Source organism: Pseudomonas halotolerans, from assembly GCF_039581215.1.
Taxonomy (GTDB): domain Bacteria; phylum Pseudomonadota; class Gammaproteobacteria; order Pseudomonadales; family Pseudomonadaceae; genus Aquipseudomonas; species Aquipseudomonas tehranensis.
Genome location: NZ_JBCNTJ010000025.1, coordinates 1 through 57,671 on the forward strand (window position 1 = coordinate 1; position 57,671 = coordinate 57,671).

Genomic DNA, 57,671 nt, shown 5'->3' on the forward strand with positions numbered 1-57,671 from the left:
CACAGATGTCAGCCCGGCGCTTGAACCTCAAGCCGATCCATCGCCCGCTCCACCAACAAATGCACCCCGTCGGCCATTTGGCTGATCGCCAGGATCACGCTGCGGCGTGAGCCGTCGACGTCATCAGCCAGGTCGGCGGCGATGGCGCTGATGGACAGCAGGTCTTCGGAGGCATTGGCCAATAGGGTTTCGGTGTCGATGTTCGGGGATACGATGAAGAGCTGGCCTGCTTGGGCCTCGTCGACGGGTTTGGGTTTGAGATAGTAGTCGAGAGCGCGCTCGGCGGCTTCGTCGAGTTTTTTGCTTGCAGGGTTTCGACTCGGGATTTGGATGAGGGCTGTGGAGGGTTAGGCGTAGCTTTGAACATGGTTTGGGCTTCCTATTCAATTCAGAGCCGCCCTGGCTCGCTTGCACGCGATGAAGGGTGGCAGCTATGTGCGAGTGTGCAAGACCGAGTAAGACAACGCCCAAAAACCTCGGCAGACCCGAAGGTCTCCCGCACACAGCTGCCATAAAACATGAGCACGAATGCACGATAAGTGGCTGGTGATATTGTTGGGCGTCTTTCTAACCGGCTTGCACGCCGGTGTCACCGTTTTTTCAGTGACAAACCCAGACTAGCCACGGGGCAGACGCCGGACAAGTTCACCAAGTTCGCCACAACTCGAAGGAAATCTCCTAGGACCTTACTTTTAGAGGGGGTGTATATCCGTTTCTGCGGTAACGGCTACTGGCGGTTCCGCTCTTACAGCGGCTCACTTTTGGCTGGGCCGGCATTCCGGGCGTTTGCCAAAAGTGACCCGCCGTAAGGGCGGAACCCTAAGTGGCCGTTACCGCAGCAATGGATATGTACTCGGTCAAAAGGCTATAGGCCGCTTCGCCAGCAACCCTCACCCCCAACGCCGAGGCTCCCCAACCAACTGCCCCTGCACCCCAAACAACCCCATCTCACGAATCACCGCCAGCTCCCCCTCAGTCTCCACCCGCTCAGCAATCAACGGCAGGTCAATACTGTGAGCAGCACGCTGGATCGCCTCGATGAACAAGCGCTTATCGCTCTCCTGGTCGATAGCGCGAATGTAGCTGCCATCAATCTTCAGGTAAGCCAACCCCAGCCGCGACAAGTTGCCGATCATGCTGAAACGCCCACCAAAACGCTGCAGGCTCAGGGAGAAACCCAGCTCACGCAGCTGCCGGGTCAACTGCTCCAGCACGACTTGCTCCGGCAGTTGCTCTTCACCAATCTCCAGGGTCAAGCGCGGCCCAAGGTTGGAATGGGCCCGTAGGATTTCAAAGACTTTGTTCAGCGCCTGCGGATCGGCCAGGGTCGCGGAAGACAGGTTCAGGGCCAGGGCTTGTTCGTGCCCGGCCATTTGCTTGAGCACCTGTTCGAGCATCAAACGGTCCAGCCGCGCGGTCCAGCCGAAGCGCTCCAACCATGGCAGGAAGCGCCCGGCGGGAATGGTCTGGCCCTGCTCGTCCAGCAGCCGCGACAGCACTTTGTAATGCAGCACCACTTGGGTGTCCTGGGCGGCCACCACCGGCTGGAAGTAAAGCTCGAAGCGCTGAGTGCTCAAGGCCTGGTCAAGCAGATTGTGCCAGGCATGATGATCGTCACCGACGCTGGCCGAGGCGCTGTGATCCAGGCAGGCCCAACCCGGTTCGCCCTGGCTTTCGGCCTGGGCCAGGGCCTGGTCGCCGAGCTGTAGCACCGCTTGCGGCGAGTCGCCATGAACGAATGGGGCAAGTCCGATGGAGGCCACCGAAGCCACGTCGGTCGCACCGGTGGCATGCAGGCTCGCCAACGCGCTGTCGAGGTTCTGCGCCAGTTGCAGTGCTTCCTCGCGCACCAGCCCCGGCGCCAGCACGGCGAACTCCCCGCCGCGAATGCGCGTCACCAGGTTGTGGGTTTCAGGGTAGCGGGCGCATTCACGCTGTAATTGTTCGCCCACGGCCTTGAGCAACTGGTCGGTGCGCTGCCCGCCCAGCCGTTGGTTCAGTCCGGCCAGATCCTTGACCCGCAGCAACAGCAGATAACCGGAACTGGCCTGCTCGGGATTGCTCACCCGGGCGTGGAGCTGCATTTCGAAATATCGCCGGTTGGCCAAGCCCGTGAGAGTGTCCTGATAAGACTCGACCCGCAGTTTTTCGCTGCGCTCAGCCTGCTCCTGAAACAGCGCCTTGAGCTTCTCGACCATCTGGTTCATCGCCTGCACCACCCGGCGCAGTTCCGGGGTGCGCGGCAGCTCCGGCAGGCTCAGGAACTCGCGACGGGCGATGGCATGGGACTGATGCACCATGTAGTCCAGCGGCTTGAGCTGACGCCGCAGCAGCAAGGCCCCCAGCACCGCGCTCACCGCCCCGCACAGCAGCAGCCAGCCCAGGCTGCCCAATGCGCTCTGCCACAGCTTGGCGAGGGCGAACATCGGGTGGCTGACCACTTCGACCCGCGCCGCCTGCTCCCAACCGCGGCTGACAATCGCATCGCCACCGGCCGGCTCCAGGCCGATGAGTTTGATGAACCATTGCGGCACGTTGCCGGCGTCGGGCGTGCCGGTGCGCTCGACCAGGGTTTTGTCGGTGGCGACATCAACCACACGGATGGTCGCGTAATAGCCGCTGTCGAAAATCGAGCTGACCATCAACTCCACCATCGCCGGGTCGTCGATGTTCGGCGTCAGCGACAGCGCCAGCGCCGTGGCCGCGTCCTGGGCGTGGGAGCGCAATTGGTTGACGTACTGGGCCCGCGAACTTTCCAGGCTGACCATGAAGCTGCCGCTGAAGGCAACCACCAGGAACAGACAGATAGCGATCAAAAGCTGTTTGAACAAAGACATCTGAGCGCGCGCTCCTAGTTAGTCGTCTCGACCGGAAAACCTTCGGCCTGCATTTTTTTCAACACATCCTGCCACCGGGACAGGCGCTTGGTGTCACCCACTTTCTTGTTGCCCTTGGCGCCTGGCAGCCACAACCCCTCGGCATTGAAAGAGTAGACCGGCAACAGATCAGTCCGCTGGCTGGCCGGCAGGATGCCGTCGATCAAGCTGTCGAGTACCAGCGGCATGGCGTCGGGGGTCGCGTAGTAGGTGAGCACCATGTGCGCACGGTTCTGCCGCAACGCCTTGACGTAGGTGATGCGCAGCTTGTCACTGGACACCCCCAGCCGACGCAGGCTGAAGTACTTGGCAATGGCGTAGTCCTCGCAATCCCCGGCTCCTTTCCACAAGGCCTGGATCGGGGTCTCCCAGTAATCGACCTGACGCCACAGGTCGATGTCTTCGACGTAGCGCACCCGTTTGTTGAAAAACAGGTTCACCACCTTGAGCTGCTCGAGCTCCGGCGTCTGCTTCTGGGTCGCCAACAACTGCTGCCAGGCATCGATCCGCTGCTGCCCTTCGCCCAATGGCCCATATAACGCTTGCGCCCGCCGGCTGATCTGCGCAAAGTCCCAGTCAGCCTGCAAGCCGCCCAGCATGAGGCCGGCCAGCAACAATGCCGAACACAGCCAGCGCAAGGACCTGGGAACAGGGAAAGGTGCAGCCAAGGGAAATACGTCCAAAAAGGGCCGTTGGAAATGCGTTGGATGGTGAAGCCTGGCCCGACAAAAGACAATGGCAAGGTGCGATCACCCCAAGCAGACTAAACTTTAGTTCAGGAACCGGGGCCGCGAAGTTTTGACGGCTTGGCAATCTGTAACTAACGTTGGCTTGGATCCAACTTTCGTTACTCATCAGTCAGGGTGCGTTGTCGTGACACAGAAGCCCAAACCGTTAAGCACTATCCAGGTCAACGGGCCCATCCCCGCTGCCAAGGCACGTTCCATTATCGAAGAGTCCCTGCGCGAGGCCATACTCGACGGGCGCCTGCCCTGCGGCACCGCCCTGCGCCAGCAGGAACTGGCCGACCTGTTCGGCGTCAGCCGCATGCCCGTACGCGAGGCCTTGCGCCAGCTCGAGGCGCAATCACTGCTCAATGTGGTTCAGCACAAAGGCGCCGTGGTAGCCCCGTTGATCACCAACAATGCGATCGAAACGTACGCCCTGCGTGCGGTCCTTGAATCGTTCGCCTTGCGCCTGTCCATTCCCCTGCTCGATGCCGAAGACCTGGCCATGGCCGCCCATTACATCGAGCAGTTGGAAGCCCAAACCGATCACGCTGAAATTGGCAGGCTCAACCGCCTGTTTCACATGTCGCTTTATCACAAGGCGCCCAACAGCAAACTGCTGGACCTGATCGAGCGAGAGCTCAATGAGGAAGAACGCTTCTTGCGCTTTCATCTGTCGTCCATGGGTTTGGGCAAACTGACCCAGGACGATCATCGTGCGCTGCTGGAGGCCGCTGCGGCCCAGGACATCGACAGAGCGGTTGCCCTGCTGGAGCTGCACCTGGAAAAAGCCTGCGTCACCATCCGCCGCTACCTGGAAAAACAACCAAGCCGTTGACCTGATGCCCGCGCCTTGGCCGGCGCATCACTTTCTTACACATCCTTCCTACAGGGCTTCTCGCCCGCCTGACGAGGCCGCAGCGTAGCCGCGCCCTGTTGCGCCCATCAGTTCAATGGCACTGCCATCGATTTGGGCCCACTCTTGCGTTTGTCGATTAAAAACAGACCTGAAGAAGTCAGCGCCTGGCCGCAGCCAGGCGAATCGAAGCCAACACGCAAGGAGCACCGTCCAACCGGCGGGATGATCGGAAGTCCGACCGATGTCCCCCCCATAAAACAACAACTTCTTATTTCCCTGTCCCCTGAAGTGCTCCGAGTGAGGCATTCACTCAACTTCTTCGATTCTGATACTTCTCTATCGGAAGGAGCGGCTTCGCCTGAATAAAACTTATATTAAAAGTTTTAACACACTTCTTCGCGCCCAATAAATAACCCCCTTTAAATAATTAAAAAAACACTTGCTGCTTACTTGTTCGGTGTATTAGTTTTTTATCCGTCGAGTCGTTATCGACCGCTTACGTTTATGGCCAAGGCCTGAAAAACCTTACCAAAACGCCATAAATGCGCCGTTAAGCCGAGCACTTACATACTTTCGAAACTTATGGACTCCGGTTCAGGCACCTGCTCGCTTTTTTATTAAAGCCGGGTGACTTTTCCGAACAAACATCATTGATGAGGACGTTCCGATGTTACCCACCAAAGAACAACTATCTCTGAAAAAACATGCCCTTGGCGAACACCCGGTTTTTTCCGAAATAACATCAATCGATCTGCTGCGCCGTTTTATGCAAAGCCATGTCTTTGCCGTGTGGGACTTCATGTCACTGACCAAACGGCTGCAACGGGAGCTGACCTGTGTCCACCTGCCCTGGTTACCGCCAGCCGACCCACACGCTGCACGTTTGATCAACGAAATCGTCCTGGGCGAGGAGTCGGATGACCGCCCCGGAGCCGGCTATTGCAGCCATTTCGAACTGTACCTGGACGCCATGCGGGAGGTTGGCGCCGATACTCGCGCCATTGAGCAGTTCATCACCCTGCAACAGGAAGGCGTCAGTCCCGAAACGGCCCTGGAGAGCGTCGAGGTGGAGCCGGCGGCGGCCCGGTTCGTCCGCCAGACCCTGCACACCGCGCTGCACGCACCGGCCCACAGCGTGGCCGCCGCCTTCGTGCATGGTCGCGAGAGCGTCATCCCGCAGATGTTCCAGCGCATGCTGGACGCCTGGGGCATCGGCCTGGATCAGGCGCCGACGTTTCGTTATTACCTGCAGCGGCACATCGAGGTCGATTCCGAGGACCACGGCCCCGCGGCGGAAAAACTCTTGGCCCGGCTGATCGATGGCGACCCGCAACGCGAAACCGAGGTGCTGGCCGCCGCACTCGCTGCCGTCCAAAGCCGCACCGCGTTGTGGGACGGGTTACGGCAGAGCATGGCCCAACCGCTTGCGCAGGTGGCGCCATGAACGCCGTCGAATACCAATCCTTCGCCGACGCCTGGGAAAGCCGCGCCACGATCCGCACCCGGCCACGGCGCCGGGTCGAAGACGACGACAAGTTGATCTTCCCCATGAGCCGTCAGCCGCTGGTGCATAGCCAGACCTTCCTTAGCCACTGCCCGCAATTGCGCGACTTTGCGCTGGTGCAGAGCCTCTACAAGTTCATCAACGATGTGGTGATCTTCGAGACCGAGCTGGTGGACCACACCGCCCGGCGCATTGCCAAGAACAGCTTCGGCATCGAATTCCCGTTCGCCTGCCGCTACGACGCAATGACGGTGGTGGTGGACGAGGATTACCACGCACTGGTGGCGATGGACTTCATGCAACAGACCATCGAGATGACCGGCATCGCACCGATCCCATTGCCCGATCAGATCGAGCTCAGCCGCGCCATACCGGCGACGCTGGCCCAGGCCCCGGAGCATCTGCTCAGCGCCGTGGAACTGATCTGCATCGCCATTGCCGAGAACACCGTGACCAACGAAGTGGCAGCCTTCGCCCGGGATGATTCGGTCAAGGCGTCGATCAAGGGCCTGATGGCCGACCACTTGCTGGATGAGGGTCGACACTCCGGGTTCTGGACGCGGCTGGTGCAAATCTACTGGCGCAGCGCGCCCGAAGCCGACCGCGAGACGATTGCACGATTGATGCCCGGTTTCATCGGCCAGTATCTGGCGAGCGATCTGCAACAGGCGTTCGATTTCCAGCTGATCGCACAGCTGCCCGTCGACGAATCGGTGCGTCAGTCACTGCGCGAAGAAGCCGGTGCCCTGGCCTATCCCATCAATCGTTTTCATCCGTTGGTGGGCAATATCACGCGCTTTTTCCGCAGCAGCTCGATGCTGGCGTCCCCCTGCGTGCGTGACGCCCTGGCCGACTACCTGACCCCATGAGGATCCGCCCATGAGACGCCTCGAAATTGCACTGTCTGGCACAAGCCAGGCCATGACCGACCTGGCCCAGGAGCTCGAACTGCACGGCCACGGTGTTGTGCATCTTGCATCAGCGAACCACCACGCAGCGGTCGACTTGTTGATTGATGACGGGACGTTGCCCTGCACCTTGGACGCCCGTTCAAGCCTTCAGGTGCGCGTGGCGCTCCAGGCTTTTCCCGGCCAGGCGCTGCCACAGCCGATGGTGGTTTTTCGTGACAGCGCGCACCGGCCGTTGTCCCGGGCAGTGATCGCCGCGCAAGGCGGCGGCAACGGCCAGTCTTTGCGACTGCGCACCTTGGCGGCGGTGGTCGAGGACGGGGCGCGACTGGTCAGCCAGCTTTCCCGGGATCAAGGCTGTTTCGATCACTGGCCGGCGGTGCAGACCGACGCCTGCGATGAATCGTTGCACGGGCTGGATGTGTTGGAGCCGCTGGCCTTCGAGCACGAACTCAATCGGCCCCCAGTGCCTTGGTTGCTGGCTGCAGCCGAAGTGCCGGTGATGCATGACATCGAACAGCGCATCCTCGATGACGGCACGCAACCGGCGCTGTGGGTCGAAGGTCAGCTCGTCGACTACAAGTCCTTGCGCAGTCTGGCGTTGCGCTTGCAGGCGTCGATACTCAAGCAACGGGCAGGGGCAAAACCTGGGGTCATCGGCGTATGCCTGCCCAAGTCCACCCACCTGTATGCCGCGATCCTGGCAATACTGGGTTGCGGGGCGGTGTACCTGCCGCTGGACCCGCAACACCCCGCGCAACGACGGCGCTTTATCCTGGAGAACGCCAACGCGGACCTGCTGCTGCACGACGGTGACAATGACCTGGGCGAGCTATCGCTGCCGACGCTGGATGTGCGCACGCTGCCTGCCCCCCAGCCCGGCATTCCCGCCTCGCTGATCCGCCGCGTGGTGGACATCGACGAACCGGCCGTGGCGATCTACACCTCCGGCACCACCGGCCAACCCAAAGGCGTGCTGCTCAGCCATCGCAACCTCAGCCATTTCTGCGCCTGGTATAGCGACTATGTCCGCTTACAGCGTGACAGCCGGGCATTGCAGTTCTCCACCATCAACTTTGACGCATCGCTGCTGGATATCCTGCCGACCTTCATCCAGGGTGCGAGGCTGGTGGTGCCCAGCGAAGACCAGCGGCGCGATCCGCAGCAACTGGTGGCATTGATTGAGCAACAACGCGTCACTCACGCTTTCCTGCCGCCCGCGCTGCTGAGCGTGATGCCACTGGATGCGCCGTTGGGGCTGGAACACCTGATTACCGGCGGTGATGTCTGTGAGCCGTTCGTGATCGAACAGCTCGCACCGCAGTGCAGTTTCCACAACATCTACGGCCCGACCGAAACCACGGTGCTGGTCACCACCCGGCAATTCGGTGTCGGCGACAACAACCGCAACCTCGGCGTGCCCATCGCCAATGGTCGGGTGCTGATTCTGGATGAACAGCTGCAACCGGTGCCCCAAGGCACACCGGGCGAGCTGTACATCGCCGGGCCTGGGGTCGGTCTCGGCTATCTGAACGACCCGGCGTTGACCGCGAGCCGCTACCTCAACCTGACGCTGCCCGGCGGGGCAACGCTGCGGGTTTATCGCACGGGCGATATCGCCCAATGGACCGACAACGGCATTGAACTGTGTGGTCGGCGCGATAACCAGGTGAAGATTCGCGGCTTTCGGGTCGAGCCCGAGGAAATCGAGCATTGCCTGCGCGACAGCCAACTGTTTCGCCAAGTAGCGGTGGGCATTGATGAACGTCGGCGAATCCTGGCGTTTCTGGTTCACCCTCGGGAAGAGCGGGCCGGCGCCGCCCTCCAGGCTTTGCGCGAGCATGTACAAAACGCGCTGCCCAGCTACATGCACCCGGCGGCCTACGTGCAACTGCCCAGCCTGCCCTACACCAGCAACGGCAAAGTCGATCGCCGGGCCTTGCTCGCCACGGCGGTGCCAGTGCAAGTCGGCAGCCATCGGCGCCAGCCGCAGAACGTTCTGGAAACGCAGCTGCGGCAACTGTGGGCCGAGTTGCTGGAGCTGCCCGTCGACGACATCGCCACCGATGAAAGCTTCTTCAATCTCGGGGGGCATTCGATCCTGTTGTCTCAACTGTTGCTCGGGGTCCGCGAGGCCTTCGGGCGCAGCCTGTCGATCAATCGCTTCATCGAAGCACCTACGCTGATGACGCTGGCGAAGTTGCTAGACGATCCTGAGCAAAACAGCACATCGACCCTCAGCCCCCAGGCCTTGATCGATGCGCAAGCGGAACTCAACCTCGATCCGCTGCCTGTCAGCCGGTGTGGTGATGTGCACAAGGTGGTGGTGACCGGGGCCAACAGTTTTCTGGGGGTACACATCGTTGAGGCCTTGCTGGCCTGGGGCGCCACCGAAGTCGCATGCCTGGTGCGCGAATCGGGTGGACAAAGCGCGGCCGAACGCTTCGCCCAGGCCCTGCGGGACAATCGGCTGAACCACCTGGACCTGAGCCGCGTCAGTGTCTACGCCGCCGACATCACCCAACCGCAATTGGGTTTGCCAGACGATGTCTATGCCCGCATCGACCGCACCTTCGGCGCATTGGTGCACAACGCGGCCCATGTCAATCACGTGCTCGACTACGAGTCTTTGGCGCGGGACAACGTGGAGCCGATCTTCGAATGCCTGCGCCTGTGTGAAGGGCGCAGCAAGAAGATCTTCAACTTCGTCTCCACGCTGTCGGCGTCCAGTGCCCTGGATGCCGACGGCCAGGTCCTGGAGCAGCCCGCCGCAGAGACGCCACCGATCTACATCAAGAACGGCTACAACCTGTCCAAATGGGTCGGGGAGCGGATCCTGCAGCGGGCCCGTGACCGTGGGGTGTGGGTCAATCTGTTTCGCCCGGGCAACATCAGTTTCAACAGCCTGACCGGGGTCTGCCAGCCCCACAAGAACCGACTGATGCTGATGCTCAAGGGCTCGATCCAGCTCGGTCAGGTGCCGGATCTGTCACTCAACTTCGACCTGATGCCGGTGGACTTCCTGGCGCGCTTCATCGCCTTCCACGCCAGTCGCTATCAGCCAACGCAGGCGGTGTTCAACCTGCACAACCCCGAGCCCTTGAGCTGGGACGCTTATGTGGCGTCGTTTCGTGACAGCGGCCGCACATTTTCCCTGGTCAGCGTCGCCGACTGGCAACGGCAATTAGGCCGGGTCGATGCCGACAACGCCCTGTTCGGCGTACTGGGTTTCTACCTCAACGGCTTCGAGGAAGACATCGGCGACATCTCGCTGATCAACCACGACAACGCCCGCGCCGGTGTACGACAGATGGGCGCCCGCTACCCGGAAAAATCCCCGGCCCTGCTGCGCCGCGGCGCCGATTACCTCAAGGCCATCGATTTCATCTGAAGCACCCTCAACTGTAAAAAAGGAGCAAGACCATGAATGCACTTCAACCCGACACCTTGATCAAGAACCCTCGCGCCTGCCAGGTCGAAACGTCAGTGGAAGTACCCGCCAACGCGGCGAGCGTCTGGGCAATCGTGGGCAATTTTGCAGGGTTCGATCAATTCATCCCGGCACTTGAGCACATTGAAATGACCGGCGAGGGCGTAAGATCCCTGCGCAAGAAGTTTTTCCGCGACGGGCAGAACCTGGTGGTGGAACAGCTCAACAGCCGTGATGACCAGGCCATGCACATGACCTGGACGCTGATCTACAACACCCTGGGCATCGACAACCTGTGGGCGGCGATGCGCGTCGAGCCCCTGGCGGACAACCGCTGCCGCGCCACCTGGACCATCATCGCCGACCACACCGACGCACATACCCCGTCCGGCTTCAGGGATTTCCTGCAAGGGTTTGCCGATGAGGCGATGGGGAATGTGCAAGTGATGTTCAAGTAAACACCACTCCCTTGTGGGAGCGGGCTTGCTCGCGAAAGCGGTGGGTCAGTCAATGAAGATGTTGGCTGTACTGCCGTCTTCGCGAGCAAGCCCGCTCCCACCGCTTTGGTTCCGGGTGGTCGCCAGAGCCAGCTTCACCGCCAATCCCCTGTGGGAGCGAGCTTGCTCGCGAAAGCGGTGGCTCAGTCAATGAAGACGTTGGCTGTACTGCCGTCTTCGCGAGCAAGCCCGCTCCCACCGTTTTGGTTCCGGGGTGGCCGCAAGATCCAGATCCACCGCCAATCCCCTGTGGGAGCGGGCTTGCTCGCGATGGCGGCGGGACGGTTGGCGGTGATGTTGGCAGAGATCAGATCTTGAAGCTGTCCACCAGTTGCTTCAACCGGTTGGCCTGTTGCGACAAGGCATCGCAATCTTTCAGGGTTTCATTGAGGTTGGCGACGCTTTGCTGGTTCAGCAGGTTGATGTGGCTGACGTCCATGTTGAGGGTTTCCACCACGGCGGTCTGTTCTTCGGTGGCGGCCGCCACCGACTGGTTCATGCCATCGATTTCGCCAATGCGCTGCGTCACGCTAACCAGCCGCAAACCCGCCTGATTGGCCACTTCCACGCTTTCTTCGCTGGAAAGCTGGCTGGCGTTCATCGTCGTCACCGCTTCACGAGAACCGACCTGGAGCGAGGTGATCATCTTGTGGATTTCTTCAGCCGACTCCTGGGTACGGTGCGCCAGGTTGCGCACTTCATCGGCCACCACCGCAAACCCACGTCCGGCTTCACCGGCACGGGCCGCTTCGATGGCAGCGTTCAGCGCCAGCAGGTTGGTTTGCTGAGAGATGCCTTTGATCACGTCCAGGATGTGCCCGATGTTGTCGGTGCTGGCGTTCAGGGTTTCGATCTGGGTGCACGAGAGGCTGATCTTCTGCGACAGCTCGGTCATGGCCTGGATGGTTTTTTCCACCACCTGGCGTCCGTCATCGGCTTGCTCGCTGGCACCACTGGCCTGTTGCGAGGCGTCGGCGGCATTGCGGGCGATTTCCTGAGTCGCGGCGCCCAACTGATTGATGGCCGCTGCCACGCTGTTGGTGCGGGCGCTCTGCTCATCGGAGCCGACGAGCGAGGCATTGGACGAAGTCATCACCCGCTGGGACAGGTCATGCACTTGTCGGGTGGCGGAAGACACTTCCGAGATCGATGCGTGAATCCGCTCCACGAACTGGTTGAATGAACTCCCCAGCTCACCGAACTCATCCTTGCCCTGTACGACCAGACGCCGGGTCAGGTCGCCTTCACCTTGGGCGATGTCCTGCATGGCACGCCCCATGGTGGTCAACGGACGCATCAACACCTGGATCAACAGGCTCAGCAACAACGCAATGGCCGCCACCGCCACAAACATCGCAATCAACGCCGAGGTACGGAAATGGCTCAGCGGTGCGTAGGCCTTGTCCTTGTCGATGGACAGACCGATGTACCACTGGGCATTCGGCAGACCCACGACAGGGGTAAACGAAAGAATGCGATCCTGGCCATTGAGCTCAACCTCCTGAATACCTTTCTCGATGCGCACGGGCGTACCGGGGTAGATGTCCTTGAGGTTCTTCATCACCTGGTCCTTGTCCGGGCTGACGATGACCTGACCGTCGCCGCTGACCAGAAACCCGTGGCCGATGCCGCCGAAGTCCACGGAGTTGATGATTTTCACCAGGGTTTCCAGGCTCAGGTCGCCACCCACCACACCGAGCAGCTCACCGTTGTGCTTCACCGGCAGGGCGATGGTCACCACCAGGCCGCCGACCGCTGCCAGGTAGGGCGGGGTCAGCATGGTTTGATCGCTGGTGACTGCCTGCTTGTACCAGGGGCGCTGACGCGGGTCGTAGCCGTCGGGCATTTTTGCGTCAGGGCGCTGGGTGAAGACGCCGTTGGCCTGACCCACGTAAGTGAACTGGAAATTCGACGTCAGCGCCGGCTGATCCACCAGCCCCGGCAGATCGGCACCCGCGCCTTGGTGGGCAATATTCTGCGCCAGGTTTTCCAGCACCAGCACCCGGCCGCTCATCCAGTTCTGGACGCTGCTGGCCGTCAGGTCGCCGGACTGCTGGATGGACGATTCGAGACTGCTGCCAATGGTTTTTCGTTGCAGGTAGTCGTTGTAGAGGGTGAACAGGGCAAAAGCCAGAACGACCACACCAGAGGCGGCCAGAAGGATTTTATGGCTGAACTTCAGATTCATCGACAGGCTTCTTATGCAGGGAGTGGGGGTGCATTCCGATTGCAGCATTCATGTCACAGCGCGGGCGGACTTGTGATCTGCTCCACTTTGGTGCACGCATATAACGCTGTCGGCAACAGTTAAAAAAATATGAGCCCTTTGAACAAATGGGCGACGGAAGGACACGGTGCGTCGAACGGTGGTTGCAAATTCACTGACCGCTGATGACAATGCGACCTATTATCATTTGTGATATCCAGGCCTTCGCGTTCATGTCTTCTCCCCAGTTTGCAGTACAGGCGCTCTACAGCAACCATCACGGCTGGCTTCACACATGGCTGCGCAGCCGCTTGGGCAATGCTGCCGACGCAGCGGACCTGGCCCAGGACACCTTCGTGCGCCTGCTGCAACGCACTGAACGCCTGGAGCTCAAGTCGCCCCGCGCCTTTCTACGTACCATCGCCCAAGGCCTGGTGATCGATCATTGGCGCCGGGAAGAAATCGAACGCGCTTACCTGGAATCCATCGCCCACCTGCCACCCGCCCAAGCCCCCGACACCGAAGCCCAGGCCTTGATCCTGGAGTTGCTGGAAGCCATCGCCAGAATGCTGGAGGGCCTGAAACCGAAAGTGCGCAGGGCATTTCTGCTGGCCCAGTGCGAAGGCCTGACGTACAAGCAGATTGCCGAGCAGATGGGCATTTCCTTGCGGTCGGTGGAACGATACGTCGCCGATGCGCTGTATCACTGCTACGTGTTGCGCTATGAAAGCTGAGCCAGTGGATAACGTGTTGAGTCGACGCAGCGGCCCATCCCAACAGGTAGTCAGGCAAGCGATCAACTGGGTGCTGCGCCTGCGCAACCATGCTGCCAATCCGGCCTTGCGCCAACAATGCGAGGTCTGGCGCGCCGCCCATCACGAGCACGAATTGGCCTGGCAGCGGGTGCAATCGCTGCACAGTGAATTGACCTCGAACCTGAGGGCGGTCCCCGGCGCCCACGTCGCTCTCGACACCCTGGAAAACAGCGCCCAGCGACTCGGTCGGCGCCAGGCCTTGAAACTGTTGTCGGGGGTGGCGCTGATAGGCTCCGCCGCCTGGCTGGGCAAGGATCTGGGCTGGCAGCCGTGGAACGCGGATTTCGCCACTGCCACCGGTGAACACCGAGGCTTCCAGCTGCCGGACGGTACGCGGCTTGAACTGAACACGGACAGCGCCGCCGACCTGGACTACACGACCGAGCATCGCCTGATCAGCCTGACGCGGGGTGAAATCATGCTCACCTGCGGTCACGATCCCGAGCGGCCGCTGCTGGTGCGCAGCCAACATGGTCTGTTTGAAGGGCTGGACGGGCGCTTCGTCGTGCGGCAGGACAATGCCTGCACACGCCTGAGCGTCACCCGTGGCACGGTCGCGATCCGTTCGCACCGCGGCGGCGATGGGACTGCGCTGCTGGTGAGCGCCGGGCAGAGCTATCTGATCAGTTCATCAACCGCGACCCTGACGCCACCACTGGATATGGACGTCGGCGCCTGGGCGGACGGTTTGCTCGTTACGCGCAACATGCGCCTGGAAGACTTCCTCAACGAGGTAGGACGTTACCGCCAGGGCTATCTGAAATGCGCTGCGTCGATTGCAGACTTGCGCTTGTCAGGTGTTTTCCGCCTGGAAGACACCGACAAGTTACTGGCCGTTCTGCCGCGCACACTCCCCGTGCAATTACGCTATCGAACCCGTTGGTGGGTCACGGTGCAGGAATCGGCCTGATTTTTTTTGGCGGGTTTTGCGCGCAAGTCCGGCTAGGACAGTAAGCAACGCTTATCTGCCCTTAGCGACTCCAACGGAAACCCACAATGACTGAGCGCGTAAACCTCAACACCCCCTTTGGCTGCTCCTCGCAAACAGGCCTGTTGCGCCATGCCATCCGTGCTGCACTGTTCTCCACGGTGTTGAGTGCGGGCGCCGTGCCGATGCTCGCCGTCGCGGCGCAAGACGGTGTCACCACCGCGCGCCAGAGCTACGACATTGCCGCCGGCCCCCTGAGCGATGTGCTGAACCAGTTCGCTCGTCAGGCCGGCATCACCCTGGCAAGCACGCCGCAGCAGACCAGCGGTATCCAGTCCCCGGGACTGCACGGCGAGTATTCAACGGACCAGGCCCTGAGCCAGCTGCTCAGCGCTTCGGGCCTGACCGCCGTCAGCCCCGATGGCAGCAGCTATGTGCTGCAAACCGAGGCCTCGGACGGCACTTTGGCGCTGCCCACCACCGACATCAAGGGGTTTGCCCTGGGTAACGCCTTGGGCAGCATGGCGGGCTACAACGCCACCCACAGCCAGGTCGCCACCAAGACCAGTACCGCCCTGCGGGAAACCTCGCAGAGCGTCTCCGTGGTAACCCGCGAGCAAATGGACGACCAAGGCGCGCAAACCGTCTCCCAGGCCATGCGTTACACCCCCGGGGTATTGACCAACCCCTACGGCGCGACCCATCGCTACGACTACGTGGCGATGCGCGGTTTCAACGATGGTTCGGTGGACAACATCTACCTCGACGGCCTCAAGTCCATGGGCGACAGCGGCACCTACAGTTCCATGCAGGTCGATCCGTACTTCCTTGAGCGGGTCGACATTCTCAAAGGCCCGTCTTCGGTGCTCTATGGTCGCAGTTCCCCCGGCGGGCTGGTGGCGCTCACCAGCAAGAAGCCGCTGTACGAGGCTTATCACCAGATCCAGGCCACGGTCGGCACCCAGGGCCAACGCGGCATGGGCTTCGACTTCACCGGTCCGGTGGATGACGACAAACGCTTCGCCTATCGCCTGGTGGGCCTGGCGGATACGTCCGACACGCAGTTCGACCACACCCAGGAAAAGCGCTTTGCCCTCGCCCCCACGGTGAGCATCGACTTTACCGAAGACACGTCGCTGACGCTTCAGGCCTACCTGCAGCACGACCCCGACGGCGGCTATCACGGCGGCATGCCGGCTGACGGCACCCTGCATCAGCGCAACGGTAAGCGCATCTCGGAAAACTTCTTCGAAGGCGAGCCGGGGGTCGATGGTTATGAACGTGATCAGCAGTCATTCGGCTACCAGTTCGAACACCGTTTCAACGATGTCTTCACCGCCCGGCAGAACTTCCGTTACCTGGACTCCCAGGTCACCAATGATCAGGTCTATGCCTATGGCTGGACCACGCCAACCAGCAACGAGCTGAACCGCTACTACACCGGCGCCGAAGAAAAACTGCATTCGTTTATCGTCGACAACATGCTGCAGGCTGAATTTTTCACCGGGGCGACCAAGCACACCGTGTTGATGGGCGCTGACTATCAGCGGCGCAAGACCGTGGTGGATTGGACCAGCGGCAGCCTGGCCCCGATCAACGCCTTCGATCCGGTCTATGGCAACTCGGCCATCACCTACTTCAGCCCCACCAGCTACCTGCGGCGCCTGGAACAAACCGGTGTCTACCTGCAAGACCTGATCGAGATGGATAAATGGCGTTTCTCCCTGGGCCTGCGTCAGGACTGGGTGAAAACCTCGGATGAAAACCGCATCGCTGAGTTCGGCCGCCCGCAAGGCACCGAGATCAACGACAAGCGCAGCAAGCTCACTGGCCGCGCCGGGGCACTGTACCTGTTCGACAACGGCCTGGCGCCGTACATCAGCTACTCCGAGTCGTTCAACCCCAACTCCTACGCCGACAGCGCCGGCAACCCGCTGCCGCCGACCGATGGCAAGCAATGGGAACTGGGCCTGAAGTATCAGCCACCGGGTACGGATGACCTGTACACCGCCTCGCTGTTCCGCATCGACCAGGAGAACCTGGCGACCAAACTGCCCCAGGAAAACTTCTACCGCGCCGTCGGTGCCGTTCGCTCCCAGGGTCTGGAACTGGAAGCGCATCTGCAGTTGACCGAGCAGTTCAAAGTGCTGGGCAGCTACACCTTCACCGATATCGAGTACTCGAAGTCGATGATCAGCACGTTGAGCACCGCCACCGACATCATCGAAAACAAGGGCAACTCACCGACCCAGGCCCCACGCCACATGGCTTCGGTGTGGGCGGACTACAAGTTCGACAGCGGCGCGCTCGATGGCCTGCGACTGGGCGGTGGCGTGCGTTATGTCGGCTACAGCTGGGCCGATGCGGAAAACACCATGAAGGTGCCGTCCTATACGTTGTTCGATGCGTCGGTGGGGTATGACCTGGGCAAGGTCGGCCTCAAAGGCGTGGACGTGCGCCTGAACGCCAACAACCTGACCAACGAAACCTACGTCGCCTCCTGCGCCAGCCTGAGCTACTGCTACCTGGGCGAAGAGCGCAACGTGGCGGCTACGGTGAGTTACCAGTTCTGACCGCAGCTTTCAGGGCTGCCATGACCTTGTGGCGAGGGGATTTATCCCCGCTGGGCTGCGCAGCAGCCCCTTGAACCTGCCGCCTCGTGGTGTCAGGCCTGATTGCATTCAACTCTTTGGGGCCGCTCCGCGGCCCAACGGGGATAAATCCCCTCGCCACAGGTTGTGTTTTTCATCCCTGAAGTGGTGCGCCTCAAACCCGCACCGCCTCCCCTTCCTCCCGCACCACACCCTCTTCCCGCACAAACCGGTTCGCCCGGCCAAACGTACCGAAATCATTGAACCGCACCCCCATCTCACGCATCACTTTGTGGGCCACCGGCACCGTCATCTGGCGGATGTAGAACGGCTCTTTGACCACGAAATGATGGACCCCGTGGCTGCTGCCGAAGTTGAAGCAGAACGCCTGCAACGGCCACAACCACCACGGGTTGAGTACCTGGGTTTGCTGGATGACATTGCCCGGCTCGATGTCGCCGTAGTAGTGCATGTTCGAGCTGATGAAGTGCAGGCAAAAGGTCCGCAATACATTCGGCCCAATGATCACCACCGCCGCGATGTCGATCACCTGCATGGCCGACAGCGTGGTCGTCGACCAATCAATCGAAGTCCCCAGAAGGCCGGCGATGCCGTTGGCCCCGTGGAACCCGAGAAACACGTACCAGGCGCCCCAGTGCAACAATGCCAGCGGGAAATACACCTTCAGCGTGCGCTTGAGGATGCTGCGCTTGTGCGCCCAGGTCTTGGCCCGCAGCAGGCGAATGAAGGCCGACATCACGTTATCGCCGACCATCAGCAAGCGTGCCAGCCCCCAAGGCTCGCCGTTGGTGATGGCGCGTTCCTCCATGTCGGCCTCGCTGCCAGACACCTTGTGATGATTGAGGTGCAGGTGGCGGCGGATCCAAGGATTGATGGTGCTCGGCCGCGCCAGCCACACCAGGCCCATCATCAGGTTGTGGGGGACGCGTTGCTTGCGAAAATACATGCTGTGGATCAGGTCGTGTTCCAACTCGTGGGTCAGTGAAGCGAAAAAAGCGTTGAGTAGCAGGCACGCCCAACCGGCCAGGTAACCGTTGATGTAGAGCAGTGCCGAACCGACCATCCCGGCCAGAGCAAACGCCAGGATGCTCGCGCCCAACGCATCCTGGTGCCGCAGGATCGGGTAGCGCTGGCGCAGCGCCTCGCCACGGGCCAGGACCACTTGGCGAATATGGGCGGACCGCTGTTGTGCATTCAATCGCTCGGGGCTTGCGCAAGTGCCGTGCATGGCTTACATCCTCTGTTAGAGATGTGCTCATCCTGCCGGGCGATGCCCCCTAGGGTGGTAGCCGTAAACGCCAACCTGTTGACCGCAAGCGCCAATCGCCATGACTGAACCCACCTCCCTCGCCAGTTGGACCCGCGCCCTGCGCAAACAGCTTGATGCGCTGGGCCTGGACAGCCATGCCTTGTGCCTGGAGGCCGGGCTCGATCCGCAATGGATGGACGACCCGAATGCCCGTTATCCGCTCTCGGCCACCACGCGCTTGTGGGAGCTGGCCGTGCAGGCCAGCGGCGATCCGGCGATCGGCCTGCGGGTGTCGCGCTTCGTCAGCCCCACTACGTTCCACGCCTTGGGGTACGCCCTGGTGGCCAGCGGCAGTTTGCGAGAAGTGTTTGAGCGGATCGTGCGTTATCACCCGGTGGTCAGTGATGCGTTGACACTGCAACTGAGCCGCTGCGAAGACCGTTACCGCTTCAGGCTCGACGTGCCCCAGGGCCGGGCGATGCCGGCCTTCGAAGCCATCGATGCATTCGCCGCGATTTACGTGCGCACGTGTCGTAACCGCCTGGGCCGCGATTACGCACCGCTGGCGGTGTACCTGCGGCGCCCGGAACCGTCGGACCCTGGCCCCTGGCATAAAGTGTTTCGTTCACCCGTGTATTTCGGCGCCGAGCACGATTGCCTGGAATTCAACCTCGTCGATTTCGACAGCCACCTGGACGACGCCAACCCGGAGCTGGCTGAACATAACGAGACGGTACTCAAGCGCACCCTCGCCCAGCTCCAGCCGCTGACCTGGGAGCGCAAGGTGCGAGCCGCTATCGAGGCGCAACTGCCCGAAGGCGAACCCAGCGCCGAACGCATCGCCCAGGCCATGCACTTGAGCCTGCGCAGCCTGCAACGGCATTTGGCCGATGAGGGCTGCCGCTTTGACACGCTGCTTAACGAATGCCGGGAAAACCTGGCGCTGCTGCACCTGCGCGACCCGCAATGTTCGCTGAGCGAAGTCGGTTACCTCTTGGGCTTTGCCGACGCCAGCAGCTTCAGCCGTGCGTTCAAGCGCTGGACCGGAATGACGCCGGGGCAGTTTCGTGACGGTTTGCGCTAGGGGTTTGCGCTGGCCGGGCTGGCCCTATCGCGAGCAGGCTCGCTCCCACATTCGATTTATGGCGCACACAAACCCTGTGGGAGCGGGCTTGCTCGCGAAGACGGCAGCACAGTCAACATCACAGCCAACGGGCCCATCGCTTTGGCGAGCAAGCCCGCGCCCACAGATGCTGGGCCGGACTCAGGTTGTGGTCAACGCCCGTAGCCGCTCGATATCCAGAATTTCGATCTCGCCATAACCCAGGTGCACAATGCCCTGGCCCTGCAAGTCCTTGAGGATCTGGTTGGTGGTCTGGCGCGACAGGGAGAGCATCAGCGCCAGTTGTTCCTGGGGCAGTTGCAAGACCCGTCGCGCCGGTTCGATTTCACCGTAGCCTTCGGCGATCATCAGCAGGCGATGGGCAACACGTACCGGGGCAGGCATCAGGCTCAGGTGTTCGAGATTGATGAAGGTCAGGCGCAGTTTGTGGCTCATCAGCCGCGCAATCTCTCGCCAATAGACCGGATGCTCTTGCAGGAACGCCATCAACGGCGCCTGAGGCAAATGCAGCAATGTGCACTGGCCCACGCCCACGGCGTCATGGGTGCGTGGCTGGCCATCGAACAGGCAGATTTCACCAAACCAATGGGGCGCTTCCACCACGCTGAGCAGCGCCTCCTTGCCCTGTTCGTTCACTGCGCCGATCCGCACCGCACCCTCCAGTACGGCGTACATCCCGCAGGGCGGGTCACCGCGCTGGAACAGCCGGTGTCCCGGCATCAGGCGGCGCACCCGCGACATTGCCAACAGACTATTCTGTAACTCAGCGGGCAAGTGGCTGTACCAGTGACCGGCCAACAGGGGCGAGTGCCAGGGATGCGAATTCATGGAAACTCCGGGACAAGTGTCGGCTAACTGACAGAACGCCTCGTGGAACCTGGGCATCATGCAGGTATCACCTCAGGAGGAACAACAATGAGAAGCCTCGTTGATCATCTCAGTCAATATGCCGCCTACCACCGTGACCCACGCAACATCGCCACGCACTTCATCGGTATTCCGCTGATTTTCGTCGCCGTAGCGGTGCTGCTGTCACGGCCGGGTTGGCCGGTGGGCGCGCTCCTGGTGTCTCCGGCACTGCTGGGAGCGCTAGCCAGTGCCTGGTTCTATCTGCGTCTGGAGTTGCGCTTGGGGGTGCTGATGACGGTACTGCTGGCCCTGGCGCTATGGCTGGGCCAGGTGCTCGCCGCGCAAAGCACCTGGGTATGGCTGGGCAGTGGCCTGGGGATGTTCGTGGTGGGCTGGGTGATCCAGTTTGTCGGCCACTATTACGAAGGCCGTAAACCGGCGTTCGTCGATGACCTCTCCGGGTTGATTGTCGGGCCGCTGTTCGTGGTGGTCGAGGCGGGTTTTCTGTTAGGGCTCAGAGACGAACTGAAGCGGGCCATCGAAGAGCGCGCCGGGCCGGTGGCCCTGCGCAACCGGCGTTCGGCCGCCTGAAAACAACACAATACCCCGCCTACCCCCCTTGTTGGAGCGAACCCGTGGGAGCAAGGCTTGCCCGCGATGGGATCGCCTCGGTCGATCAGCTACACCGAGGTGTTTGCATCGCGGGCAAGCCTTGCTCCCACAAGCTCGCTCCCACAGGAGTTGGACCATTACCGCTCAAGCGCTACAAGGCACCGAACTCGACCCGAATCGTCAACGCGCCGGTGTTATCTTTCAAGCCAGACCCATGTTGCCCGGTCAGGTCATCGTTGATGCACAGTTGCAGTTCACCCTGCTGGTCGCCCGGAACCTGCGCCAGATCACCCACCAGGAACGGCTTGCCACCATTGCCCACACGACCGATCAAGGCGCCTTCGGCGGCACCGGGCAAGGCATAGCTGCTGTAGTCGATATGCCTCGACCCGCCCTTTCCATCGACATTGCCCCCTTGCGGACTCGCGCACCATAGCCCACTGACGTAGCGAACCACGCGCGGTACCAACTCGTTGATCTGCACTCCAGTGCCCTGCCAGGCGACGTTGGATTGGACCTGCATCGTCACCGCCCGCAAGTCATTGGCCAGCGTGTCCCCGGCCTGGAACGACAGCGCCGCAATCGTCAGGCTCGGGTTCGAGGTGCCCGTGCTGGGGAACACGCCATCGCCCACCAGGAACAGGTTCTTGTGGTCCCAACTGCGCTGGTATTTGTCCACCACCGACTTGGCTGGATCATCGCCCATGCGATAGGTCCCCATCAGGTGTCCGGCGCCCTGGAAGCTGTAAGGTACACCCTGGTAGGTGAACAACCCGGGCGGAAGGGGTTTGGTCAGTTCCACGGCGCCGAGCAGGTCTTCGATGATGTGAGTGGCCAACAACTTCGCCTTCCTGAATCCCTCCTTGGTGTAATCGGACAGATCGTAGTGAATTTCCGGCCGGGGAATGCCGAGCCGGTCCTTGTATTCGGTAGACGGCACGATGTAGCAATTGGCGTGATCGGGATCGTCCTCGACCTGCTCCACCAGAAATCCGATCCGGAACTGGCGGATGAAGATGTCGTTGAGCTTCTGGACCAGCGCTGTCCCGTACAGCACCTGCTGGGGTTCTTTGGCCGGCGGCAACGGGTTGGCACCGCCGTCGTTGTTGCCATCGATGAAGTCAGCCACGGTTTTGTACGGGTCGGTGGCCGGCCAGTTCCAGCCCTCGTTGCCAATTTCGATACGCCACGCCGCGCGTTGCTTGCGAAAGTCACCGTCACGCAAACTCTCGATGCCCGCCGTGGACACAGGACCACGGTACGGAAATACCGCTTTGCCTTCCGGCATCAGCCCCCACGCCAGGTAGATCGGGTGGTCGGCCAGGCTGCGCCCCACCTGCCCGCTGCTGTTGGCTACGCCGTTGGGCCAGGCCGTGCTGGTGGAATTGAGCAGGAGCTTGGGCGTTTCGATGGCATGGGCGGCGATCACATAACGCTGCCCGATGGCCACGCCGGTGCCAGTGGCCGGGCCGTCACCGAGCTGATACTGGATAAACTCCACCCCATTGATGTTTTTGTCTGGCCCCACGGTCACTTTGCTGGCCACGGTTTTGTACAGTATCCGCACCTTGCCGGTGGCCCGCGCCTTGTTCATCGTCACGGTGGCATCGTACTTGGCCTGGATCGGGCAGATCGGTGTGCAGTTGGTATTGCCGGCACACACCCGGCGCCCGGCGTAAGGTTGGGAGTTACGCCCGGCCGGCGTCGGGCTGACGACCAATGGCAAACCATCGAAAGACTGCCCTGTCACCGCCGTGACAAAACTGCCGTCGACCAGCGACAGCGGGATGCTGTGCATCGGAAACTCATAACCCTCAGGAAACGTCATGCCCAGGTACGCCTGGTCGGCGACATTGGCCGACACGCCGATTTCCGCCTCTGCCCGGCAATAGGCACTTTGCAGGTCGTCGTAGCTGATAGGCCAGTCCACCCCCACGCCATATTTTGACTTCAGGCGAAAGTCGTTCGGCACCATGCGCAGGCAGGTCCCGACCCAGTGCCAGGTCGTCCCGCCGCCCACACGCTCATAGGTACTGGTGAAGGGGAGTGGACCTTTCTGCACCAAATAGCTGACCTGAGGCTGATCCCAGCCAAGGATCAGATCGGCGATGGTCGCCCGAGGGGCATTCTGTTCGGCCGGATGACGCGGCGTGTCCAGGCTCGTCACGGGTGGGTAGGGCGATTCCGGGGTTTTCAGCGTTGCGGTGTAGAACCGCTCCAGATATTGCGTGCGGTTGGCCGGGATCTCGGGGCCGGATTCAAGCACCAGCACATCCACTCCAGCCATGCCCAACTGGTAAGCAATGATGCTGCCAGCCAGTCCTGCGCCAACGATCACCACCTCGGCTTGTTCAGTACTCATGACAAGGCTCCTTGCTGTCCGTTGGCAGGTACGCCGGTCAAGTCCTCAAGGCTCGATGGCTCAGCGTTCCAATAACCGAAGAAAGATTCGCTGTAACCCATCGGATGGGCCTGAGCGATTTTCCAAGCCCAGCTGTAGATATAGGCCTGGTCGGAGACCACGGTCGACTCACCCACTTTGAAATTCCCCGCGTCATAGGGTTGGTACCAGACGCCCAGCAACCACAGCTTCATGATCGACCGCGCGGCCAGCACGGTTTGCGGGATCACCGGTTGCGGCCCGGAGCCCACCAGGACCTTCTGGGCGATCAGGTCTGGGTGAAGCTTTTCAGCCGCCTGCGCGGTGTACTGGGTCAGCAACGCATTGAGCACCTCAGGGGTAATGCGCGGGGTCACATAGTCGAGAAATATCGGCGGTAAACCGACCGGGTCGATCTGCGGCGCCAACCGGTTAACGGGAATGCCGGTCAGGGCCGATGAAAGCCCCACGAATTTGTCCAGATCACTGCTCATGGCTGACTCCTTGTCGCGCCGGTGGACTGTGCGCGTTCGAGCAAATAGGTAAAGTCCGCGAAGCTGGTACGCGGCGATTCGGTGACATGGGTGGCTGCGTTGCCATGGCAGGCCATGCAACTGGAGGACCCCTGGGGCACGGTGCCCTGGATGTAAGTTTCCAGTGTGGCGTTGGCCAGGAATGAGGGCGCGGGATTGCCCAACGGATTGGCGGCCGATACCTGGCAGGTGTCGGGTGGGTCTGACGGCCACTGGGTACTGATCAGTTGATAGTTCGCCCAGACGCTCTGCGGATTGACTGTGCGCAACAGGGCCTGATAGGTGGTGTTCAGGGTTTTGGTGGCTTCGGTCAGCGGTATCTCACGCACGATCTGCGAGGGTGTTGCCTTGACCGCCGGATTCCATGGCCGGGGCGGCGGCTGGTTGATGTCGCTTTGGCTGGCCGCGTTGTAGAACAGATAAGGTCCCACCCGCTGGGCAGGGGGCGTGGTCTGTTCGGGCACGTTCTTCACATGTTCAAAAGTCGACCAGACCCATTGCGCGGCACTGGCGGTCTTGTGAACGATGTGCAGCCCCACCAACCCCACCGGTTCGGACTTGCACGACTCCCCGACAATGGGCCCTTTGCTCGGGTCGCTGTTTCCCGGTGTATAGACCAGCGCATCGACGGTGTGGAAATCCTGCGGGCGATCATTGGCGCCCAGCACTTTCCACGATGCTTTCACCATCACCGCACCGACGTCCTGTGTCTTGGCCGAGCCGCAACTGAAAGCCACGGTATTGGTCGGGTTCGCGGCGAAAAACTGCTGCTGGCCTTCGATGCTGTACAGACCATTGTCGACAATTGAATCGAACATCGATCGGTTGACCACGATTTCGTTGCGCGTATAGGCACCGTTCTGATCCACCAACGGGCCACTCTCGAAGGGTTGGATAAACTCATCCAGCACATCGGGCACCTTGCCCATCTGCTGCAACAGGCGACCGGGCTTGAGGGACTTGCACGCTTCGGGAAGCGTCGCCGGCGCGTCCCAGGCCAACGGCGCCTGACCCTTGGCCCGGAAGATCTGGTAGCTCTCTTTCCAGCTTTCCCACACCGTCGCCCCATCCTGTTTGCCGATGGAAGTGCCGGTATTCGGATTGCCGTTGTCCAGCGCCGGCCAGTTCAGGGCAATGAAGGTTTGCCAGGACAGGTCATCGAAATCGCGCTGAAGGCTGGCCAGAGTGGGATGTTCCTCGGCAACCGTGACATCGAAGGGTATCTGCGGTGACAACGAGGGGGTGGCGCTGACGGATGGGCTCAATAAAACGCTTAGCAAGGCACAGCCGAACGGGCCATGCCGACTGACTTCCATTCTCATGCTTTATCTCCTTGGCATCAGGGCGCCAGGAGATAACACCGGTCCGTCATGAACTCTCACTTGCCTCCTGGCAAGTCAGAGTCTAGGTAGGGATTTAGATGGGAAAAGGGATTGGTGTAGAACCAATCGAAGCAAAGTTGGGTGGGGTTATTCAGATTCTGATCGGGGCGTCAGCAGGACCGCTATCGCGAGCAGGCTCGCTCCCACAGGAGACTGGGGGCTGGGCCGCAGATGTTGTGGCCGACACCGCTCCACTTGTGGGAGCGGGCTTGCTCGCGAAAGCGGCGGGTCAGATTGCATCGAGGGTGAATGTGACTACGCCTTCGCGAGCAAGCCCGCTCCCACAGGTTTTTTGGGTTGCCCAAAGACTTGTGGTCAAGCCCATTCCACTGTGGGAGCGAGCCTGCTCGCGATGCTTTTGATCTTAAAGGTTCGAGACTTTCTGCCAGACCTTCGGCTTGAAGAACAGCGTCTCGCCCTTCGCCAGGCCCACCAGGCTGTCGTGGTCCTTCACCACTTCAGCTTCGATCAGATCGTTCTGGCCTTCCACCTTCAGGGTCACCCGGGTGGTGGCGCCCAGCGGGCGGATGTCGCGCACTTCGGCGGCGTGGTGATCCTCCAGCTCCGAATGCGACAGCGAGACTTCATGGGGGCGGAACAGCACATGCCGATCCTCACCCAAGTGCAGGCGGTTCGAGTCGCCCAGGAAGTGATACACAAAGTCGCTGGCGGGGTTTTCGTAGACATCGCCCGGTGAGCCAATCTGCTCGATCACACCCTTGTTCATCACCACGATCCGATCGGCGACTTCCATGGCTTCTTCCTGGTCGTGAGTCACGAACACCGAAGTCAGGTTGATGTCCTCGTGCAGGCGCGCCAGCCAGCGCCGCAGCTCCTTGCGAACCTTGGCGTCGAGGGCGCCGAAGGGTTCGTCCAGCAGCAATACCTTGGGCTCCACCGCCAGTGCCCGGGCCAGGGCAATGCGCTGGCGCTGGCCGCCGGAAAGCTGTTCGGGGTAGCGATCGGCAAGCCAGTCCAGTTGCACCATGTTCAAGAGTTCACGGACCTTGGTTGCGATCTGGCCTTCGCTCGGGCGCTGGTTCCTGGGCTTCATGCGCAGGCCGAAGGCGACGTTGTCGAACACGGTCATGTGGCGGAACAAGGCGTAGTGCTGGAACACGAAACCCACGTTGCGATCGCGCACATCATGGCCAGACACGTCCTCGCCGTGGAACACGATGTTGCCTTGAGCCGGGGTTTCAAGGCCGGCGATGATCCGCAGCAGCGTGGTCTTGCCGCACCCCGACGGGCCGAGCAGCGCCACCAGCTCACCGCTCTGGATGTTCAGGTTGATGTTGTCCAGGGCCTTGAAGGTGTTGAAATTCTTGCTGACGTTACGGGCTTCAATCGACATGACTTATTCCTCCGCGCTGCTGTTGCGCAGACGGTTGATACGGTTTTCGCTCCACTGCTTGAGCAGCAGGATCAAGAGCGCCAGGATCAGCAACAGGCTCGCCACGGCGAACGCTGCCACGTGGTTGTATTCGTTGTAGAGGATCTCGACGTGCAACGGCAGGGTGTTGGTGACCCCGCGAATGTGCCCGGACACCACCGACACCGCGCCGAACTCGCCCATGGCCCGGGCCGTACACAGCACCACGCCATAGATCAGGCCCCACTTGATGTTCGGCACGGTGACATGCCAGAACATTTGCCAGCCGTTGGCGCCCAGCAGGCGTGCGGCTTCCTCTTCCTGGGTGCCCTGCTCCTGCATCAGCGGGATCAGCTCGCGGGCCACGAATGGCACGGTGACAAAAATTGTCGCCAGTACGATGCCTGGTAGCGCAAACACAATCTGGATGTCGTGATCCGAAAGCCACGGCCCGAACAGCCCCTGGGCGCCGAACATCAGCACGTACACCAGGCCTGCGATCACCGGCGAAACCGAGAACGGCAGGTCGATCAGGGTCACCAGCAGGCTTTTGCCACGGAATGAATACTTGCTCACGCACCATGCGGCGCTGACACCAAACACCAGGTTCAGCGGCACCGAGATCAGCACCGCGATCACCGTGAGCTTGAGCGCCGACAAGGCATCGGGTTCGAAGATTGCGGCGAAGAACGCTCCCAGGCCCAGTTTCAGTCCCTGGGAGACCACGATAAACAGCGGCAGCAGCAGGAACAGCGCAAAAATCAACCAGCCAAGGCCGAGCAGGACTCGCCGCGAAACCGCACTGCCACGGCGAGCGGCGTTGGTGGAGGTCGCGTAAATAGACGTTTGGGACATGTCCGGGCCTCCTTATGGGGTTTCGATACGCCGCTGCAGCAGGTTGATCAGCAGCAACAGAAGGAAGGAAACCACCAGCATCAGCACACCGATGGAGGTGGCGCCGGTGTAGTCGTATTGGTCGAGCTTGACCATGATCAGCAGTGGCAGGATCTCGGTTTGCATCGGCATGTTGCCGGCGATGAAAATCACCGAGCCGTACTCACCCACACCACGGGCAAACGCCAGGGCAAAGCCGGTCAGCCAGGCTGGCAGCAACGCCGGCACCAGGATGTGACGAACCACTTGCCATGGCTTGGCGCCGAGGCAGGCGGCGGCTTCTTCGACTTCACGGGGAATATCGGCCAGCACCGGTTGCATGGTGCGCACCACGAACGGCAGCGTGACGAAGGTCAGCGCGAGGGTAATGCCCAGCGGGGTGTAGGCGATCTTGAAACCCAGGTCGGTGGCAAACTGGCCCACCAGACCTGTCGGTGCATACAACGCCGTCAGCGCGATGCCGGCCACGGCGGTAGGCAGGGCGAATGGCAGATCGATCATTGCATCGATGATCTTGCGACCGGGAAAGGTGTAGCGCACTAGCACCCAGGCCAACAGCGTACCGATCACGCCGTTGATGATCGCCGCGCACAGAGCCGTGCCAAAGCTGAGCTGCAAGGCCGCCAGCACCCGTGGTGCCGAGATGATTGCCCAGAACTGCTCCCAGGTGAGCTGGGCGGCATGCACGAACATTGCCGCCAGCGGTATGAGCACAATCAGACTGAGGTACACCAGGGTGTAGCCCAGCGTCAGCCCGAAGCCGGGTATGACCGGTGAGATGCGACGCGACATAAAAGTCCTTGGGTGAACACATGCAACTGTGGCGAGGGGATTTATCCCCGTTGGGGCGCGCAGCGGCCCTAAAATCCGATTGCAGACAACACTTGGGGCTGCTGCGCAGCCCAACGGGGATAAATCCCCTCGCCACAAGTCTGCGTACGGCTTCATTTTTGGCTTGTTTGAGCCTGCTTCAGCTCACTGCGCCTGATAAATCTGATCGAACACGCCGCCATCGTTGAAGAACTTCGGCTGGGCGGTTTTCCAGCCGCCGAAATCCTTGTCGATGGTCACCAATTCCAACTCAGGGAACTGCCGGGAATACTTGGCGGCAACGTCTTTGTCCCGCGGGCGATAAAAGTTTTTCGCCGCGATCTCTTGTCCAGCCGGGCTGTACAAGTGTTTGAGGTAGGCTTCGGCGATCTCGGCGTTGCCCTTTTTCCCGGCGTTCTTGTCCACCACTGCCACCGGCGGTTCGGCGAGGATCGACAACGACGGCACGACGATGTCGAACTTGTCGGCGCCACCATCTTCCTTCAGGGCCAGGAACGCTTCGTTTTCCCAGGCCAGCAATACGTCGCCCTGACCGTTGTTGACGAAGGTAATGGTCGAACCACGGGCGCCGGTGTCGAGGATCGGCACGTGCTTGAACAGCGCTTGCACGTATTGCTTGGCCTTGGCTTCGTCACCCCCGTTAGCCTTGAGGCCATAGGCCCAGGCCGCGAGAAAATTCCAGCGAGCGCCACCGGAAGTCTTCGGGTTCGGCGTGATGACCGACACGTCATCCTTGATCAGGTCACCCCAGTCCTTGATGCCCTTGGGATTGCCCTTGCGCACCAGGAACACGATGGTCGAAGTGTATGGCGTGCTTGCCTGCGGAAGACGCTTTTGCCAGTCCACCGGCAAGGACCTGCCCAGCCTGGCGATTTCATCGATGTCGCCGGCCAGGGCCAGGGTCACCACGTCGGCCCGCAGACCATCGATCACCGCCCGGCCTTGCTTGCCCGAGCCGCCGTGGGACTGCTGGATCTTCACGGTGTCATCCGGGTGTGCTTTGCTCCAGAAACTGACGAATTCGGCGTTGTAATCCTGATACAGCTCGCGGGTAGGGTCGTAGGACACGTTGAGCAACTCGTAATCCTTGGCAAAAGCGGACCCTGCAAAAACCGCACTGGCCAAGACGGCCAAGGCATAACGGCTCAGGGCCTCGCGCAAGCGGGTTGCTGGATCCTGACCGTCAACGCTAGGTAGAGAGGCGCTCATGTTGTTGCTCCTTGAATGCCTGGAAGTGGAGGGCACTGTTTGCGGCGTAGGAGCAATACTAGATAGGCGCAGATATTCTTAAAAAGAATATTTATGAATTTTTATATAACCAAAATATCATTCGATTCCGCGACAGGGGATTATTTGATGGCGGGCGCGCGGGCCCAATCCAGCTGCTGCGCGGCAACGGGTCGCCCGAACCAGTAGCCCTGACCCATCCCACAGGCGTGTTCCAGCAGGAACGCTGCTTGCTCGCGCTGCTCGATGCCTTCGGCTTGCACTTGCATACCCATGCTGCGGGCCAGGGCGATGATGACCTGGACAATCGCTGCGTCGTCTTCATCCCACGGCAACCCGGCAACAAAGCCCTGATCAATCTTGAGCTTCTGGACGGGCAGGCGTTTGAGTCGCAACAGCGATGAATAACCGGTACCGAAATCATCGATAGCCAGTCGCACCCCCAATTCCCGCAGACGATGCATTTGCTCCAGGGCCACTTCCGGATCGTCCATCACCGCGCTTTCGGTCACCTCCAGTTCCAGACAAGCCGGGTCCAGGCCTGAAACGTGCAGTACCCGCGCGACTTGTTCATACAACTCGCGACGGGCAAACAGACGACTGGAAACGTTGACCGCGACAAACGATAACGCCACCCCGGCCTCCTGCCATTGACGCATCTGTCGACAGGCCTGCTCCATGACCCAGGTATCGATTTGGGCGATCAGTCCGGTGCGCTCGGCGATGGGAATGAACTCGGCCGGCGAAACCAGACCTCGCTGGGGATGTTCCCACCGCACCAGCGCCTCGACACCGATCAGGCGGCTGGTCGCCAGATCGTGTACCGGCTGGTAATGAACCCGCAGTTCCTGCTGCTGGAGCGCGCGTCGCAATTCGGAGGCAATCTCGACCCGTTGCTGGGCATGAGCGGTGAGTTCTTCGGTATACAGGGCGTAGCCGTCACGCCCGGCACTTTTAGCCTTGAACAGCGCGGAATCGGCATTGCGCAGCAGTTGCCCCGCGCTGAGGGCATCCCCGGGAAACAGGCTGATGCCCACGCTGGCATTGATGAACAGGAGCTGGTTGTCGAGGCACACCGGTTCTTTAAGGGCATCGATAATGCGCTGAGCCAGAATCGCCGCCTGCCCCGGCTGCGAGCAATTTTCCACCAGCACCGCAAACTCGTCGCCCCCCAGCCGGGCCAGGGTCACGCCGGGGGCAAACAGTCCACGGAATCGCTCGGCCACGCTTTTGAGCAATTGATCGCCGACGTGATGCCCCAGGCTGTCGTTGATGTTCTTGAAATGATCCAGGTCCACCAGCAACAAGGCGCAGCCGCGTTTGTGCAACTGCGACGACGTCAGAGCCTGCTCGGCGCGGTCGGAAAACAGCAGGCGATTGGGTAAACCGGTCAACGGATCGTGGTGGGCCTGGTACGCCAGTTCGTGCTCCGAATCCTTGATCGCGCTGATATCCGAAAACACCGCGACGTAATGGCTGACCTGACCGCTATCGTCACGAACGACGCGGATCGTCTGCCATTGCGGATAGATCTCGCCGCTTTTGCGCCGGTTCCATATCTCGCCGCTCCACTCGCCAAGGCTGCCCAGGGAGGCAAACATCTCCTGGTAGAAGTCCGGCCCGTGACGGCCCGACTTGAACAGGTTGGGCCGCCGGCCCAGCACCTCTTCCCGCGCGTAACCTGTGATCGTCATGAAGGCCCGATTGACGTGCACGATCAGGCCGTTCGGGTCCGTCACCAACACCCCTTCGCGCGTGCAATCGAAGACCGCCGCAGCCTGGCGCAAACGTTCGCCGTCGGCACGCTGTTCGCCTTTTCCGAAAAGCCGGGAGGTCCGCACACCTGCCAGGAAAACCAATCCGGCGCTGACCAGGACCCAGGCATACCCGTTGATCAACTGCCAGCGAAGCTGATCGGCGGATTGATCGAAAAAGCTGCTCAGTAAATAACCAACCAGCTGCAGCCAGATGACCGAGAGCACAAGATAAAGCAGCGCTCCACGCATGGCGCTACGGTGATAAATGGTCATCAGGTCATCCATGTCCCCACAAAGAGGCGGGAATTATAGTAAGAAACATCCTGCCACTGTTATCTGAAAGGCCGACTGGTTTTATCTGCACGGCAGGTGATAATGCAACGGCTGTTTCTATCTTTATCGAGGGCCCTATAGCCTATGTGGTACGAAGGTTTTCTTGGCTTGTCGCCCTGGTCACTGGTGGCAGTCACCCTGCTGATGACCCATGTCACGATCATTGGCGTCACGGTCTATCTGCACCGTTATTCGGCTCATCGCTCCCTGGAGCTCAACGCCGGCCTCAAACATTTCTTCCGCTTCTGGCTGTGGTTGACCACGGCGCAGAACACCCGCGAGTGGACCGCCATCCACCGCAAGCACCACGCCAAATGCGAAACCGTGGATGATCCCCACAGCCCGGTGATCAAAGGCCTGTCCACTGTGCTGCGCAAAGGCGCCGAGCTGTATCGCGCCGAAGCGGAAAACCCCGAAACCCTGCGCATCTACGGCAAGAACTGCCCTGATGACTGGATCGAGCGCAACCTTTACAGCCGCTTCCCGATACTGGGCGTGGCGATCATGGGCGTTATCGACCTGCTGCTGTTCGGCACCATCGGCATCACCATCTGGGCCATCCAGATGATGTGGATTCCGGTCTGGGCCGCCGGCGTGGTCAATGGCCTGGGGCATGCCGTGGGCTACCGCAACTTCGAATGCCGCGACGCGGCGACCAACCTCGTGCCCTGGGGCATCCTGATCGGTGGCGAAGAACTGCACAACAATCACCATACCTACCCCAATTCGGCCAAGCTGTCGGTACGCAAATGGGAGTTCGACCTGGGCTGGGCCTGGATCCAGGTGTTCAGTTTCCTGCGCCTAGCCAAGGTCCAGCGCGTCGCGCCGATCGCCCACCGTGTCGAGGGCAAGGGGCATCTGGACATGGACACCGCCATGGCGATCCTCAACAACCGTTTCCAGATCATGGCCCAGTACCGCAGGCTGGTTATCGCACCGCTGGTCAAGCAGGAACTGGAAAAGGTCGATCACTCGGTCCGCCACCAGTTTCACCGGGCCAAACGCCTGTTATCGCGGGAAACCAGCCTGCTGGATGAGCGTCACCACGCGCGCATCCAGAGCATGCTGGAACACAGCCATGCATTGAAGGTGATCTACGAAAAACGCCTGGCCTTGCAGCAGATCTGGGTCAAGACCAGCAGCAACGGCCACGACATGCTCGCGGCCATCAAGGAATGGATCCACGAAGCCGAGGCCAGCGGCATCCAGTCCCTGCGCGACTTCGCGGACCAACTCAAGACCTACTCGTTGCGGCCTGCAACGGCCTGATAACCAAACCCCGCCCTCCGGCGGGGTTTGTTTTTCCTGTGGCAAAACAGGCTGCACAGCCCTGTAGGAGCTGCCGAGTGCAACGAGGCTGCGATCTTCCCTCGACAATTGAGTCGTGAGCGAAAGGCCAGGATCAAAAGATCGCAGCCTTCGGCAGCTCCTACGCCCCCGCCCTTCGTCGCCTGAAAAGGAACTTCGCCCCGAATCCCTTATCTCAAAGAGCACTTCGCCATACTGGCGGGCTTTGGAGCAAGCGCGTGCCAATCCACAGCAGTGCACGTTCTTTGAGATTTGTGCCGATGGTCGACAAGAACCTACAGGATGCGTCCCACCCTCATTGGCCCGAAGCGGCCCAGACACTCATGGCGCTGATGCACGCCCAGGGTGAAGTTGCGCGCCTGAGCGAGCGTGAGCAGCTTTTCAGCTCATTGCTGGTCAGCGTCAACGCCGTGCTTTGGGCGTTTAACTGGGAAACCCGACAAGTCCTGTACGTGAGCCCCGCCTATGAGCGAATCTTCGGTCGACCGGCAGGTCTGGTGCTGGCTGATTTCAACGAATGGCGCGATGCAATCTACCCCGACGATCTGGAGTACGCGGAGCGCAGCTTGGCCGAAGTGCTGGTCAAAGGTGCCGTGGAAGATCGTGAGTACCGCATCATTGCTGCCAATGGCCAGATCCGCTGGCTGAGCGACAAGTGCTTCATCAACCGTAAGGCTGAGTCGGGGCAACCGGTGATCGTGGTGGGCATTGCCGAAGACATCACCGAAAAGAAGCTGCTGGAAAGCGAACTGCAACGACTGGCAACCACCGACGTGCTGACTCAGAGCAGTAATCGCCGCCACTTCTTCGAATGCGCTCACCGTGAATTCGAGCAGGCACGACTGCACGGAACACCCATGGCGTTCCTGTTGCTGGACATCGATGATTTCAAAGTGATCAACGACACCTACGGTCATCAGGAAGGCGATAACGTGCTGCAGAAAATCGCCGAAAGCGGACGCTCCGTGCTCAGGCGCGGTGATCTGTTTGGACGAATCGGTGGTGAAGAATTCGCCGCGGTGTTCCCTGGCTGTGCCCCGGACATGGCCCTGCAAGTCGCCGAGCGTCTGCAGCGCGAGATTCAGCGCCTGGCTTTCCGCAGTGGGGAGAAAAACTTCGGCATCACCGTCAGCCAAGGCTTGACCAGCCTTACCGCCGAAGATCAGAGCCTCGACACCCTGTTCTCCCGCGCCGATGCGGCCATGTACGAAGCCAAGCGCCAGGGCAAGAACCGCATCATTGCCGCGTGAATGACCTTACCTGAGATCAAGTGTGGGAGCGGGCTTGCTCGCGAAGAGGGCGTCATGTTCAGGAGAGAGGCAAGCTGAACCACCGTTTTCGCGAGCAAGCCCGCTCCCACAGAGGTCAGTCGGCGGTCTTACTTTCTGCGTAGACGCATCAACTCTGGCAATCCGATCTTCAGCAAACGCGCCGTGCGGCCACGGGCCAGCTCTTCAAGCCCTTCATGCTCGGTCAGATGGGCCATTTGCGCCGCCATGTTCATCACCAGTGCCTCACGGGAATACACCCCACCACCCAGGCTATAGGCCGCCGCGATCAGCTCGCGCAGCTCCAGCGGCAGACGCCAGCGAGTGCGCAGCGCCGAACCGAAACCGGCGCCGTACTTGTCCAACGAATTCCCTACTTCCTCCAGTTCATCCAGCTCGCCACCCGCCTGCGCCCATTCTTCCAGGCACCGCAGCAGCGCCAAGTCCCCTAGTCGATGCAACAACCCGGCGCAATAACAGCGTTCCGGTTCCAGATCCAGTAACCGCGCCAATATTCGCGCGTACTCGGCGGTGTGCAGCGACAATTCCCAGTAACGCTGGGCATAGTCCGCCAGGCACGGGACGCTGAGCCGGGCGCAGCGCTTGAGGGTCAGGCCAAGGACCAGGTTCATGCTCTGCCCGGTACCGAGCTGGTGCAGTGCTCGGGCCACGGTCTGCACCGCAACGCCCCCTTGCTGCTGGGCGGCACTGTTGGCTGCGGCGATCAGCACCGCGGTGATCTGCGGGTCGGTGCGCAGCGCCTCTTCAAATAGCTTCAAGTCCAGGCCCGCGGGGTTGAGGCTGCGCTTGACCGCCACCTGCACGTCGGTCATCAGCGGTGCACCTTCGGACATATCACGCCGCCGCTCCAGGAAGGCTGCCAGGGTCAATCCCGCCCCCAGGACCGGCACTTCATTGGAGGTTTCTTCGCCACCCACCAGCAAGCCCTGCAAGCGCTGGGTCAAGTCTTCCCGGTTCAAGGGTTTGGTCAGGTAGGCCGTCGGCGCCAGTGGCAGGACTTCACGCACACTGGCGCTGTCATTGCGCCGACTCATCAGGATGAACGGCAATGGCGGGGTGCGATGCTGCTGGCGAAGGCCGCGCAGGATCGTCAGGCCATCGACACCCGGCAACTCCCAGTCAGCGATCACCAGGTCATAGGGATTGTTCGCCAGCAGCTCCAACGCCTGTTTGCCCTCGCCACACGTATCCACCCGGGCATCACAGCGCACACCCGACAACACCTGTTCAAGCAGCTCACGGGACGCCGGATCAGCCTCGGCGATCAATACACGCGGTACAGCCGGTAACGCCACAGCGGTCATGCAGCACACTCCCTTGCCATACTTGCACCTTAGACCTTGGCGGCCGTTCCAGACAGTTCAAAACCCGAGGGATATGCTCGCAGACATGAAAAAACCCGCCGAAGCGGGTTTTTTTGTGGATCAGTGCACAACCGGAACTCAGAGCTCGGAGAAGCACTCTTCGATGATTGCCAAGCCTTTGTCCAATTGCTCGTCTGGCGAAGTCAGCGGTACCAGCACCCGCAGGACGTTGCCGTAGGTGCCGCAGGACAGCAGGATCAAGCCCTTGTCGCGGGCCTTGGCCACAACCTGAGCCACGGCCGCCGCGTTCGGCTTGTGGGTATCGCCATTTTCGAACAATTCAACGGCGATCATCGCACCCAGGGCACGCACTTCGCCGATGACCGGGTATTTCTTCTGGATGGCCTTGAGGCCAGTCACCAGACGCTCGCCCACTGCTTTGCAGCGATCCAGCAGGTGCTCTTCCTCAAACACCTCCATCACCGCCAGCGCAGCAGCGCAGGCAATCGGGCTGCCAGCGTAGGTGCCGCCCAGGCCACCCGGCGCGATGGCATCCATGTACTCGGCCTTGCCGCACACACCGGCCAACGGGAAACCGCCGGCGATGGATTTGGCGAAGGTGGTCAGGTCGGCAGCAACGCCCATCTGCTCCATGGCGAAGAAGGTGCCAGTACGACCGGCACCGGTCTGTACTTCATCAGCGATCAGCAGAATGCCGTGCTGATCACAGAGGGCGCGCAGGCGCTTCATGAATTCCTTGGGCGCCACGTAGAAACCACCCTCGCCCTGTACCGGCTCGATGATGATTGCCGCAATGTCACGGGGTTCGGCATCGTTCTTGAAGATGCGTTCGATGCTGGCGATGGAATCGTCGATGCTCACGCCGTGCAGTTCGTTCGGGTACAACGCGCGGAAGATGCCGCCGGGCATCAGGCCCATGCCGGCCGAATACGGCACGACTTTACCGGTCAGGCCCAGGGTCATCATGGTGCGGCCGTGGTAGGCACCGGTGAAGGCGATCACACCGGCACGGCCAGTGGCGGCGCGGGCAATCTTCACCGCGTTCTCCACCGCTTCCGAGCCGGTGGTGACCAACAGGGTTTTCTTGGCGAAATCACCGGGCACCTTGGCGTTGATTTTTTCGCACAGTTCCACATACGGCTCGTAAGCCAGAACCTGGAAGCAGGTGTGGGTCAGTTTGTTCAACTGTTCGGTCACGGCAGCGATAATTTTCGGATGCACGTGGCCGGTGTTCAGCACCGCGATGCCGCCCGCGAAGTCGATGAACTCACGGCCTTCAACGTCGGTAACGGTGGCGTTCTTCGCCGACTCGGCGAAAATCGGGTGAATCTGGCCGACGCCGCGCGGTACAGCGGCTTCGCGGCGTTTCATCAGGGAAGCGTTGGTCTTGTTGCTCATCAAATATGTCCTCATTCGCAGCTCAGGGCGGCGTGGGCCAAGGCGTACATGGACGGGAGACAACTGCGACAGCATGCGATGATCGACTGTCACAGCGTTCCGGCCACAAGAAACAGAACGGGTGAAACGCGCAAAGGGACAGCGCTCTCGTGCCCTTTGCGCTTGCAGCAGGATCAGATACCGAGGCAGAGGTATTTGATTTCCAGGTAATCCTCAATGCCGTACTTGGAGCCTTCACGGCCCAGGCCCGAGGCCTTGATGCCGCCGAACGGCGCGACCTCGTTGGAGATCAAACCGGTGTTGACGCCAACCATGCCGTATTCCAGAGCCTCGGCCACGCGGAACACACGGCCCAGGTCGCGGGCATAGAAGTACGAGGCCAGACCGAACTCAGTGTCGTTGGACATCGCGATCACTTCGGCTTCGTCTTTGAAGCGAAACAGCGGCGCCAACGGGCCGAAGGTTTCTTCCTTCGCCACAGCGGCGTTTTTCGGTACGTTGGTCAGGATCGTCGGCTCGAAGAAGTTGCCTTCCATGGCCTTGCCGCCAGCCAGCACGGTCGCGCCTTTGCTGACCGCATCAGCGATGTGCTCTTGCACCTTGGCCACCGCTTTCTCGTCGATCAACGGACCGGTAGTAGTGCCGTCCTCCAGACCATTGCCAATCTTGAGCTTGGCGACTGCCACTTTGAGTTTTTCAGCGAAGGCGTCGTACACCGAATCCTGGATGTAGAGACGGTTGGCGCAGACGCAGGTCTGACCGTTGTTGCGGTATTTGGAAATGATCGCGCCTTCGACGGCCTTATCCAGGTCTGCGTCGTCGAACACGATGAACGGCGCGTTGCCGCCCAGTTCCAGGGAGACTTTCTTGATGTCCTTGGCACATTCGGCCATCAACTGGCGACCGATCTCGGTCGAGCCAGTGAACGACAGCTTGCGCACGATCGGGTTGCTGGTCAGCTCGCCGCCGATGTCGCCGGCACTGCCGGTGACCACGCTCAGCACGCCTTGCGGGATGCCGGCACGGTGGGCCAGCTCAACCAGCGCCAGGGCCGAGAACGGGGTCTGGGAAGCCGGCTTGATGACCATGGTGCAGCCAGCAGCCAAGGCTGGACCGGCCTTGCGGGTGATCATCGCGGCCGGGAAGTTCCACGGGGTAATCGCCGCAGTCACACCGATCGGCTGCTTGATCACGATCAGGCGCTTGTCGGGCTGGTGGCCGGGAATCACATCACCGTAGATGCGCTTGGCTTCTTCGGCGAACCACTCGATGAAGGAAGCGGCGTAGACGATTTCGCCCTTGGCTTCGGCCAGCGGCTTGCCTTGTTCCAGGGTCATCAGGCGACCGAGATCGTCCTGGTTTTCGATCAGCAATTCGTACCAACGGCGCAGCTTGTTGGCGCGCTCCTTGGCGGTCAGCCCACGCCAGGCCGGCAGCGCCTTGTCGGCGGCTTCAATCGCCCGGCGGGTTTCGGCAGCGCCCATTTTCGGCACGGTGCCCAGAATTTCGCCCGTTGCTGGGTTGTTGACCTTGATCGTCTGACCATTGTCCGCATCAACCCAAGCGCCATCGATAAAGGCTTGCTGGCGGAACAACTGGGGATCTTTAAGCTGCATGTCGGCTTTCCTTAACAGCACCGCGCGCACGCGGAGCGAATTAGATGTGTAGAAAGGCGCCTCAAGGGCTGCCGTCAGGGAAATCATCCACCGGGCTGAAGCACAGAAATAACGCACATTAAGCACAGACGTGCGGTTCAGCACCCAGACAAGAGCGTTTGAAATCTCAAACGAATCCTAGGGCCGATGGGGGTGAAGGACAATAGGCTGTTCGAAAAAAAGAACGAAAAAGCCAAATTTGCCCGCTTTTTCTGATCAGCGTAGCCGATGCACGCCTATGCTTATGAAAACACCGGCAAATCAGCAGCATGGACGCCCGCATTGCATATGAGTATCATGGCGCCCGCGTCGCACCAGTAGCTCAGCTGGATAGAGTACTGCCCTCCGAAGGCAGGGGTCGTGGGTTCGAATCCCGCCTGGTGCACCATCTGCAGAATCAAAAGCCCCAGTCCTCACGGATTGGGGCTTTTTTGTGGCAAGCCCCCTCAGGACCTGTAAGGGGAAAACTCAGCCAATAAAAAACCCTGAGCAGTATCAGCACCGAAGCGCATCAACCGGCAGGGGCTGTGTTGCTAATGCAATAGGGAAAGGGGGCCTTCCCGTGAAACCCGTCGTTGGCAGGTATTCAGTGGTCGAGATCGACCTCAAGTTGCTCAGGGGCTGGCTCAACATCACCTAATGACTTCACTACAAGCCCGCACTTCTGAGCCTTGGAATAAAGCCCCGCATCATGAGTCCACACTTCATCCGCGTTGGTTGCAAGAGCAGTAGCAATAATCTGGCGATCAAAGCGTAACTTGGCTTTCGTTGCTGCCGGATCGAGCACCTTCAGTTCACTGTCATCGACCATACGGGCACATTCGACCGCAGCGATCTGATCAAACGATACGATCTCGAAACACGAGAAGCCGTTTATGACATCGAGGTGGCTCTGATGAAAATTCCGATCAATGCCAACCAGATACTCAGCCAGTGCAGGTGTTGGAATCAGCACCGTCCCGCCTCTTGAATCGACTAATTCGATTAGGGCCTCAGCCCTAGCCCCCGGCCTGTCAATATTGTGACCAGTGGCGGGATCAACCAAGACGATACCGTCCTTTGCATTTCCCAAGGCTTGGACGAGAACGTTGGTATCGAGAACTATACGCACCTCATCCCCTTAGGTCCTGAATCGCTCCATGAGGATCATCCATCTCGCTCCAGGTGATCCCACCGAGTTCTTTGAGCTGGGTAACCGCGCTACGCAAGGAGGTTTTTTCAAGTTTCTCGTAGGATTGAATGAACATTTTTCGCAGTCGCCAGCCACCATGCGGCCGACTTTCCCACTCCCCTTTTCCATGGACGCGGACGTACTTGAACAACAGCTTGCCCAGTTGTTCAGCCAATGCTGTATCGGCTTCACAAAGAAGAGTTTCGCCGCCAGCGCCCTCAAGCCGAACAGGAACGGTCTCGTCTTTCCCACCTACCACATACAAGCGACCTTGGACGCTACCCTGCTTGATGACAACCATGGGGGGGGGAGCGGCCTTGGCCTTTGGAAACTGAAGAATGTTCGCATCCGCTGCTTGCAAGACACCATCCACTCGATCTTGCTCCATCAGTGCAGATAGCTGCAGGTAAGCTTTTCGTGCGCGCTTAGGGCCAATTCCCTGAGCGGCTTCCCGCACTCGGTTCAAGACGTGGGGATACTTCTCATCCTCCACCCACGTATTCAGGCAGACACAGCCTTCAGTGACAGAGTCAAAATGAACATTATCTTGCGAGCCGAAAAGCTCAGCGAGCTCACACAGATAATCCGTCAAGCGAGCCATTGAGAGCTTGCCTGGGTCGGTTCCGTCGAGTTCGAGCATCAGCTTTTTCATACTGGCGAGTATAGTTCCGCTCAAATGATCCTGCTACGCCTGCATTTGTAACGCTGTGCCCGGCTCAACAGCCTACAACGCTACCCTGCCAGCACCATCGACGCTCCGACTCACCACTTCCAACAAATCCGAACCTTCTCGCAGCAGCAAATACGCCGCGTTGGTAAATCGATACAAATCCCCATCGTCGATGCCCTTGATCGTGACCGAAGTGATGCTTTCCAAAAGGTCGGTCCCGGCCTTGATGCGGCTGAGCGCACTGTCGATCAGCATTGCAGTGGGCATCTGGCTGTCGATCAGTAGGACAGGGCAGTGGGGATTGTTGGTTTGCAACGGTATGTAATGCGACATGAGCATGACTCCTTGTCAGATGAATCGATAAATGAATGAAGCGCGCTTCAGGCGTCCCGAAAGAGCTTGGAGACTCCGCCCCATCCGTCATTCAAACCAAAATACCTGAAATTCGGATATCCGAAAAGCAGATATAGCGTGGCAAAGCGAATCTCAATGGATGCAGCCATGACCAAAGCTATTTATCGACGCGAGCACGAGGTTTTTCTACAGGTACTCAAGCGCATGCGCATCGAATCCGGGCTGACTCAGGCACAGTGTTCGACAGCGCTGGGCAGACCGCAGTCATTCATGAGCGATGTGGAGCGAGGGGTGCGAAGGCTGGATACGGTTCAGTTGCGGGATTTGTGTTTGGTTTTGGGTACGGATTTGACGAGCTTTTCAGCTGACTACGAAAGGGCGCTCAAGGTCGAATGATCCATCAGCTTCTGGGCCCGCTAGCATTTCAAATGTCTAGGTCGTGGATCGTAGCCCCGTTCATTTATGGCTTGCGTAAGCCATTGTGTCGGGGAGCTTGCCCCCCGCTCGGCTGTAGGAGCCGCCGAGCGAAGCGAGGCTGCGATCTTTGCGCAGACACTTGAGTCTCAAGCGAAATATCAAAAAATCGCAGCCTTCGGCAGCTCCAACTAGGTCGACTTTTAGGACTCCGAAGGCAGGGGTCGTGGGTTCGGACCCGTCTGGTGCACCATATAAAACCTAAGCCCTTTCGTTTTTCATGTGTCCAAAATGTGTCCATTCTGTGCCCCTCTAAATTGGCACCGGAATGTATCGACACGACTTTGACCACTGCCCTTATCTGCTGAGCGTTGGTGGGCACTAATGGCTTTTATAAGGGCTATCGTTGCAAACTTCAGCAAGTTAGCTGTGATCACTATCAAGCTGTGTCGCATGAAGTGGAGCAGCCGTATCGAGCTGCCATCTGCTTGTCCAAGTACTGCTTCAACTCAAGACCAGTCTGGCGCATGGCTGTGTGCATCGCGGGTAGATGTGCCGGTGGATTGAGCATCCCGCAGTCGTGAGTCTTATCGTTGTAGCGCGAAATAGTAATCGTCACGGCGGTGTCCAGGTGGCGTGCATATGCTTCGCCTATATCACACAACACATCGAATTCAGCGGTTTGGATGAGTGCCGGCGCAAGCCCCTGAGCTTCGATGTCCGGCGGCGATAGCGCTGCACACTGATTGTCTAGAAGTGGCCAATGTTATGGGGGCGGAACGGGTCTGTTCCTCGTATAACCCTGCATCGCACAACCGTCGCCAGGCCTGAGGTGTAACCCCGATCTGGCGGCGGAAGGTCCGGATGAAATGAGATTGGTCACAGAATCCGTGGCTGTGGGCGATGTCGGTCAGCGAGGAGTCGGTCGTGAGCATGATCTGTCGAGCAGATTCGATGCGCCGACGTGCGACGTAAACCAGCGGCGTTACACCAAAAGTATTTTTGAAAGCATGCGAGAAGTAGCTGACGCTCAGGCTTAGAACCGCAGCCATCTGACTTGTGCGTATTGATGAGTCGAGGTTAGTGTCGATGTAGTCAACCACACGTTTAGTTTGCCAACTGGATAGGCAGCCGTGGCGGCTTTTTAACGGGCTATCGCTCTTTTGCATCATGACCAGGGCACGGGTCAGGCATAGACAAGCTGAGTCACGATCGATGCTCAGGTGCGCTTGAGCCTCGCTAAGCAATTGCATGACGCCATCATACGTTTCGTCGGAAATACAGCGCTGAGTCTGGCTGTCTACTGCGGTTGCCGGGGTAACGGCATGCAAGGTGGCACGCATGGCGGTGCTCCACTGTGGATCTTTTGTGTCCGACGCCATGCTAGGCCGTGCGCTGATCGCGCATAAGACAACAATGGGGGGCGCGCGCCCCCCTCAAAAGTGGGGTATTAGACAGTGATGATGCCGCGCTGAATGCCGAGGGTGACCGCATGGGTGCGATTGCTGGCACCCAACTTGTCCATGATGCTTCTTAAATGCCCCTTGATGGTGTCCTCCGCGATCATGAGTTCCGTCGCGATTTGCTTGTTGGGCTTACCCATGGCGACACATTGCAGGACCTGGATTTCACGAGCGGTCAGGGAGCCACGGCTTAAGTGATCAGCCAGCTCAACCGCTATCTCTGCCGGGATATGGCGCTTGCCGGCAGCAATGGAGCGGATGGCATCCAGCAATTCCTTGCGCAGACTACTTTTCAATAAGTAGCCGAGCGCCCCCGCCTTGATTGCATGCAATGCCCGTACATCACCCCGATAGGTGGTCAGGATGGCAATGCGCGCGCCAGGAAACTCGGCGCAAATGGCATGAATCGCCTCGATACCATCCATCTCGGGCATTTGTAGATCCATCAGGGTGACGTCCGGGCGCAGCGAGCGAAATAGCTGAAGCGCTTCGCAGCCATTGGTCGCCTCGCCGACCAGCACTATGTCTGATTGGGCTTCAAGGACGGCCGCTATACCCTCGCGCAGCAGAGGGTGGTCGTCGACGACCAGCACGCGTATCTGTTCATTCTCCGGATGCACGCTTAGGGCCTCAATTGAGTCAATGCACGTAGCCACTGGCTGCGACGTCGCGGGATACGTCGGTAGGCCGTTGATGCGGGTACAGTCAGTTGAATTTCAGTGCCATTGTGGGCCCCTCTTTGAATAGACAGCCGGCCGCCTATTTTTTGGGCCCGCTCCAGCATGCCGTGTAAGCCCCAGTGATCGGGGCGGATATTGGGCGGCAGATACTGTGGGTCGATGCCGCTACCATTATCGCCAACGCTTAGCTGAAATGCGTGCCGGGTGTAGACGATCCGGATGTCCACGTTCTGCGCATTGGCATGCCGAAAGGCGTTCATGATCGCTTCACAGCCTATCCGGTAGCTTTCTTCTCCGACTATAGGGTGCAGCGGCAGTGGCGTGCCGTGGCTGTTCAGGGTAAAGCGCGTACTGCCTTCCAACTGCAGCTCACTCGTGACAGCGGCAAATGCATCGATCAGATTCAGAGCTGGCTCGTTCAGATCGCGCAGGTTACTCACCCGCTCTCGTGCCTCCACCAAAACCTGATCTGCACGGTCTAGCGCTCTCTCCATTTTGCATCGTGCTGGATGAGTACTGGGGATTTGCTCAGTGGCCGCCTGGAAACTCAACATAAGGCCCTGCACACCCTGGAGCAGGGTGTCATGCAGTTCACGGGCGATTCGCTCGCGCTCGGCATGGCGTTCCTCAAGACGGTCACGCAGATGCTGGGCTGAACGGCGAACATTGAACCGATGCAGCATCCACAAAATACTCGCCACTGTTAGACCGCTCAACATTATAAACAGTGGGGTGCGGTAGAAAACGGGTCGAATACTGAAGCTGAGCACGGCCTCCTCGGTGCTCAGTATTCCATCCTGATTGGACGCTAATACGCGGAACCGATAATCCCCAGGACCGAGCCCCGTATAGATGGCACTGCGTTTTGAACCCGCCTGCTGCCAGTCGGTGTCGAACCCCTCTAACAGATAGCGAAAGTGCAAACCTTGCATGCCTGAGAGACTCAGCGCGGCATAAGAGATTTCGATTCTCTGTGGCTCTGCGCCCAGTTGTGACAACTCACTTGGCCGGGGCTCCTTACCATCGACATTGAGTGATTGGATGACTACCTTGGGGGCCGCTTTACTCTGCACATAGCGAGTCGGATCAATCCAGGTCACGCCCTTACTGGTGCTGAACCATAAACGTCCATCCGTACTACGCACTGCAGTGGGTAATGGGAGTACTTGGTGCGGGTCATTGGCCAGGCCACCAATCACCTCATAGCTTCGGTAACGTATCGGGTATTGCGGGTCAGCGATGGCGCGCTTTACCTCACGAGCGGTCAACTGATAAACCCCGGCTTTGCCATGGAGCCAGAGATCATAGCTCCCCTCACCTTCTGGTTCTCTGGGAGGTACGGCTAGAATCGCGTAGATATTGTCGAACAGCCCATTGTCCGGTAGGTGAAGGCTGTGGAAGCGCTCACCATCGAAGAAGGCCACTCCACGCTGGCCACCCACCCAGGTGAGGCGGCCCTGATGCAGCATCGCCGTGACATGACCCACCTTTAAGCCTTCGTCTGCTCCCCAGTGTCGTTGGACCTTGTCGTCGTGGGTCACAATCAGATTATTGCGGTAGCCGAACCAGAGTCTGCCAAGCGGATCGGTGGTAGCGGTGACAGGCATTAACTGGCTTGGGTCAGCATTCGGCGGCGCAACCATTGACCAACGCCCGCTTCGAAGAACGAACAGCCCCTTGCGGTTGATCGAAACCCACAGGTTGCCCGCCTGATCGAGCGTCATCGCACGGACGGCTGAGTCAAGCCCATCCTGGGTCGGCAATGACGCAACTCGTTCGATTTTGTCGCCTTGCGCACGCCAGATACCCCTGCTGCCAGCCATCCAGATATCACCGTTAACATCACTGAAGGCATTACTGATCGGTGCCGGTATATCCAGAGTGGCCAATCCGGTACTGCTCAGGCGCATTGCCGGTAGGTTGCTGGTACCTGCCCAGACACTGCCTGCCGCACCGGCAACCAATGCCAAATTCTGGGCGTTGTGTGGAAATGCGGCCGAGACCAGAGCGCTTGGCCGAAAACGGTCTAGCCCGGCACTGGTGCCCACCCAAATATTGCCGTCGACATCTTCGAGTAATGGGAGAACGATATCTGCACTCAAGCCATCCTTGGCCATGAACGCTTCCTGGTGACTGCGTACGTCAGTTATCGATAGAGCACTGAGGCTGGCAGAGGCGTGTACATAGCGAACGCCTTTACCGCTGGTGCCCACCCATAGCGCCCCCGTGCTGTCGAATAACAAACCATTGGCACCATCGATGACGGTCACCTGGGTAGCCGCATCCCCTTCGTTTGGCACGATTCGGCGCAGTGAACCGCCATACCGCTCTGCCATCCAGATGGCCCCATCTGGAGCCTGAGCCATATGACTCACCCAACCCACCGCAATGCCTGCATCGATAAACGCTTTGGCACCTGACGGCAGGTAGAAAAGTCGATCTTCATTGGCTGCCCATAGCGTGCCATCACGGTCGACGAGCACAGCACGGGCATTTCGCCCCGGAAAGTTCCATTCGGTACCGATACGTTGCCACGCGTTACCGTCAAAACGCGCCAAACCATCGTTGGCGGCGATCCAGACTGCGCCATTGCGATCCTTGGCGATGCTATAGATCACCCCGCCAGGCAACCCACCACTGACTGGGTAACGGGTGATGCCTGTGTCGGTGATCAGGCTAACGCCGCCTGCACGCAGGCCGGCCCACAAGCCTTCATCCTCCGCCTTGAGTACGGAAATGATGCCCAGCGGCTTGCCGTCTGGCGGGATGTATCGCGCGAAGTCCAGGCCATCAAAGCGATAGAGCGAATCGTTGGTTCCAAGCCAGAGATAACCGTCTCGGGTCTGAGCCAAGGCCCCGACCTGATTGGGGCCTTCATCAGCGACGGTCCAGCGGTGGTGCTCCAGCTTGTCCAGTAAGTAGTCGGCGGCCGTGACGGTCGGACTGAACCATTGCAGGCCAATCAACAGCATATAGATTGCCAGCGCCGTGCAGGTGCGCCAGCGATTTCCTGGGGTTGGCTTCTGCTGTTTGGCTGGGGAAAAGCCCGATACGCTAATCACCGCGTGAACCTGAAATTAATCAAAAGCGACCCAGTTGAGTTTGCGCCCATTCAATGGTGTAGTCAGCTATTTGCTCCCAACCGGGTTCGGCGATGAGCCAGTGGCTGTGCCCGGCAAAGCATTTGAACGAGGTACTGGCCGCCGAGCGATTGTATTGCCGATAGTTCGACGTCACCAGGCATGGCCGTATGCTGTGATCGTTCTCGGCGGCGATCAACAGCAGCGGTGCTCTGTGGTCATTGGCGAAGTCGACATATGTGCCAATACCGAAAGCCGCTTCAAAGAACACCCGCCCCGGTGCGGGCACGATATGGCTTGCATGTAGCAGAGAAAGGTCCTGGATCGCCAAAACCCGAGTCAATGGTTGGGCAAACTCTCGTAGCGGGAAATACATCACTCGCTTCCAACTGCCCCACGCCATGCGCATGGGGATCGCCTTGTAGAGGATGCTCAAGCGAGGCATTAACCCACGAGGGGGCATCGCGGTGATCGATATCCCGGCACAGCCAAGACCACGATCCAAAAGTATTTGTACGAGCAGGCCACCCAGCGAGTGGCCAATCAACAAGGGGGGCTGAGGCATGCGCCGAATCAGCGCTGCATAGTGCTCAATTATTTGTGTGATCCCAAGCCTTGAGAAGTCGGTATGTGGCGCCTCGCGCAGCCTCTCTGGCGGGCCCTCCGATAAGGGCCAGGGGGGTGCAACGCAGGCGTAGCCACATGCCCGATAGCGGCTGGAGAAATGATCCCAGGCGGCGGCAGACAGCCATTCGCCATGTATGAACAGTACGGTTGTATTCATCCCTGATCCCATGCGCTCAGGTGTGGGACTTAGTGGGTGCCAGGTAGTGGTGAATGCGTATGGCCACCCCGGCAACCTGGAACTGGCGAGCCGCAGCCTCGGTGCGTTGTTCAGCGCGGGTCACCCGGCCGTGATGGCGCATATGTTCGAGCCAGGACTCATCAAAGAAGAATTCCAGCCAACGTTGCGGATGCTCACTGTCCTGGACCAGTCCCCAGGAAAAGGCACCATTGCGCATTCGCATGCGGCGTACATCCTTCATGGCAACGAGAAACTGTTCCGCTTGCGGCGGATCAATCTGGTACTCAAGGGTGACCATGACCGGTCCGCGCTCCTGATCCTGTTCCTCGCTCAGAATAGGAGCAGGCCAGTGCAGGGACGGTGCCAAGTCTTCGGCTTCGGTCACCGGCAGGTGGAAGCGCAGGGTCAGCACGATGCCCGCCAGCAGGAGCCCGCCAGCGATCAGCAGGGTGAGGCTGATCGACAGGTGACTGGCGACCAAGCCCCAAAGCGCGCCACCGGCCGCCATGCTGCCAAAGAACACCAGGATGTATACCGACAACGCCCGCGCCCGGACCCAGTTGGGTACGGAGGTCTGTGCCGCCATTTGCAGGCTCGACAGCACGGCGATCCAGGCCGCGCCACTGATCATCATCACCGGTATCAGCCAGTACAAGTTGCGCACCCCGGCCAGGGCGGCAAGCACCAAGGCGTAGAGCAGGCTGGAGCCGGCTACCAGGTGATCGGGTTTCACCGCATCACGGATGCGCGGCAGTAAAGTCGCGCCGAGCACTGCACCGATGCCGACGCTGCCGAGCAGCAGGCCGAAATCGCTGGCGCTGCCGTTCAGCTCACCGCGCACGATCAACGGCAGCAGCGACATGCCAGCACTGGCGCCGACGAAGAATGCCGCCGACCGCACCAGCACCGCTTGCAACGGCTGGGAGCTGCGGCTGTAACGCCAGCCTGCGCGCATGGCCCCGAGCAGCCGTTCCGCCGGGAACAGCGCAGGTGCCTGTTCGCGTTTCCAGGTGTACAGCACCGCCATCACCGCGAAGAACGACACGGCGTTCAGCGCGAAAGTGGCCCAGGGGCCGGTGAGGCTGACCAACACCCCGGCAACCGCCGGCCCGATGGCCCGGGCGACGTTGATGCCGAGGCTGGACAGGGCGATGGCCGAACCAAGGTCGCGCTTGTCGACCAGTTCGGGCGTCAACGCTGACCAGGCCGGCATCATCAGCGCCGTTCCCGCGCCCATGCCCAGGGTGAGGAGCAGCAGCAGCGAGACGGTCATCATGCCGTTGAGCGTGAGCAGAGCCAGGAGCATCGCCACCACGGCCATCCACACTTGCACCTTGAGCAGGTAGCGACGCTTGTCGACGATGTCGGCCATGGCACCGGCGGGAAGAGCAAGAAAGAACATCGGCGCGGAGCCTGCAACCTGCACCAAGGCAACGTGCATGGGGCTGGCTGACAGCGTCGTCATCAACCAGCCGGCCCCTACCTCGTGCATCCAGGTGCCGATGTTGGAGGCGATGCTGGCCAGCCATAGCCAGCGGAAAGTGCTATGGCGCAGCGCGCTCCAGGGGGAACGCTTTTCGATAGCCGTCTCCATGATCAGAAAGCGAAGCAGGAGCAGCCGAAGGCGCCCCAGAAGCCTTGGTAGTCACTGATGGGTACGGATGACCGGCGCACCTTGTCATGGCTGTGCGCATGCACCGCGCAAGGGCCTGAGCATTGATGCACCTGAGTCAGCAGCGGTGAAGCGGGACGCCAGTGGCCGGGTACCTTGGCAACCGGTGACCAGTCCGGCATGACCGGAAGGCTGGGGGGCGACAGCTGGTCGAACTCCGCGGCACCATAGACCACTTTGCCGTCGACGATGGTCAGCACGGATTCGATCCACTTGATCGCCTCCTCCTCGACACTGAAGAAGTCCGCCGACAGGGCCGTGAGATCGGCCAGTTGCCCGACCTTGATCTGGCCCTTCTTGCCTTGCTCTGACGAGAACCAGGCACTGCCATGGGTAAAGAGCTGCAGTGCGGTGTCACGTGAAAGGCCGTTGGGGTAAAGCTCCAGCCCGCCAACGGTTCGGCCGCTGACCAGCCAATAAAGCGAGGTCCAGGGATTGTAGCTGGAGACGCGGGTTGCATCGGTTCCCGCACCCACGGGTACGCCTTCGGCCAGCATGCGTTGAATGGGCGGGGTCTGCTCGGCGGCCTTGCTGCCGTAACGGTCGACGAAATACTCGCCTTGGAAGGCCATGCGGTCCTGAATGGCAATGCCACCGCCAAGGGCGCGTACCCGCTCGATATTCTTCGGGCTGATGGTTTCAGCGTGATCGAAGAACCATGGCAGGCCGTTGAAGGGAATGTCGCGATCGACCCGCTCGAACACATCGAGCATCCGCGAAATGGATTCATCGTAGGTCGCGTGCAGCCGGAACGGCCAGCGCTGCTCCACCAAGTGACGGACCACGGGCTCCAGGTCCTGCTCCATAGTCGGTGCAAGGTCTGGGCGAGGTTCGAGGAAGTCTTCGAAATCTGCGGCAGAGAACACCAGCATTTCGCCGGCCCCGTTGTGCCTGAAGAAGTCATCGCCATCGCCAGGCTTGACCATGCCGCTCCAGTTCTTGAAGTCGGTCAGCTCTTCCTTGGGCTTCTGGGTGAACAGGTTGTAGGCGATGCGCACACTCAACTGGTTGTGCTTGGCCAGCTCGCGGACCACCTCGTAGTCGTCGGGATAGTTCTGGAAACCACCGCCAGCATCGATGGCACTGGTCACGCCAAGGCGGTTGAGTTCGCGCATAAACTGGCGTGTCGAGTTGACCTGGTATTCCAGCGGCAGCGTTGGTCCCTTGGCCAGGGTCGAGTAGAGAATCATCGCGTTGGGTTTTGCCACCAGCATGCCGGTGGGTTCGCCATTGCTGTCGCGGACAATTTCTCCGCCCGGCGGGTTCGGCGTATCGCGGGTATAGCCGACAACGCGCAGTGCCGCCCGATTGAGGAGGGCGCGGTCATAAAGGTGCAGGACGAATACCGGCGTATCGGGTGCGGCCTTGTTCAATTCCTCCAGGGTCGGTAGGCGGCGCTCGGCGAACTGGAATTCATTCCAGCCGCCCACCACCCGCACCCATTGCGGAGCAGGTGTGCGATCGGCCTGCTCTTTGAGCATCCGTAACGCGTCGGCGAGAGATGGGACACCCTCCCAGCGCAGTTCCAGGTTGTAGTTCAGACCACCACGAATCAGGTGCAGGTGCGAGTCATTGAGACCTGGTATCACCGTGCGCTTTTGCAGATCTATAACTTGTGTCGCCTCTGCGCGGACCGCCATGACCTCTACGTCGCTGCCCACGGCAATGAATTTTCCGTCCTTGATGGCGACAGCTGTAGCGTGTGGCTTTTCCCGATCCACGGTGTGCAGGCGGCCGTTATAAAGGATCAAATCGGCTTTCATGGAACCTCCCGGGGAGTTGGCGAAAGAGGTGCCGGCGGAGCCGGCAAAAGGCAGGGCAGACCAGAGTGCTCCCGCGGCCCCGAGAACTGAGCTGGTAGCGAGAAACTGGCGACGGCTTTTGTCTGACGGATCCTCACTCATGATCATTCCTCGCGACGTTGTGGGTTGAGCCAGGCAGCTAACCACCGGGGCATCATTGGCATGAACAAATAAACCACCAGCAGCACGATACTCAGCATGTCCACCACCGCACTGACGGGATAACGGGATAACCAGGCAATGCCGCGTACGGCAGGAACCTGGATGACCAACGTTGCGGGTTATGTTTGCGCAGGACTCGGCGCGGAAATTGTATGAATGTGTGGTTTTGGGACGGCACTGCTGCTGTGTGAGCCAGGGATCAAGCAGGGTTTAGTAGGAGGCTTCAGAGGCAGTACTGCGCAGAGCAAAGAACGGCGTATACCCAGGGTGTACCCGCTACCGGAGTCCATTGATTTGCAGTCGGGTCGACCTGCTGGGTCGACCCGGCAGCGGTCAGATATTCGCCGCGACAGGTTCCAGCGTCGGCCCGTGTGTGACGCGCTCTGGCGCCTTGTGCACCATGGTGTAGGCGTAGTCGACGCCCATTCCATATGCACCAGAATGCTCTTTGACCAATGACATGACGGCGTCGTAGGTGTCGCGGTTCTTCCAGTCACGCTGCCACTCCAGCAGCACTTGCTGCCAGGTAACCGGGACAACGCCAGCCTGAATCATGCGTTGCATGGAGTAATCATGCGCAGCTTGGCTGGTGCCACCCGAGGCGTCGGCCACCATATAAATTTCATAGCCGGCATCATGCATCGCTGACAGCGCGAAGGTGGTATTGCAGACTTCGGTCCATAAGCCCGAGACGATCACTTTGTTACGGCCATTTTTTTTCAGCGCATCGCGGACTTTCTGGTCGTCCCAGGAGTTCATCGAGGTACGCTCAAGGATCGGTGCTTCAGGGAAAACAGCCAGCAATTCCGGATAGGTATGGCCCGAAAAGCTTTCTGTTTCGACCGTGGTGATGATGGTTGGAATCGAGAAAATCTTCGCGGCCTTGGCCAGGCCCACGGTGTTGTTCTTCAATGTCTGCCGATCAATGCTTTGTACACCAAATGCCATTTGCGGCTGTTGATCGATGAAAATCACTTGGCAATTGCTGGGTGTCAGCACTTCGAGTTTTGGATTGGTCATTTCGATCACCTGATGTGTGTCGCGCGTGAATGCTGATGATCGCCATGGCTTCAGCACAGGGCTGCAACCATGGCGACGTCTTAGAGAGAGGCCCGTTTTGAGTAGGCCCTCAGTCCCTCAATCCTTCTGAAAGGCATCGCTACTATCTCCAGAGTGGCCGCCTGAAAATTGGACAGGCTTACGGTTCTGGAACATTTATGCGGTCAATGGATTGCTTTTACAGGGATGGTCAGCATTCACGTGCGTCGGCCACTATTGATCTATGCCTGCCAACCATTGGTCCAGCAAGACGGCCCCGGCTTTCTCGAGATCGTTTGCATAGCGCTTTGCATCGCGACGCAAGGCAACGGGGTCGATACCTGACGTGGCCAGCTCACTGGCATGCCCCAGTAACCAATGCTCGAATCGTGCGCCCCTGACTTCGGGATGAAACTGCAGACCGAGGACGTTGGGCCCGCGAGAGAACGCCTGACTGCGACAGAGCGGGGTGGACGCAAGCAGGCTACAGCCTTGCGGCAGGTCGAAGGTGTCGCCATGCCAGTGCAGAACGGGCACGTTGCGCAGTGCGGCGAGGGGCTGATGTTCAAGGGCGGGCGTCAGGTCGAGGGCCGACCAGCCGATTTCCTTGGCCGGCCCAGGATAGACGCGCGCACCGAGAGCTGCCGCCATCAACTGCGCACCGAGGCAGATACCGAGCGTCGGTCGGTCAGCCGCCAGGCGTGCTCGCAATAGCTCTAGCTCGTCGGTGAGGAGCGGATAGCTGGCGTGATCGTAGACGCCAATAGGGCCACCAAGGACCACCAGAAGGTCGGCATCAAGCGGGTCGAGCTGGCCGAGGTCGCGCTCTGCCGCTTCGACGTACTCGATGGTGTAGCCGGCTTTGCGCAGGGGCGCCTCAAAACTGCCAAGGTCTTCGAAACCGACATGGCGGATGGCTTGCAAGGTACGCAGGGTCATGATGAGCATTCCGAAACAAAGGAGGACCGCGCGGCCCTGGCCATGAGAATGTGTTCGAGGTCCTTCAGGGCGGCCGCTGCGGTGGCGATCGGCTCCACACCGCAGCCGATCGCCAGCGTCTCACCCATCGCGTCGCTGCTAATACGGATCGCCTTGTTCTTCCCGCTTACGAGGGCGAACGGGTCGGACAGCGGATAGGTCTTGATGCCGACGCTGGCGCGGATCGCACCGTCGGCGCGGGTGAGGCTGCCGACCAGCTTGGGAACGAGCCCCTTCGCGCGCCAGGCCTCGATGCGCTCTGCCGTGACCGACTGAATGCCTTCGACCACCAGGTCGTCCATCGTCAGATCGGCACCAAGACCGAAGTTGGCGAGCAGCAGGAGCTTGCAGGCGGTATCCCAGCCTTGCGTGTCGTTGCGCGGGTCAGCTTCGGCGAAGCCTCCTGCCTGCGCTTCACGCAACGCCGCATCGAAGCCAAGGCCCTGCGTGCTCATGGCGTCAAGCAGGTAGTTGGTGGTGGCGTTGAGGATGCCCTCGACGGCGAGCACCTTGCAGCCGGCCAGGCTATGGTCGAGCAGGTCGAGTGTCGGCAGGGCGGCGGCCGCCGCGCCACTGAGTTTGAGCATCGCCCCCGAGGCCTGCGCGAGTTCGCGCAATTGTCGCCCGCTATGGACCAGGGCGCCCTTCGATATCACGATGCAGTCCTGGCCGGCCGCCAGCGCCGTACGAAGGTAGGCAAGACCCGGCCCGCCGCTGCGAAAATCGCTCGGCCCGGCCTCGATAAGAACGTCTGCGCCGCTCGCCATCACGAAATCCGGTCCTGACAGACCAGCCTGCAGGGCATCCAACTGGTTCGCTTGCAGGCCGTTCGCGTCAGCCAGGCCTGCACGTGATCCGCACACCGCCACCAGGCGAACGTCCACGCCGTAAACCTGGCGATAGCGCTCACGCCGGGCCAGCAGCAGGTCGGCTGTGGCACGCCCCACGCCGCCGAAACCAGCGATGGCAACCTTGAGTGTTTGCATGAGTTCGCTCCTTTCGCGTCTACCTGGCAAACAGATTATTGATGAAGTGGCGGACCGCCACGCCATGCCCGCCTACCGCGTTCGCCGGTACGGCGCCGGTTCATTGGTGAGTGGGATCATCGTATCCAGCAACAAGCCTCATAAAAAACTATATGTTCTGATCATGAGCAAAAGAAAAAATTATCAATCGTCATGATCACGGAACTTCGTCCCTGATCGCTATGGCACGCCATGACACATTCAGCGCCGCAGGTGATCGGGTCCACTCGACTGCCGTGGCGGGTGTTATCGAATGCTTGCAGGGCGCAGGTGTGGTTAAGGCGTTGTAGGGTTGTGAATCGCCCCGACTTTCTAGGCACCGTCCAGGCCAGTGATCAAAAATCGACGGGGCGAATCTCGTTTTTTACTCAACGCTTTTGCAACACCTCCAACCGCGCCGGCAAATCCTCCTCGGGAAAGCGCTTATGCAGCGCAAGCAGCTTCTCATCAGCCGCCTTGGTATCCCCTGCCTGACGCAAGCGCAGGATTTCCAGCAGTTCCTGCTCCAGCGACGGCAGTGCCACGGGCGCGCTTTTGCTCATTCTCGCCGCGGGCTTATCCGCAAGAACCTGGTCAGTGCTTGCCTGAGCGCGGGCCCTCTCGCCTTGGGGCGCCAGCCGGGCTATCGGCGCGGGAGCAGGCATGGCGGTCGGCGGTGCAGCGGCGACGGGCTCCTGCTGATTGGCGGAAAACTCCATCGGCGCTGGCGAGGACAAGTCGCCTTGGGGCACTGGCGAGCGCAGCACCAGGCCGATCATCAACGCGACACCGGCGAGCGTGGCAAATGCCACCTGCCAGCGTGGCCGTTGGCAGGCCTGCAGCCAGCGTTTCCACACGCTCGGCGCGGGCGTCGGGGCTTCGCGACGGGCGGCGGCCAGGATGAAGGCATCCAGGGACGCGGGCGGTTCGCCGCTGGCGTGTTGGCGAAAATGCTCGATGAGCCTTTCGTCGTCGGAACCCGGGGTCTGTTTGGAATCAATCATGCAGGTACCTCCTCGGCCAGCAGTCGATGCAATTTCTGCTGGGCGTAACGCAAGCGGCTTTTGACCGTTTCCAGCGGGGCGCCGGTCAGGGCGGCGATCTGCGGCAGCTCCAGATCGCCGTGCAGGCGCAACAGGAAAACCTCCCGCTGGTCCTCGGGCAAGGCCTGCAACGCGGCGTCCAGGCGAACCTGATCGCGACTCAGGCTCAACTGCTGTTCGGGGTTGCTGGTGTCGTCGGGCTGGACATGAACCTGCTCGTCGTAACTGTCGTGCAGCGGGTTGCGGACACCGTGTTTGCGCCAGTGATCGATCAAGCGGTTGCGGGCAATCTGGAACAACCAGGTACGAAAACTCGCCCGCCCTTGTGGCTGGGTAGAGCTGCGGATCAGGCTGAGCCAGGTGTCCTGAAAGATTTCCTCGGCCAGTTCAGTTTTGTTGCTCAAGGACACGAGAAAACGGTAAAGCCCTTGGCGATGGCGGGCGTACAGGGCTTCGAAACAAGCCCCGTCGCCATCACGGTAACGGGCCAGCAGCGATTCGTCGCTGGGACAATCAAGCGGAGCGGGCATGTGAGTGACGAACTCCTTTGCGGTCAACACAGTTCTGGCAGCGGACAAGCGAATACTGTGGGAGCGAGCCTGCTCGCTCCCACATTTGATCCTCGAGGTCAGGATCAGCGTTCAAGGCTCTGCGCAAGCTCCACCAACTGCACGAACTCCGAGCGCAGCCCAAACGGATCATCACCCCGGGCGGAACGGGCCAATTGCGCGGTGTCCTTCAAGCTCATGGTCCCAGTGTAGCGGCCATCCCCCTTGAGCTGTTGGGCGAAGGCGGCCACAGCAGCCGAGAAGCGCAAGTCATCGCTGGCCTTGTCATTTTTTCGCGTGCTGGCGACAGGGTGCTCGATCAAACGGCTGCTCCCGCCTTCAGCGGGCTTGTAGCGCACGCGCAGCATCGCCAGTTCCCCTGCCTTGCCGGCCAGCGTGGGGGGGCTCGCATACCGCAACGGTTCCAACCAGCCCTGCTCACCCACCGGAACAATTTCATACAACGCGGTCACCGTGTGCCCAGCGCCGATTTCGCCCGCATCAACCTTGTCGTTGTTGAAATCTTCACGCTTGAGCGCGCGGTTCTCATAACCCAACAGCCGATACTCACTGACCTGGGCGGGGTTGAATTCCACCTGCAGTTTCACATCCCGCGCCACCACTGCCAGGGTTGAACTGAGCTGGTCCACCAAGACCTTGCGCGCTTCAAGCAGGTTGTCGATGTAGGCGTAGTTGCCGTCACCGGCGTCGGCCAGTTGCTCCATCAGGTGTTCGTTGTAGTTATCCACACCGAAGCCCAGCGTGGTCAGGGATACGCCGCTTTTACGCCGGTCCACCGCCATTTGCTTGAGGCTTTCGAAGTCACTGATCCCCACGTTGAAGTCGCCATCGGTGGCCAGCAGGATGCGATTGATGCCTTTGTCGATAAAGCTTTCCTGAGCCATCTGATAGGCCAGCTCGATACCCGACGCACCGGCGGTGGAACCGCCGGCGTCCAACTGATCGATGGCGTTGCGGATCTTGACCTTGTCCCGGCCCGAGGTCGGCTTAAGCACCACCCGGGATTCGCCGGCGTACACCACCAGAGACACCCGGTCCTGCTCGCGCAACTGATCCACCAGCAGTTTCAGGGTGCTTTTGACCAGCGGCAGGCCTTCGCGCCGGGCCATGGAACCGGAAACGTCCACCAGAAAGACCAGGTTGGCCGGCGCCAGATCCGCCACGGCGCGATCGCTCGCCTTGATGCCAATGCGCAACAGGCGGGTGTGAGGGTTCCAGGGCGACGGGGCCACTTCAGTGGTCACGCCAAAGGGAGAACCGTCAGTGGGCAAGGCATAGTCGTAAGGGAAATAGTTGACCATTTCCTCCAGTCGCACGGCGCCTTCGGGCGGCAGGCTACCTTGATTGAGCAAACGTCGCACATTGGCGTAGCTGCCGGTGTCGACATCCGCGCTGAAGGTCGAGACCGGCGTTTGGGCAACGCTATGAATGGGGTTGTCCGGCAGTTTTTCATACTGCTCGCGGGGCTCGGCGCGGTAATCCCCCGCGATAGCATCGCTGCGCACCCTGGGCGAAGGCATCGAAGCCGGGGCCGCCATGCGCTTGACCAAAGGCTGGTGCACGAAAGCGACTTCGCTTTGCCGCACGGGGCCGGGGGACGCAGGCGCCGGTTCGGCCGGCTTGGCAGCCTCCCGGGACGAAGACAACCCACAACCGGCCAATGCCACCAGCAAGGTCACGGCAAAGCCCTGAGCAGCAGGACGTAGAAATGAAGGAGGACGGGACATGGGCTGAACCTCGTGAATGAATGATCCGTTCACAGGGTCAGACGGGAGGCACTCGTGGTTCGGGTTAACGACCACGAGTTTTTTTAGTACGCGGGCCAGCAAAGCGCCGCGGGCAGGACTAGCGGGACGGAATGGCCCGCAGGTCGTCGGCAATAAAGC

The 57,671-nt window shown here is 60.3% G+C and carries 47 protein-coding genes, 1 tRNA gene and 2 pseudogenes (1 of these 50 running past the window's edge); 15 read left to right on the plus strand and 35 right to left on the minus strand.

The window, feature by feature from the left end; genetic code table 11:
* Nucleotides 1-8 precede the first annotated feature (8 nt).
* The 3 genes and pseudogenes from AAIS01_RS25775 to lapG all read right to left on the minus strand — a co-directional run bounded on the left by AAIS01_RS25775 (nucleotide 9) and on the right by lapG (nucleotide 3,475).
* Nucleotides 9-367, minus strand: a pseudogene (locus AAIS01_RS25775) (DUF6124 family protein).
* A gap of 523 nt (nucleotides 368-890) precedes the next feature.
* A complete protein-coding gene (gene lapD, locus AAIS01_RS24885; protein ID WP_343471130.1) occupies nucleotides 891-2,837 on the minus strand; it encodes a cyclic di-GMP receptor LapD in 1,947 nt (648 codons plus the stop codon).
* Nucleotides 2,838-2,851: 14 nt separating this feature from the next.
* Complete coding sequence (gene lapG, locus AAIS01_RS24890) at nucleotides 2,852-3,475, minus strand: cysteine protease LapG (protein ID WP_370695181.1); 624 nt, start codon at nucleotides 3,473-3,475, stop codon at nucleotides 2,852-2,854.
* Between the two features lie 274 nt (nucleotides 3,476-3,749).
* Between lapG and AAIS01_RS24895 the strand changes: the two genes are divergently transcribed.
* The 5 genes from AAIS01_RS24895 (at nucleotide 3,750) to AAIS01_RS24915 (ending at nucleotide 10,763) form a co-directional block, all read left to right on the plus strand.
* A complete protein-coding gene (locus tag AAIS01_RS24895; RefSeq protein WP_343471131.1) occupies nucleotides 3,750-4,442 on the plus strand; it encodes a GntR family transcriptional regulator in 693 nt (230 codons plus the stop codon).
* A 688-nt stretch (nucleotides 4,443-5,130) separates the two neighbouring features.
* Nucleotides 5,131-5,907: a DUF3050 domain-containing protein gene (locus AAIS01_RS24900; RefSeq protein ID WP_343471132.1), complete on the plus strand. Its 777-nt coding sequence runs from the start codon at nucleotides 5,131-5,133 to the stop codon at nucleotides 5,905-5,907.
* A complete protein-coding gene (locus AAIS01_RS24905) occupies nucleotides 5,904-6,836 on the plus strand; it encodes a diiron oxygenase (RefSeq protein ID WP_343471133.1) in 933 nt (310 codons plus the stop codon). Before AAIS01_RS24900 ends, AAIS01_RS24905 begins: the two co-directional genes overlap by 4 nt.
* A gap of 10 nt (nucleotides 6,837-6,846) precedes the next feature.
* A complete protein-coding gene (locus AAIS01_RS24910) occupies nucleotides 6,847-10,266 on the plus strand; it encodes an amino acid adenylation domain-containing protein (protein ID WP_343471134.1) in 3,420 nt (1,139 codons plus the stop codon).
* 32 nt (nucleotides 10,267-10,298) lie between these two features.
* Nucleotides 10,299-10,763 carry an SRPBCC family protein gene (locus tag AAIS01_RS24915; RefSeq protein WP_343471135.1) on the plus strand — a complete coding sequence of 155 codons (465 nt, stop codon included), beginning with the start codon at nucleotides 10,299-10,301 and terminating at the stop codon, nucleotides 10,761-10,763.
* A gap of 346 nt (nucleotides 10,764-11,109) precedes the next feature.
* Here AAIS01_RS24915 and AAIS01_RS25780 read toward each other — a convergent pair whose 3' ends face one another.
* Nucleotides 11,110-11,895 carry a methyl-accepting chemotaxis protein gene (locus AAIS01_RS25780; protein ID WP_370695180.1) on the minus strand — a complete coding sequence of 262 codons (786 nt, stop codon included), beginning with the start codon at nucleotides 11,893-11,895 and terminating at the stop codon, nucleotides 11,110-11,112.
* A gap of 117 nt (nucleotides 11,896-12,012) precedes the next feature.
* Nucleotides 12,013-13,038: pseudogene (locus tag AAIS01_RS25785) on the minus strand (cache domain-containing protein); the annotation flags it as partial.
* A gap of 203 nt (nucleotides 13,039-13,241) precedes the next feature.
* Between AAIS01_RS25785 and AAIS01_RS24925 the strand changes: the two are divergent.
* The 3 genes from AAIS01_RS24925 (at nucleotide 13,242) to AAIS01_RS24935 (ending at nucleotide 17,324) form a co-directional block, all read left to right on the plus strand.
* Nucleotides 13,242-13,742 (plus strand): sigma-70 family RNA polymerase sigma factor, encoded by a 501-nt coding sequence (locus AAIS01_RS24925; RefSeq protein WP_092399821.1) that lies wholly within the window; start codon nucleotides 13,242-13,244, stop codon nucleotides 13,740-13,742.
* Entirely contained in the window at nucleotides 13,732-14,733 is a 1,002-nt protein-coding gene (locus AAIS01_RS24930; RefSeq protein WP_343471137.1) for a FecR domain-containing protein, read from the plus strand. Before AAIS01_RS24925 ends, AAIS01_RS24930 begins: the two co-directional genes overlap by 11 nt.
* 86 nt (nucleotides 14,734-14,819) lie before the next feature.
* On the plus strand, nucleotides 14,820-17,324 hold the full coding sequence (locus tag AAIS01_RS24935) for a TonB-dependent siderophore receptor (protein ID WP_343471138.1): 2,505 nt from the start codon (nucleotides 14,820-14,822) through the stop codon (nucleotides 17,322-17,324).
* A 193-nt stretch (nucleotides 17,325-17,517) separates the two neighbouring features.
* Here AAIS01_RS24935 and AAIS01_RS24940 read toward each other — a convergent pair whose 3' ends face one another.
* Nucleotides 17,518-18,591 carry a fatty acid desaturase gene (locus AAIS01_RS24940; protein WP_343471139.1) on the minus strand — a complete coding sequence of 358 codons (1,074 nt, stop codon included), beginning with the start codon at nucleotides 18,589-18,591 and terminating at the stop codon, nucleotides 17,518-17,520.
* 100 nt (nucleotides 18,592-18,691) lie between these two features.
* Here AAIS01_RS24940 and AAIS01_RS24945 point away from each other — a divergent pair, with 100 nt between their 5' ends.
* A complete protein-coding gene (locus tag AAIS01_RS24945; RefSeq protein WP_343471140.1) occupies nucleotides 18,692-19,696 on the plus strand; it encodes an AraC family transcriptional regulator in 1,005 nt (334 codons plus the stop codon).
* A gap of 180 nt (nucleotides 19,697-19,876) precedes the next feature.
* Here the strand turns inward: AAIS01_RS24945 and AAIS01_RS24950 are convergent, their stop codons facing one another.
* Nucleotides 19,877-20,563: a Crp/Fnr family transcriptional regulator gene (locus AAIS01_RS24950; RefSeq protein WP_343471141.1), complete on the minus strand. Its 687-nt coding sequence runs from the start codon at nucleotides 20,561-20,563 to the stop codon at nucleotides 19,877-19,879.
* An 87-nt stretch (nucleotides 20,564-20,650) separates the two neighbouring features.
* Here AAIS01_RS24950 and AAIS01_RS24955 point away from each other — a divergent pair, with 87 nt between their 5' ends.
* The gene (locus tag AAIS01_RS24955) at nucleotides 20,651-21,175 is read left to right on the plus strand and encodes an Mpo1 family 2-hydroxy fatty acid dioxygenase (protein WP_343471142.1); all 525 of its coding nucleotides are present in this window, start codon (nucleotides 20,651-20,653) and stop codon (nucleotides 21,173-21,175) included.
* A 172-nt stretch (nucleotides 21,176-21,347) separates the two neighbouring features.
* Here the strand turns inward: AAIS01_RS24955 and AAIS01_RS24960 are convergent, their stop codons facing one another.
* From AAIS01_RS24960 to dibA, 8 genes are all read right to left on the minus strand, one after another.
* The gene (locus AAIS01_RS24960) at nucleotides 21,348-23,558 is read right to left on the minus strand and encodes a GMC family oxidoreductase (protein WP_343471143.1); all 2,211 of its coding nucleotides are present in this window, start codon (nucleotides 23,556-23,558) and stop codon (nucleotides 21,348-21,350) included.
* Nucleotides 23,555-24,070 carry a sorbitol dehydrogenase gene (locus tag AAIS01_RS24965; RefSeq protein ID WP_343471144.1) on the minus strand — a complete coding sequence of 172 codons (516 nt, stop codon included), beginning with the start codon at nucleotides 24,068-24,070 and terminating at the stop codon, nucleotides 23,555-23,557. The genes AAIS01_RS24960 and AAIS01_RS24965 overlap by 4 nt, the downstream gene beginning before the upstream one ends.
* Entirely contained in the window at nucleotides 24,067-25,431 is a 1,365-nt protein-coding gene (locus tag AAIS01_RS24970) for a cytochrome C (protein WP_343471145.1), read from the minus strand. Before AAIS01_RS24970 ends, AAIS01_RS24965 begins: the two co-directional genes overlap by 4 nt.
* A gap of 424 nt (nucleotides 25,432-25,855) precedes the next feature.
* Nucleotides 25,856-26,845, minus strand: coding sequence for a sulfate/molybdate ABC transporter ATP-binding protein (locus tag AAIS01_RS24975; RefSeq protein WP_343471146.1), 990 nt, complete (start codon nucleotides 26,843-26,845; stop codon nucleotides 25,856-25,858).
* Between the two features lie 3 nt (nucleotides 26,846-26,848).
* On the minus strand, nucleotides 26,849-27,718 hold the full coding sequence (gene cysW, locus AAIS01_RS24980) for a sulfate ABC transporter permease subunit CysW (RefSeq protein ID WP_343471147.1): 870 nt from the start codon (nucleotides 27,716-27,718) through the stop codon (nucleotides 26,849-26,851).
* A 12-nt stretch (nucleotides 27,719-27,730) separates the two neighbouring features.
* Entirely contained in the window at nucleotides 27,731-28,549 is an 819-nt protein-coding gene (cysT, locus tag AAIS01_RS24985; RefSeq protein ID WP_343471148.1) for a sulfate ABC transporter permease subunit CysT, read from the minus strand.
* A 183-nt stretch (nucleotides 28,550-28,732) separates the two neighbouring features.
* On the minus strand, nucleotides 28,733-29,797 hold the full coding sequence (locus AAIS01_RS24990; protein ID WP_343471149.1) for a sulfate ABC transporter substrate-binding protein: 1,065 nt from the start codon (nucleotides 29,795-29,797) through the stop codon (nucleotides 28,733-28,735).
* A gap of 140 nt (nucleotides 29,798-29,937) precedes the next feature.
* A complete protein-coding gene (gene dibA / locus AAIS01_RS24995) occupies nucleotides 29,938-31,845 on the minus strand; it encodes a phosphodiesterase DibA (RefSeq protein WP_343471150.1) in 1,908 nt (635 codons plus the stop codon).
* Nucleotides 31,846-31,989: 144 nt separating this feature from the next.
* Here dibA and desA point away from each other — a divergent pair, with 144 nt between their 5' ends.
* Together desA and AAIS01_RS25005 are read left to right on the plus strand one after the other, a co-directional pair.
* Nucleotides 31,990-33,174 (plus strand): delta-9 fatty acid desaturase DesA, encoded by a 1,185-nt coding sequence (gene desA / locus AAIS01_RS25000; protein ID WP_305416274.1) that lies wholly within the window; start codon nucleotides 31,990-31,992, stop codon nucleotides 33,172-33,174.
* A gap of 299 nt (nucleotides 33,175-33,473) precedes the next feature.
* Nucleotides 33,474-34,463 (plus strand): GGDEF domain-containing protein, encoded by a 990-nt coding sequence (locus tag AAIS01_RS25005; RefSeq protein ID WP_343471151.1) that lies wholly within the window; start codon nucleotides 33,474-33,476, stop codon nucleotides 34,461-34,463.
* Nucleotides 34,464-34,591: 128 nt separating this feature from the next.
* Here AAIS01_RS25005 and AAIS01_RS25010 read toward each other — a convergent pair whose 3' ends face one another.
* The 3 genes from AAIS01_RS25010 to gabD form a co-directional block, all read right to left on the minus strand.
* The gene (locus AAIS01_RS25010; RefSeq protein ID WP_343471152.1) at nucleotides 34,592-35,806 is read right to left on the minus strand and encodes an HDOD domain-containing protein; all 1,215 of its coding nucleotides are present in this window, start codon (nucleotides 35,804-35,806) and stop codon (nucleotides 34,592-34,594) included.
* A 138-nt stretch (nucleotides 35,807-35,944) separates the two neighbouring features.
* Complete coding sequence (gabT, locus tag AAIS01_RS25015; protein WP_047226758.1) at nucleotides 35,945-37,225, minus strand: 4-aminobutyrate--2-oxoglutarate transaminase; 1,281 nt, start codon at nucleotides 37,223-37,225, stop codon at nucleotides 35,945-35,947.
* 173 nt (nucleotides 37,226-37,398) lie between these two features.
* Nucleotides 37,399-38,841, minus strand: a complete 1,443-nt coding sequence (gene gabD, locus AAIS01_RS25020) for an NADP-dependent succinate-semialdehyde dehydrogenase (RefSeq protein ID WP_343471153.1) — start codon at nucleotides 38,839-38,841, stop codon at nucleotides 37,399-37,401.
* 350 nt (nucleotides 38,842-39,191) lie between these two features.
* Here gabD and AAIS01_RS25025 point away from each other — a divergent pair.
* Nucleotides 39,192-39,268, plus strand: a tRNA-Arg gene (locus AAIS01_RS25025).
* Nucleotides 39,269-39,466: 198 nt separating this feature from the next.
* Here AAIS01_RS25025 and AAIS01_RS25030 read toward each other — a convergent pair.
* From AAIS01_RS25030 to AAIS01_RS25040, 3 genes are all read right to left on the minus strand, one after another.
* A complete protein-coding gene (locus AAIS01_RS25030; protein WP_343471154.1) occupies nucleotides 39,467-39,991 on the minus strand; it encodes a type II toxin-antitoxin system VapC family toxin in 525 nt (174 codons plus the stop codon).
* A gap of 1 nt (nucleotide 39,992) precedes the next feature.
* Complete coding sequence (locus tag AAIS01_RS25035; RefSeq protein WP_343471155.1) at nucleotides 39,993-40,691, minus strand: hypothetical protein; 699 nt, start codon at nucleotides 40,689-40,691, stop codon at nucleotides 39,993-39,995.
* Nucleotides 40,692-40,775: 84 nt separating this feature from the next.
* A complete protein-coding gene (locus tag AAIS01_RS25040; RefSeq protein WP_343471156.1) occupies nucleotides 40,776-41,054 on the minus strand; it encodes a hypothetical protein in 279 nt (92 codons plus the stop codon).
* Nucleotides 41,055-41,222: 168 nt separating this feature from the next.
* On the opposite strand from AAIS01_RS25040, the gene AAIS01_RS25045 reads away from it, so the two are divergent.
* Nucleotides 41,223-41,471 (plus strand): helix-turn-helix domain-containing protein, encoded by a 249-nt coding sequence (locus tag AAIS01_RS25045; RefSeq protein WP_192264258.1) that lies wholly within the window; start codon nucleotides 41,223-41,225, stop codon nucleotides 41,469-41,471.
* Nucleotides 41,472-41,928: 457 nt separating this feature from the next.
* Here the strand turns inward: AAIS01_RS25045 and AAIS01_RS25050 are convergent, their stop codons facing one another.
* The 10 genes from AAIS01_RS25050 to AAIS01_RS25095 all read right to left on the minus strand — a co-directional run bounded on the left by AAIS01_RS25050 (nucleotide 41,929) and on the right by AAIS01_RS25095 (nucleotide 54,155).
* Nucleotides 41,929-42,207, minus strand: a complete 279-nt coding sequence (locus tag AAIS01_RS25050; RefSeq protein WP_343471177.1) for an alpha/beta hydrolase fold domain-containing protein — start codon at nucleotides 42,205-42,207, stop codon at nucleotides 41,929-41,931.
* Nucleotides 42,164-42,832: a helix-turn-helix domain-containing protein gene (locus tag AAIS01_RS25055; RefSeq protein ID WP_343471157.1), complete on the minus strand. Its 669-nt coding sequence runs from the start codon at nucleotides 42,830-42,832 to the stop codon at nucleotides 42,164-42,166. Before AAIS01_RS25055 ends, AAIS01_RS25050 begins: the two co-directional genes overlap by 44 nt.
* A 107-nt stretch (nucleotides 42,833-42,939) precedes the next feature.
* Nucleotides 42,940-43,545: a response regulator transcription factor gene (locus AAIS01_RS25060; RefSeq protein ID WP_431191947.1), complete on the minus strand. Its 606-nt coding sequence runs from the start codon at nucleotides 43,543-43,545 to the stop codon at nucleotides 42,940-42,942.
* Nucleotides 43,546-43,574: 29 nt separating this feature from the next.
* A complete protein-coding gene (locus tag AAIS01_RS25065) occupies nucleotides 43,575-46,694 on the minus strand; it encodes a sensor histidine kinase (protein ID WP_343471158.1) in 3,120 nt (1,039 codons plus the stop codon).
* A 19-nt stretch (nucleotides 46,695-46,713) separates the two neighbouring features.
* Complete coding sequence (locus AAIS01_RS25070; protein ID WP_343471159.1) at nucleotides 46,714-47,496, minus strand: alpha/beta hydrolase; 783 nt, start codon at nucleotides 47,494-47,496, stop codon at nucleotides 46,714-46,716.
* Nucleotides 47,497-47,512: 16 nt separating this feature from the next.
* Nucleotides 47,513-49,111 carry an MFS transporter gene (locus tag AAIS01_RS25075; protein ID WP_343471160.1) on the minus strand — a complete coding sequence of 533 codons (1,599 nt, stop codon included), beginning with the start codon at nucleotides 49,109-49,111 and terminating at the stop codon, nucleotides 47,513-47,515.
* A 2-nt stretch (nucleotides 49,112-49,113) separates the two neighbouring features.
* A complete protein-coding gene (locus AAIS01_RS25080; protein WP_343471161.1) occupies nucleotides 49,114-50,952 on the minus strand; it encodes an amidohydrolase in 1,839 nt (612 codons plus the stop codon).
* A gap of 534 nt (nucleotides 50,953-51,486) precedes the next feature.
* Nucleotides 51,487-52,173 carry a hydrolase gene (locus AAIS01_RS25085; protein WP_343471179.1) on the minus strand — a complete coding sequence of 229 codons (687 nt, stop codon included), beginning with the start codon at nucleotides 52,171-52,173 and terminating at the stop codon, nucleotides 51,487-51,489.
* A gap of 252 nt (nucleotides 52,174-52,425) precedes the next feature.
* Nucleotides 52,426-53,130 (minus strand): glutamine amidotransferase, encoded by a 705-nt coding sequence (locus AAIS01_RS25090; RefSeq protein WP_343471162.1) that lies wholly within the window; start codon nucleotides 53,128-53,130, stop codon nucleotides 52,426-52,428.
* A complete protein-coding gene (locus AAIS01_RS25095; RefSeq protein ID WP_343471163.1) occupies nucleotides 53,127-54,155 on the minus strand; it encodes a homoserine dehydrogenase in 1,029 nt (342 codons plus the stop codon). Before AAIS01_RS25095 ends, AAIS01_RS25090 begins: the two co-directional genes overlap by 4 nt.
* Between AAIS01_RS25095 and AAIS01_RS25100 the strand changes: the two genes are divergently transcribed.
* The gene (locus AAIS01_RS25100) at nucleotides 54,154-54,351 is read left to right on the plus strand and encodes a hypothetical protein (RefSeq protein WP_343471164.1); all 198 of its coding nucleotides are present in this window, start codon (nucleotides 54,154-54,156) and stop codon (nucleotides 54,349-54,351) included. The genes AAIS01_RS25095 and AAIS01_RS25100 overlap by 2 nt on opposite strands.
* Before the next feature lie 211 nt (nucleotides 54,352-54,562).
* Here the strand turns inward: AAIS01_RS25100 and AAIS01_RS25105 are convergent, their stop codons facing one another.
* From AAIS01_RS25105 to AAIS01_RS25120, 4 genes are all read right to left on the minus strand, one after another.
* Nucleotides 54,563-55,177: a hypothetical protein gene (locus tag AAIS01_RS25105; protein ID WP_343471165.1), complete on the minus strand. Its 615-nt coding sequence runs from the start codon at nucleotides 55,175-55,177 to the stop codon at nucleotides 54,563-54,565.
* A complete protein-coding gene (locus AAIS01_RS25110; protein ID WP_343471166.1) occupies nucleotides 55,174-55,746 on the minus strand; it encodes an RNA polymerase sigma factor in 573 nt (190 codons plus the stop codon). Before AAIS01_RS25110 ends, AAIS01_RS25105 begins: the two co-directional genes overlap by 4 nt.
* A 104-nt stretch (nucleotides 55,747-55,850) precedes the next feature.
* The gene (locus AAIS01_RS25115; protein ID WP_343471167.1) at nucleotides 55,851-57,512 is read right to left on the minus strand and encodes a vWA domain-containing protein; all 1,662 of its coding nucleotides are present in this window, start codon (nucleotides 57,510-57,512) and stop codon (nucleotides 55,851-55,853) included.
* A gap of 118 nt (nucleotides 57,513-57,630) precedes the next feature.
* Nucleotides 57,631-57,671, minus strand: the 3' portion of a protein-coding gene (locus AAIS01_RS25120; protein WP_343471168.1) for a hypothetical protein. Its footprint extends 541 nt past the window's final position; only the last 41 of its 582 coding nucleotides appear in the window; the start codon falls outside the window, past its right edge — the gene reads right to left on this strand; the stop codon is at nucleotides 57,631-57,633.

Bases quoted from the DNA above. Each gene is read 5' to 3' on its own strand.
- AAIS01_RS25115 (WP_343471167.1), bottom strand. From the start codon at position 57,512: ATGTCCCGTCCTCCTTCATTTCTACGTCCTGCTGCTCAGGGCTTTGCC.
- AAIS01_RS24970 (WP_343471145.1), bottom strand. From the start codon at position 25,431: ATGAGAATGGAAGTCAGTCGGCATGGCCCGTTCGGCTGTGCCTTGCTA.
- AAIS01_RS24955 (WP_343471142.1), top strand. From the start codon at position 20,651: ATGAGAAGCCTCGTTGATCATCTCAGTCAATATGCCGCCTACCACCGT.
- AAIS01_RS24905 (WP_343471133.1), top strand. From the start codon at position 5,904: ATGAACGCCGTCGAATACCAATCCTTCGCCGACGCCTGGGAAAGCCGC.
- AAIS01_RS25055 (WP_343471157.1), bottom strand. From the start codon at position 42,832: ATGCGTGCCACCTTGCATGCCGTTACCCCGGCAACCGCAGTAGACAGC.
- AAIS01_RS25040 (WP_343471156.1), bottom strand. From the start codon at position 41,054: ATGTCGCATTACATACCGTTGCAAACCAACAATCCCCACTGCCCTGTC.
- AAIS01_RS24935 (WP_343471138.1), top strand. From the start codon at position 14,820: ATGACTGAGCGCGTAAACCTCAACACCCCCTTTGGCTGCTCCTCGCAA.
- AAIS01_RS25005 (WP_343471151.1), top strand. From the start codon at position 33,474: ATGGTCGACAAGAACCTACAGGATGCGTCCCACCCTCATTGGCCCGAA.
- AAIS01_RS25105 (WP_343471165.1), bottom strand. From the start codon at position 55,177: ATGATTGATTCCAAACAGACCCCGGGTTCCGACGACGAAAGGCTCATC.
- AAIS01_RS24910 (WP_343471134.1), top strand. From the start codon at position 6,847: ATGAGACGCCTCGAAATTGCACTGTCTGGCACAAGCCAGGCCATGACC.
- lapD (WP_343471130.1), bottom strand. From the start codon at position 2,837: ATGTCTTTGTTCAAACAGCTTTTGATCGCTATCTGTCTGTTCCTGGTG.
- AAIS01_RS25080 (WP_343471161.1), bottom strand. From the start codon at position 50,952: ATGAAAGCCGATTTGATCCTTTATAACGGCCGCCTGCACACCGTGGAT.
- AAIS01_RS24960 (WP_343471143.1), bottom strand. From the start codon at position 23,558: ATGAGTACTGAACAAGCCGAGGTGGTGATCGTTGGCGCAGGACTGGCT.
- AAIS01_RS24965 (WP_343471144.1), bottom strand. From the start codon at position 24,070: ATGAGCAGTGATCTGGACAAATTCGTGGGGCTTTCATCGGCCCTGACC.
- AAIS01_RS25085 (WP_343471179.1), bottom strand. From the start codon at position 52,173: ATGACCAATCCAAAACTCGAAGTGCTGACACCCAGCAATTGCCAAGTG.
- AAIS01_RS25045 (WP_192264258.1), top strand. From the start codon at position 41,223: ATGACCAAAGCTATTTATCGACGCGAGCACGAGGTTTTTCTACAGGTA.
- AAIS01_RS24950 (WP_343471141.1), bottom strand. From the start codon at position 20,563: ATGAATTCGCATCCCTGGCACTCGCCCCTGTTGGCCGGTCACTGGTAC.
- AAIS01_RS24915 (WP_343471135.1), top strand. From the start codon at position 10,299: ATGAATGCACTTCAACCCGACACCTTGATCAAGAACCCTCGCGCCTGC.
- AAIS01_RS25070 (WP_343471159.1), bottom strand. From the start codon at position 47,496: ATGAATACAACCGTACTGTTCATACATGGCGAATGGCTGTCTGCCGCC.
- cysW (WP_343471147.1), bottom strand. From the start codon at position 27,718: ATGTCCCAAACGTCTATTTACGCGACCTCCACCAACGCCGCTCGCCGT.
- AAIS01_RS24925 (WP_092399821.1), top strand. From the start codon at position 13,242: ATGTCTTCTCCCCAGTTTGCAGTACAGGCGCTCTACAGCAACCATCAC.
- AAIS01_RS25780 (WP_370695180.1), bottom strand. From the start codon at position 11,895: ATGACTTCGTCCAATGCCTCGCTCGTCGGCTCCGATGAGCAGAGCGCC.
- AAIS01_RS24940 (WP_343471139.1), bottom strand. From the start codon at position 18,591: ATGCACGGCACTTGCGCAAGCCCCGAGCGATTGAATGCACAACAGCGG.
- AAIS01_RS24900 (WP_343471132.1), top strand. From the start codon at position 5,131: ATGTTACCCACCAAAGAACAACTATCTCTGAAAAAACATGCCCTTGGC.
- AAIS01_RS24975 (WP_343471146.1), bottom strand. From the start codon at position 26,845: ATGTCGATTGAAGCCCGTAACGTCAGCAAGAATTTCAACACCTTCAAG.
- AAIS01_RS25075 (WP_343471160.1), bottom strand. From the start codon at position 49,111: ATGGAGACGGCTATCGAAAAGCGTTCCCCCTGGAGCGCGCTGCGCCAT.
- dibA (WP_343471150.1), bottom strand. From the start codon at position 31,845: ATGACCATTTATCACCGTAGCGCCATGCGTGGAGCGCTGCTTTATCTT.
- gabT (WP_047226758.1), bottom strand. From the start codon at position 37,225: ATGAGCAACAAGACCAACGCTTCCCTGATGAAACGCCGCGAAGCCGCT.
- cysT (WP_343471148.1), bottom strand. From the start codon at position 28,549: ATGTCGCGTCGCATCTCACCGGTCATACCCGGCTTCGGGCTGACGCTG.
- AAIS01_RS25095 (WP_343471163.1), bottom strand. From the start codon at position 54,155: ATGCAAACACTCAAGGTTGCCATCGCTGGTTTCGGCGGCGTGGGGCGT.
- AAIS01_RS24990 (WP_343471149.1), bottom strand. From the start codon at position 29,797: ATGAGCGCCTCTCTACCTAGCGTTGACGGTCAGGATCCAGCAACCCGC.
- AAIS01_RS24945 (WP_343471140.1), top strand. From the start codon at position 18,692: ATGACTGAACCCACCTCCCTCGCCAGTTGGACCCGCGCCCTGCGCAAA.
- desA (WP_305416274.1), top strand. From the start codon at position 31,990: ATGTGGTACGAAGGTTTTCTTGGCTTGTCGCCCTGGTCACTGGTGGCA.
- AAIS01_RS25010 (WP_343471152.1), bottom strand. From the start codon at position 35,806: ATGACCGCTGTGGCGTTACCGGCTGTACCGCGTGTATTGATCGCCGAG.
- AAIS01_RS25100 (WP_343471164.1), top strand. From the start codon at position 54,154: ATGAGTTCGCTCCTTTCGCGTCTACCTGGCAAACAGATTATTGATGAA.
- AAIS01_RS25035 (WP_343471155.1), bottom strand. From the start codon at position 40,691: ATGCTCGAACTCGACGGAACCGACCCAGGCAAGCTCTCAATGGCTCGC.
- lapG (WP_370695181.1), bottom strand. From the start codon at position 3,475: ATGCTGGGCGGCTTGCAGGCTGACTGGGACTTTGCGCAGATCAGCCGG.
- gabD (WP_343471153.1), bottom strand. From the start codon at position 38,841: ATGCAGCTTAAAGATCCCCAGTTGTTCCGCCAGCAAGCCTTTATCGAT.
- AAIS01_RS24930 (WP_343471137.1), top strand. From the start codon at position 13,732: ATGAAAGCTGAGCCAGTGGATAACGTGTTGAGTCGACGCAGCGGCCCA.
- AAIS01_RS25110 (WP_343471166.1), bottom strand. From the start codon at position 55,746: ATGCCCGCTCCGCTTGATTGTCCCAGCGACGAATCGCTGCTGGCCCGT.
- AAIS01_RS25090 (WP_343471162.1), bottom strand. From the start codon at position 53,130: ATGACCCTGCGTACCTTGCAAGCCATCCGCCATGTCGGTTTCGAAGAC.